The 56,958-nt window shown below is 68.2% G+C and carries 51 protein-coding genes and 2 pseudogenes (1 of these 53 only partly in view); 36 read left to right on the top strand and 17 right to left on the bottom strand.

Annotated elements, in window-relative coordinates:
• From WS61_RS24720 to WS61_RS24730, 3 genes and pseudogenes are all read left to right on the top strand, one after another.
• Positions 1–213 (top strand): annotated as a pseudogene (locus WS61_RS24720) (acetyl-CoA C-acetyltransferase); the annotation flags it as partial.
• Positions 214–429: 216 nt separating this feature from the next.
• A complete protein-coding gene (gene phbB / locus WS61_RS24725) occupies positions 430–1,173 on the top strand; it encodes an acetoacetyl-CoA reductase (RefSeq protein WP_059504379.1) in 744 nt (247 codons plus the stop codon).
• 108 nt (positions 1,174–1,281) lie between these two features.
• Positions 1,282–1,488 carry a hypothetical protein gene (locus WS61_RS24730; RefSeq protein WP_059504381.1) on the top strand — a complete coding sequence of 69 codons (207 nt, stop codon included), beginning with the start codon at positions 1,282–1,284 and terminating at the stop codon, positions 1,486–1,488.
• Between the two features lie 90 nt (positions 1,489–1,578).
• Here WS61_RS24730 and WS61_RS24735 read toward each other — a convergent pair whose 3' ends face one another.
• The 10 genes from WS61_RS24735 to WS61_RS24780 form a co-directional block, all read right to left on the bottom strand.
• Positions 1,579–1,908 (bottom strand): hypothetical protein, encoded by a 330-nt coding sequence (locus tag WS61_RS24735; RefSeq protein WP_059504384.1) that lies wholly within the window; start codon positions 1,906–1,908, stop codon positions 1,579–1,581.
• Positions 1,905–2,408 carry a hotdog family protein gene (locus WS61_RS24740; protein WP_059504386.1) on the bottom strand — a complete coding sequence of 168 codons (504 nt, stop codon included), beginning with the start codon at positions 2,406–2,408 and terminating at the stop codon, positions 1,905–1,907. Before WS61_RS24740 ends, WS61_RS24735 begins: the two co-directional genes overlap by 4 nt.
• The gene (locus WS61_RS24745; protein WP_059504388.1) at positions 2,405–3,223 is read right to left on the bottom strand and encodes a beta-ketoacyl synthase chain length factor; all 819 of its coding nucleotides are present in this window, start codon (positions 3,221–3,223) and stop codon (positions 2,405–2,407) included. Before WS61_RS24745 ends, WS61_RS24740 begins: the two co-directional genes overlap by 4 nt.
• 8 nt (positions 3,224–3,231) lie before the next feature.
• Positions 3,232–4,443, bottom strand: a complete 1,212-nt coding sequence (locus WS61_RS24750) for a beta-ketoacyl-[acyl-carrier-protein] synthase family protein (RefSeq protein WP_059504390.1) — start codon at positions 4,441–4,443, stop codon at positions 3,232–3,234.
• Between the two features lie 63 nt (positions 4,444–4,506).
• Entirely contained in the window at positions 4,507–5,391 is an 885-nt protein-coding gene (locus WS61_RS24755) for a polysaccharide deacetylase family protein (RefSeq protein WP_059504391.1), read from the bottom strand.
• Positions 5,388–7,859 (bottom strand): MMPL family transporter, encoded by a 2,472-nt coding sequence (locus WS61_RS24760; RefSeq protein WP_059504393.1) that lies wholly within the window; start codon positions 7,857–7,859, stop codon positions 5,388–5,390. Before WS61_RS24760 ends, WS61_RS24755 begins: the two co-directional genes overlap by 4 nt.
• The gene (locus WS61_RS24765; RefSeq protein ID WP_059504395.1) at positions 7,859–8,494 is read right to left on the bottom strand and encodes an outer membrane lipoprotein carrier protein LolA; all 636 of its coding nucleotides are present in this window, start codon (positions 8,492–8,494) and stop codon (positions 7,859–7,861) included. Before WS61_RS24765 ends, WS61_RS24760 begins: the two co-directional genes overlap by 1 nt.
• Positions 8,491–9,468, bottom strand: coding sequence for an acyl-CoA synthetase (locus WS61_RS24770; RefSeq protein WP_059504397.1), 978 nt, complete (start codon positions 9,466–9,468; stop codon positions 8,491–8,493). Before WS61_RS24770 ends, WS61_RS24765 begins: the two co-directional genes overlap by 4 nt.
• Complete coding sequence (locus WS61_RS24775) at positions 9,465–11,216, bottom strand: acyl-CoA synthetase family protein (RefSeq protein WP_059504399.1); 1,752 nt, start codon at positions 11,214–11,216, stop codon at positions 9,465–9,467. Before WS61_RS24775 ends, WS61_RS24770 begins: the two co-directional genes overlap by 4 nt.
• A 58-nt stretch (positions 11,217–11,274) precedes the next feature.
• A complete protein-coding gene (locus tag WS61_RS24780; protein WP_059504400.1) occupies positions 11,275–11,928 on the bottom strand; it encodes a hypothetical protein in 654 nt (217 codons plus the stop codon).
• A gap of 544 nt (positions 11,929–12,472) precedes the next feature.
• Between WS61_RS24780 and WS61_RS24785 the strand changes: the two genes are divergently transcribed.
• The 8 genes and pseudogenes from WS61_RS24785 (at position 12,473) to WS61_RS24815 (ending at position 20,091) form a co-directional block, all read left to right on the top strand.
• Positions 12,473–12,757, top strand: coding sequence for a phosphopantetheine-binding protein (locus WS61_RS24785; RefSeq protein ID WP_011546210.1), 285 nt, complete (start codon positions 12,473–12,475; stop codon positions 12,755–12,757).
• Between the two features lie 111 nt (positions 12,758–12,868).
• On the top strand, positions 12,869–13,585 hold the full coding sequence (fabG, locus tag WS61_RS24790) for a 3-oxoacyl-ACP reductase FabG (RefSeq protein ID WP_059504402.1): 717 nt from the start codon (positions 12,869–12,871) through the stop codon (positions 13,583–13,585).
• Positions 13,586–13,622: 37 nt separating this feature from the next.
• Entirely contained in the window at positions 13,623–14,915 is a 1,293-nt protein-coding gene (locus WS61_RS24795) for a hypothetical protein (protein WP_059504404.1), read from the top strand.
• 125 nt (positions 14,916–15,040) lie between these two features.
• Positions 15,041–15,823, top strand: a complete 783-nt coding sequence (locus tag WS61_RS24800) for a glycosyltransferase family 2 protein (protein WP_059504406.1) — start codon at positions 15,041–15,043, stop codon at positions 15,821–15,823.
• A 203-nt stretch (positions 15,824–16,026) separates the two neighbouring features.
• The gene (locus tag WS61_RS24805) at positions 16,027–16,788 is read left to right on the top strand and encodes a M48 family metalloprotease (RefSeq protein WP_059504408.1); all 762 of its coding nucleotides are present in this window, start codon (positions 16,027–16,029) and stop codon (positions 16,786–16,788) included.
• Between the two features lie 148 nt (positions 16,789–16,936).
• Positions 16,937–17,232: pseudogene (locus WS61_RS35825) on the top strand (GntR family transcriptional regulator); the annotation flags it as partial.
• A 214-nt stretch (positions 17,233–17,446) separates the two neighbouring features.
• The gene (locus WS61_RS24810) at positions 17,447–19,069 is read left to right on the top strand and encodes a phospholipase D family protein (RefSeq protein WP_059504410.1); all 1,623 of its coding nucleotides are present in this window, start codon (positions 17,447–17,449) and stop codon (positions 19,067–19,069) included.
• A gap of 248 nt (positions 19,070–19,317) precedes the next feature.
• On the top strand, positions 19,318–20,091 hold the full coding sequence (locus WS61_RS24815) for a class II aldolase/adducin family protein (protein ID WP_059504412.1): 774 nt from the start codon (positions 19,318–19,320) through the stop codon (positions 20,089–20,091).
• Between the two features lie 31 nt (positions 20,092–20,122).
• On the opposite strand, the gene WS61_RS24820 is transcribed toward WS61_RS24815, so the two are convergent.
• Entirely contained in the window at positions 20,123–21,124 is a 1,002-nt protein-coding gene (locus tag WS61_RS24820) for a hypothetical protein (protein WP_059504414.1), read from the bottom strand.
• 487 nt (positions 21,125–21,611) lie between these two features.
• Between WS61_RS24820 and WS61_RS24825 the strand changes: the two genes are divergently transcribed.
• Both WS61_RS24825 and WS61_RS24830 read left to right on the top strand, forming a co-directional pair.
• Positions 21,612–22,046 carry a CHRD domain-containing protein gene (locus tag WS61_RS24825; protein WP_059504416.1) on the top strand — a complete coding sequence of 145 codons (435 nt, stop codon included), beginning with the start codon at positions 21,612–21,614 and terminating at the stop codon, positions 22,044–22,046.
• An 89-nt stretch (positions 22,047–22,135) separates the two neighbouring features.
• Positions 22,136–23,098 carry an alpha/beta hydrolase gene (locus WS61_RS24830; protein ID WP_059504418.1) on the top strand — a complete coding sequence of 321 codons (963 nt, stop codon included), beginning with the start codon at positions 22,136–22,138 and terminating at the stop codon, positions 23,096–23,098.
• Here the strand turns inward: WS61_RS24830 and WS61_RS24835 are convergent.
• The gene (locus tag WS61_RS24835) at positions 23,068–23,910 is read right to left on the bottom strand and encodes an EcsC family protein (RefSeq protein WP_059504420.1); all 843 of its coding nucleotides are present in this window, start codon (positions 23,908–23,910) and stop codon (positions 23,068–23,070) included. The genes WS61_RS24830 and WS61_RS24835 overlap by 31 nt on opposite strands.
• Positions 23,911–24,017: 107 nt before the next feature.
• Here WS61_RS24835 and WS61_RS24840 point away from each other — a divergent pair, with 107 nt between their 5' ends.
• Positions 24,018–25,613 carry an MDR family MFS transporter gene (locus WS61_RS24840; protein WP_059504422.1) on the top strand — a complete coding sequence of 532 codons (1,596 nt, stop codon included), beginning with the start codon at positions 24,018–24,020 and terminating at the stop codon, positions 25,611–25,613.
• Between the two features lie 58 nt (positions 25,614–25,671).
• Positions 25,672–26,118 carry a MarR family winged helix-turn-helix transcriptional regulator gene (locus WS61_RS24845; protein WP_059504424.1) on the top strand — a complete coding sequence of 149 codons (447 nt, stop codon included), beginning with the start codon at positions 25,672–25,674 and terminating at the stop codon, positions 26,116–26,118.
• Positions 26,119–26,186: 68 nt separating this feature from the next.
• Here WS61_RS24845 and WS61_RS24850 read toward each other — a convergent pair whose 3' ends face one another.
• Positions 26,187–26,768, bottom strand: a complete 582-nt coding sequence (locus tag WS61_RS24850; RefSeq protein ID WP_006487930.1) for a DJ-1/PfpI family protein — start codon at positions 26,766–26,768, stop codon at positions 26,187–26,189.
• Positions 26,769–26,925: 157 nt separating this feature from the next.
• The gene (locus tag WS61_RS24855; RefSeq protein WP_059504426.1) at positions 26,926–28,206 is read right to left on the bottom strand and encodes an amino acid deaminase; all 1,281 of its coding nucleotides are present in this window, start codon (positions 28,204–28,206) and stop codon (positions 26,926–26,928) included.
• 119 nt (positions 28,207–28,325) lie between these two features.
• Between WS61_RS24855 and WS61_RS24860 the strand changes: the two genes are divergently transcribed.
• The 3 genes from WS61_RS24860 to WS61_RS24870 all read left to right on the top strand — a co-directional run bounded on the left by WS61_RS24860 (position 28,326) and on the right by WS61_RS24870 (position 31,260).
• Positions 28,326–29,264: a MurR/RpiR family transcriptional regulator gene (locus tag WS61_RS24860; protein ID WP_059504428.1), complete on the top strand. Its 939-nt coding sequence runs from the start codon at positions 28,326–28,328 to the stop codon at positions 29,262–29,264.
• Between the two features lie 2 nt (positions 29,265–29,266).
• Positions 29,267–30,748, top strand: coding sequence for an amidohydrolase family protein (locus WS61_RS24865; protein ID WP_059504430.1), 1,482 nt, complete (start codon positions 29,267–29,269; stop codon positions 30,746–30,748).
• Positions 30,749–30,873: 125 nt separating this feature from the next.
• Positions 30,874–31,260, top strand: a complete 387-nt coding sequence (locus WS61_RS24870; RefSeq protein WP_059504432.1) for a RidA family protein — start codon at positions 30,874–30,876, stop codon at positions 31,258–31,260.
• Between the two features lie 238 nt (positions 31,261–31,498).
• Here WS61_RS24870 and queF read toward each other — a convergent pair whose 3' ends face one another.
• Together queF and ilvA are read right to left on the bottom strand one after the other, a co-directional pair.
• Positions 31,499–32,323, bottom strand: a complete 825-nt coding sequence (queF, locus tag WS61_RS24875; RefSeq protein ID WP_059504434.1) for an NADPH-dependent 7-cyano-7-deazaguanine reductase QueF — start codon at positions 32,321–32,323, stop codon at positions 31,499–31,501.
• A gap of 12 nt (positions 32,324–32,335) precedes the next feature.
• On the bottom strand, positions 32,336–33,859 hold the full coding sequence (gene ilvA / locus WS61_RS24880) for a threonine ammonia-lyase, biosynthetic (RefSeq protein WP_059504436.1): 1,524 nt from the start codon (positions 33,857–33,859) through the stop codon (positions 32,336–32,338).
• Between the two features lie 587 nt (positions 33,860–34,446).
• Between ilvA and WS61_RS24885 the strand changes: the two genes are divergently transcribed.
• The 18 genes from WS61_RS24885 to WS61_RS24970 all read left to right on the top strand — a co-directional run bounded on the left by WS61_RS24885 (position 34,447) and on the right by WS61_RS24970 (position 56,531).
• On the top strand, positions 34,447–38,472 hold the full coding sequence (locus WS61_RS24885) for a DUF3683 domain-containing protein (protein ID WP_059504438.1): 4,026 nt from the start codon (positions 34,447–34,449) through the stop codon (positions 38,470–38,472).
• Positions 38,473–38,557: 85 nt separating this feature from the next.
• Positions 38,558–39,001, top strand: a complete 444-nt coding sequence (locus WS61_RS24890) for an HIT family protein (RefSeq protein WP_034208761.1) — start codon at positions 38,558–38,560, stop codon at positions 38,999–39,001.
• Positions 38,998–39,411, top strand: a complete 414-nt coding sequence (locus tag WS61_RS24895; RefSeq protein ID WP_059504440.1) for a gamma-butyrobetaine hydroxylase-like domain-containing protein — start codon at positions 38,998–39,000, stop codon at positions 39,409–39,411. The genes WS61_RS24890 and WS61_RS24895 overlap by 4 nt, the downstream gene beginning before the upstream one ends.
• A 52-nt stretch (positions 39,412–39,463) precedes the next feature.
• On the top strand, positions 39,464–40,195 hold the full coding sequence (ubiE, locus tag WS61_RS24900) for a bifunctional demethylmenaquinone methyltransferase/2-methoxy-6-polyprenyl-1,4-benzoquinol methylase UbiE (protein ID WP_059504442.1): 732 nt from the start codon (positions 39,464–39,466) through the stop codon (positions 40,193–40,195).
• Positions 40,196–40,236: 41 nt separating this feature from the next.
• A complete protein-coding gene (locus WS61_RS24905) occupies positions 40,237–41,268 on the top strand; it encodes a Tim44 domain-containing protein (RefSeq protein ID WP_059504444.1) in 1,032 nt (343 codons plus the stop codon).
• 164 nt (positions 41,269–41,432) lie between these two features.
• On the top strand, positions 41,433–42,059 hold the full coding sequence (locus WS61_RS24910) for an SCP2 domain-containing protein (RefSeq protein WP_034208365.1): 627 nt from the start codon (positions 41,433–41,435) through the stop codon (positions 42,057–42,059).
• A gap of 12 nt (positions 42,060–42,071) precedes the next feature.
• Complete coding sequence (gene ubiB, locus WS61_RS24915; RefSeq protein WP_059504446.1) at positions 42,072–43,649, top strand: ubiquinone biosynthesis regulatory protein kinase UbiB; 1,578 nt, start codon at positions 42,072–42,074, stop codon at positions 43,647–43,649.
• Between the two features lie 17 nt (positions 43,650–43,666).
• Complete coding sequence (locus WS61_RS24920; RefSeq protein ID WP_059504448.1) at positions 43,667–44,293, top strand: SAM-dependent methyltransferase; 627 nt, start codon at positions 43,667–43,669, stop codon at positions 44,291–44,293.
• Positions 44,294–44,388: 95 nt separating this feature from the next.
• Entirely contained in the window at positions 44,389–44,742 is a 354-nt protein-coding gene (locus WS61_RS24925) for an FmdB family zinc ribbon protein (protein ID WP_059504450.1), read from the top strand.
• Between the two features lie 61 nt (positions 44,743–44,803).
• Positions 44,804–45,454, top strand: coding sequence for a DUF502 domain-containing protein (locus WS61_RS24930; RefSeq protein WP_012329208.1), 651 nt, complete (start codon positions 44,804–44,806; stop codon positions 45,452–45,454).
• 67 nt (positions 45,455–45,521) lie between these two features.
• Positions 45,522–47,324: an aspartate--tRNA ligase gene (aspS, locus tag WS61_RS24935; protein ID WP_006485737.1), complete on the top strand. Its 1,803-nt coding sequence runs from the start codon at positions 45,522–45,524 to the stop codon at positions 47,322–47,324.
• Positions 47,325–47,481: 157 nt separating this feature from the next.
• Entirely contained in the window at positions 47,482–47,976 is a 495-nt protein-coding gene (gene nudB, locus WS61_RS24940) for a dihydroneopterin triphosphate diphosphatase (RefSeq protein ID WP_059504452.1), read from the top strand.
• Complete coding sequence (gene clsB, locus WS61_RS24945) at positions 47,973–49,247, top strand: cardiolipin synthase ClsB (protein ID WP_059504454.1); 1,275 nt, start codon at positions 47,973–47,975, stop codon at positions 49,245–49,247. The genes nudB and clsB overlap by 4 nt, the downstream gene beginning before the upstream one ends.
• Before the next feature lie 199 nt (positions 49,248–49,446).
• On the top strand, positions 49,447–50,046 hold the full coding sequence (locus WS61_RS24950; protein ID WP_006485742.1) for a TetR/AcrR family transcriptional regulator: 600 nt from the start codon (positions 49,447–49,449) through the stop codon (positions 50,044–50,046).
• A 58-nt stretch (positions 50,047–50,104) separates the two neighbouring features.
• Complete coding sequence (locus WS61_RS24955) at positions 50,105–51,892, top strand: acyl-CoA dehydrogenase C-terminal domain-containing protein (RefSeq protein WP_059504456.1); 1,788 nt, start codon at positions 50,105–50,107, stop codon at positions 51,890–51,892.
• 113 nt (positions 51,893–52,005) lie between these two features.
• Positions 52,006–54,441 (top strand): 3-hydroxyacyl-CoA dehydrogenase/enoyl-CoA hydratase family protein, encoded by a 2,436-nt coding sequence (locus tag WS61_RS24960; RefSeq protein ID WP_059504458.1) that lies wholly within the window; start codon positions 52,006–52,008, stop codon positions 54,439–54,441.
• Positions 54,442–54,472: 31 nt separating this feature from the next.
• Entirely contained in the window at positions 54,473–55,672 is a 1,200-nt protein-coding gene (locus WS61_RS24965) for an acetyl-CoA C-acyltransferase (RefSeq protein WP_059504460.1), read from the top strand.
• A gap of 91 nt (positions 55,673–55,763) precedes the next feature.
• Positions 55,764–56,531: an enoyl-CoA hydratase gene (locus tag WS61_RS24970; RefSeq protein WP_059504462.1), complete on the top strand. Its 768-nt coding sequence runs from the start codon at positions 55,764–55,766 to the stop codon at positions 56,529–56,531.
• A 52-nt stretch (positions 56,532–56,583) separates the two neighbouring features.
• Here WS61_RS24970 and fdhD read toward each other — a convergent pair whose 3' ends face one another.
• Positions 56,584–56,958: the end of a formate dehydrogenase accessory sulfurtransferase FdhD gene (gene fdhD / locus WS61_RS24975; RefSeq protein WP_059504603.1), read on the bottom strand. Its footprint extends 450 nt past the window's final position; only the last 375 of its 825 coding nucleotides appear in the window; the start codon falls outside the window, past its right edge; its stop codon occupies positions 56,584–56,586.

The raw sequence follows: 56,958 nt of genomic DNA on the forward strand, positions 1-56,958 counted from the left end.
GCGCTGGCGGTGCACAAGCAGATGGGCTGGGACACGTCGAAGGTGAACGTGAACGGCGGGGCGATCGCGATCGGTCACCCGATCGGCGCGTCGGGCTGCCGGATCCTGGTGACGCTGCTGCACGAGATGGTCAAGCGCGATGCGAAGCGCGGACTGGCGTCGCTGTGCATCGGCGGCGGGATGGGCGTCGCGCTCGCGGTCGAGCGCGTCTGAGCGGGGTGACTGCACGGTTCGCTTGCGGCGCGGGGCGGCGTCGCGGGTGAGCCGGGCGGTTTTTGCGCAAGACAGGCAGTCGACAATACGCGCGAGGTACCGGTGCGTGCCGCACCCGCGATGCGGGCGGATGCACATCGAAGTGGCGGGGCGGCAGCATGTGCGATGCCGTCGCCCGGCCTTTCATCGATCACTTTTTTGTCGGTAATTAATAGGATGACTAAGCGAATTGCAGTTGTGACGGGTGGGATGGGCGGCCTCGGCGAAGCGGTCAGCATCCGGTTGAACGATGCGGGTCACCGGGTAGTCGTCACGTATTCACCGAACAACGCCAACGCGGACCGCTGGCTGACCGAGATGCATGCGGCCGGCCGAGCGTTCCATGCGTACCCGGTGGACGTGGCCGATCACGACTCGTGCCGGCAATGCATCGAGAAGATCGTGCGGGATGTCGGCCCGGTCGACATTCTCGTGAACAACGCAGGCATCACGCGCGACATGACGCTGCGCAAGCTCGACAAGGTCAACTGGGACGCGGTGATCCGCACGAACCTCGACTCCGTGTTCAACATGACGAAGCCGGTGTGCGACGGCATGGTCGAGCGCGGCTGGGGCCGTATCGTCAACATTTCGTCGGTGAACGGCTCGAAGGGGTCGGTCGGCCAGACCAACTACGCGGCCGCGAAAGCCGGCATGCACGGCTTCACGAAATCGCTCGCGCTCGAGGTCGCGCGCAAGGGCGTGACGGTGAACACGGTGTCGCCGGGCTATCTCGCGACGAAGATGGTCACCGCGATCCCGCAGGACATCCTCGACACGAAGATCCTCCCGCAGATTCCGGCGGGCCGGCTCGGCAAGCCCGAGGAAGTCGCGGCGCTGGTGGCCTATCTGTGCTCGGAGGAGGCCGGCTTCGTGACGGGCTCCAACATCGCGATCAACGGTGGTCAGCACATGCACTGACGCGCGGCGGCCCGCACGGCGTTCGAAGCCGTGCTGGCCGTGTTCCCCACTATCCCGCGCCGGAGCGGCGGCAGGCGCGCCGCTTCGGCCTCGCATTCCGGAGAACGCATGGGCGACACCTGGATGGGACTCGTGATCGGCGGCGCGGCGCTGGCCGTCGCGCTGGCGATGGCGATCTCGCTCTACTGGCTCGAGCGGCGCCGCGCGCGGCTGCTGCGGAACTTCGATCATCGCGATTGCTGGCTGATCGCGTACGGCAAGTGCTTCGCGCGCAGGCCGGCGAGGCCGCTACGGCGCATGCGCGGCGCCCGCTGACGGCGGCGCCGGCGCGTTGCGATCGGCGAGCGACCGATGAGTGGTCGAGTCCCGCGCGCATGCCTTCGGCAACGCGCGCGGGATGCGCGATCAGTCGTGCGTCTGGCTTTTTCCCGCCGACTCGCCCGAGTCGTTCTTGTGGAAGATCCGCTTCGTCGTGCGCTTGGTGGCTTCCCAGCCTTCGCGCGACGCATGGGCGACGCCGTGCCCGACCGCCTTCGCGGCGCTCGCGGTCGCGTGGCCGAAGCTGCGCGCCGCGTCGCCGGTCTTGTGCGCGGCTTCCTTCGAATCGCGCTTGATGTCCTGCTTCACTTCCGACATGTCCGCGTGCGCGAGCGGGCTGAGCAGCGCCGAAACGAGCGCGGCGCCAATGAACTGACGAACTTTCACGACCGGTTTCCTTGAGGTAGGCCTCTTCATCGAGGATTCGTGTGGCCGGCAGGCGCCGGTTGAAACGCGCCGGCGGCCGATGCGTCGAGCATCACCGCCGCGCGGCCGGACAGCAGCACGCGCTCACCGCAGCGCAGCGCGAAGCCGTACAGTACCGAGCGGCCGTCGCCGCTCACGCGTTGCGCGTCGACGGTGAGCGGCTGCTCGAAGGTGTCGAGCCGGTCGACGAACGCGTCGACGTTGCGCACGCTCGCGAGATAGCCGACGCGCGGGCGCGCTTCGTGCGCGCCGAGCAGCGCGCCGTGCACGGCCATCGCCTGCGCGGCATATTCGATGCCGCAGACCGACGCGAGCCGCCCGTGCGCGCGCAGCGGGTTGTGCGGGTCGCGGTGGCTCGTCGCGGTGCAGCGGATTCGTTCGGTATCCCACGCATCGACCGAATCGAGCACGCACATCGTGCCGGCATGCGGAATGTGCGCGGCAATCCACGCATGGTCGAGCGGCGGGGTCAAGACGGCCGTTGCGATCATGGCGCGTGCTCCGCGACGGGTTCGGGCATCGCGACGTCGACCTGCACGCGCGTATCGGCCAGATAGTCGAGCACGACGCGCGTCGACCGCCGCGCGGCGAGCGCATCGAGCAGCGGCAGCACGCGGGCGGCCGGATTGCCGGCGCGCAGTGCGTCGAGTCCGGCATCGGCGAGCGTTGTCGCGGGTGCATCGGTGAGCTGCACGTCGATGCGGGCGAGCGTGCGCTCGCTTGCTTGCGGCGAGAGCACGAGCGCGACGCCGAACGCGTCGTCGATCGGCCGCACCGTGCGCAGCGGTTCCGGATAGTCGGTGTCGTACGCGATCAGCAGGCTCGGCACGCGATCGACAACGACCTGGCACAGGCTTTCGAGCAGGCCGGCGGCAAAGCTGCCGTCGTGCGCACACAGTACGTTCGACGTCGCCGTCGCGCGGGTCGCGATGCTCCAGTAGCCGGCCGGGGCATTGTGCACCGAGTTGTGGAAGCGGGTCGGCGACAACTGACGATCGTCGCCGGCCAGCGTTTCGCAGATCGCGTGGCAGTTCTGGCCGTCGCCGCCGGATGCGCTGAATACGGTCGCGAGCGTCGCGGCGTCGCGGCCGCTCGCCGCCACCGCTTCGTGGCCGACCGCGAGCGCGGCGCGCACGACGGGACCCGTGCGACGCCGTTCGGCGGACGGCAGGCCGGCCGGCGGCGGCAGCTCGGTGCGGGCGGGCGCGTAGGGCGCGCGGCCTGCGAGCACGTCGGCCGCGTGCGGCCAGTCGTTCAATCCCGGCCCGACGAGGCCGATGCTTTCGATGAAGGCGGTCAGGGTCATGGCGGGCCTCAGCGGCGGGCGTGATCGGCGCGGCCGAGGATCAGGCTGCAGTTCGTGCCGCCGAAGCCGAACGAGTTGGAGAGGACGGCGCGCACGCGCATGTCGCGGCTCGCGAGCACGTAATCGGCTGCGAGCGCCGGGTCGGGCTGCGTCGTGTTGACGCCGGCCGGCACGAACTGCTCGCGCAGCGCGAGCGCGGCGACGATCGCCTCCAGCGCGCCGGCCGCGCCGAGCGTGTGGCCGGTCGCGCCCTTCGTCGAGCTGCACGGCGTGCGGGCGAACAGCGCGCCGACCGCGCGGCTTTCCGCTGCATCGTTGCTCGGCGTCGCGGTGCCGTGCAGGTTCACGTAGTCGATATCGTGCGCGCCGAGGCCGGCGGACGCGAGCGCCTGCTCGATCGCGGCGCGCGCGCCGCGCCCTTCCGGATGCGGCGACGACATGTGGTGCGCGTCGCTCGATTCGCCGACGCCGAGCAGCAGGATCGCGTCGCCGTCGAGCGCGGCGGGCGGCGCAGAGACGCGCTCGACGAGCGCGAACGCGGCGGCCTCGCCGATCGAGATGCCGTCGCGCGCGACGTCGAACGGCCGGCACGGCCGGCGCGACAGCAGTTCGAGCGAATTGAAGCCGTACAGCGTGGTCAGGCACAGCGAATCGACGCCGCCGACGACGGCCGCGTCGATCAGCCCGGCCTCGATCATGCGGCGCGCGGAGCCGAATACCTTCGCGCCCGACGAGCACGCGGACGAGATCGCCATCGCCGGCCCGCGCAGCGCGAAATACGCGCGCACGAACGCGGCCGGCGAATACGGGTTGTGCGTGTGTGCGTAGCGGAAGTCGGCGGGCAGCGCGCCGCTCGCCGGGTCGCGGCGCCGGTACGCGCGTTCGGTTTCGAGGATGCCGGCCGTGCTCGTGCCGACGAACACGCCGACGCGTGCGGGGCCGTAGCGCGCGACGGCCGCCGCGACGCGGGCGTCGAAGCCGTCCTGCGTCAGGCCGAGTTGCGCGAGGCGGTTGTTGCGGCATTCGAAGTCGGCGAGATCGGCGCGCACGGGGTGCGCATCGACGCCGTCCACCGCGCCGATCCACGTGTCGAGGTCCGCACGCTCGAAGTTGCACGGCACGAGCCCGCCGCGGGCGTGGCGCAGCGCATCGAGGGTCGCGTCGAGGCCGCGGCCGATGCAGCTGGTGGCGGTGAAGTGCGAGAGCAGGAGAGGTTTCACGAGGGTCGCTTCCGGTGGCCGGAACGGGCGCTGCAGCAGGGCTGGCGGGCGCGTCGTTCGAGGTCAGATTTTATCAAACGGGGGTGCCGGAACGCCCGGCTGGCCGGACGGTTCGGGCGCGAGCGCCGCGCGCAAGGTGGTCCAGTGCAACTGCGCATCGGCGGCCGCGCGCAGCACTTCGCGCAGCACGTCGAGCACGACCGGTTCGTCGCGCGCATCGCGCGCCGCATGGCCGTCGTGGACCAGCAGGATGTCGCGCGCATCGAGGCCGTGCAGCAGGCGGCGCGTGACGGTCGCGGCGTTGCGGGCGCGCGTGTCGAAGCCGCGTCGCGTCCAGCTCGCGAGTTGCAGGCCGAGTTCGCACAGCACCGGTTCGAGAAACGGATTGCGCAGGCCGGCCGGCGCGCGGAAGAACAGCGGACGCGTGCCGGCGATGTCGGTCAGCGTCTGCTGCGCGGCCGCGATTTCGCGTCGCAGCGCGGCCGGCCCCGATAGCGAAAACGTATGGCTGTGCCGCTGGCTGTGGTTCTCGACCGCATGGCCGCGCGCGACGATCGCCTCGACCCAGCGCGGATGGCGGCGCGCGAGATCGCCGATGCAGAAGAACGTCGCGCGCGCGTCGTAACGGTCGAGCAGGTCGAGCACGCGCGGCGTGACGTCCGGGTCCGGGCCGTCGTCGATCGTCAGCGCGATGCGGCGGCCCGCGCCGGGCGGCAGGCGCGTCCAGTTCGGGCCGAGCAGCGTGCTGCGCGGCCACAGGCCGGCCGCGGTCAGCGCGAAATGCGACGCGACCACGCCGCCGACGGCCCACGGCCACGTGGCCGGTTGCGCGATCGCGGCGGCGGCAGCGCCCGCGTGCAGCGCGGCGGCGCCCGCGATCAGTGGCGTGGGTTTCCAGCGCCGCGCGGCGCCGGCGTGGTGCGGCGGAGTCGACGACGGCGCATTCATGCGCGGCCTCCTCGTTCACGATGGCCGACCGCCGGTGCGGCGCGCGGCGCGAGAATCGCCGCGAACGCGAGCGCGAGCATCGCGCCGGGGCCGACGGTCAGCCCGAAGGTTTCGAGCAGCGGCACGCGCGACAGCGCGAGCAGCCCGAAGCCGGCGACCGTCGCGAGGTTCGCGATCAGCAGCGACACCAGCGTGTACGGCGTGACGGGCTGCGTGTCGTCGCGCCGGCAGAAGAACAGCGCGTAGTTCGAGCCGACCGCGACGATCAACAGCATCCCGACGAGGTGCAGGATCGTCAGCTGTACGCCGGCGAGCGCGAAGCCGGCCGTCACGACCAGCACGGCCGCGACGAGCGGCGCGAGGGCGCGCACCGCACGGCGCGGCGAGCGCAGCGCGATCAGCAGCAGCACGGCGATCGCGGCGAACCCGGCGAGCGACAAGCGGATGTCTTCGTGCACATAGCTCACGTACAGCCGATCGGCTTCGGTTTTCATGTCGACGAACAGCGCATCGGCCACGCCCGCGCGCGCGATAGCGGCGCGAATCGGCGCGGCATCGAGGCTCGACGCCGGCTGCGCGGTGCGGGCCGCGTCCGGCGCACGCAGCGGCAGCATCGCGCTCCAGCGGCCGTCGCGTTCGGTCAGCAGCGCATCGACGGCGAGCGCCATCGACGTGCCGCGCAGGTCCGCGCGCGTCAACAGCGGTGCGTGACGCGCGGCGTCGACGTCGGCGAGGAACGGCGCGAACAGGTCGGGCTTGACCGCGATCGGCTGGTGCGCGACGGCGTCGCGCATCCGTGCGGCAAGCGCGTCCGCATCCGGCAGGCTTGCCCGGCGCGCGCGTTGCGCGGCGTCGCTCGGCAGGTAGCGGGCGGGGTTTTCGAAACCGCCGAGCGCGCCGCGGTCGACGAGCGGCTGCAATTGCGCGGCGACTTTTTCCGCGCCTTCGAGTGCGGCCTGTTCGGTCGGCGCGGCAATCACGACGAGGTAGCGCACGTCGGGCGCGCCGACATCCGCGCGCAGCCGTGCGTCGAGCGCCTGCGCTGCCGCCGGCACGGGGCTGAGCGCCGCGAGCTCGCGGCTCCACAGGTCGTCGCGATGCAGCGCGAGGGTCGCGCATGCGGCGACCACGAGCACCGCGAGCGGCCAGCGCAGCCGCGGCGCGGCGTCGGCCGCGCGCGCGAGTACGGCGCCGATGCGCGAGACGTCGCGGATCGCGACATGCTCGCCGCGCAGGTGCGGCAGCACGAAGCGCGTGACGAGTGCGGCGGCCGTCAGCCCGACGATCGAATAGAGCCCGAGCTGCACGAGGCCCGGGAATCCGGAGAACAGCATCGACGCGAATCCGCACACCGACGTCAGCACGCCGAGCCGGATCGTCGGCCAGTACGCGGCGACCCAAGCGCGCGTCGCGTCGGCCGGGCGCGCGGCGGCGCCGCGCGTGCCGGCTTGCGCCGATTGCACGAACAGGTAGATCGAATAGTCGACGGCTTCGCCGATCAGCGTCGTACCGAACCCGAGCGTCAGCCCGTGGACCGTGCCGAACGCGACGCCGACCGCCGCGATTCCGGCCGCGACGCCCGTCAGCACCGGCAGCAGGCCGAGCGCGAGCGTGCGCGGCGAACGGTACAGCGTGAGCAGCAGCGCGACGATCAGCACGACGCTTGCCGTCGACAGCCGCTCGACGTCGTGCCGGATCGTGTCGCGCGTGTCGACCGAGAACACGCCGGGGCCCGTCATGGCGAGCGTGGTTGCCGCTGCATTCGGGATGGCCCGTTTCGCGGCGGCGAACGCGCGACGCACCGTGTCGATCGCGCGTGCCTGCGCATCGGTATCGGAGCCGGCGGCGGCCGTCTGCACGACGAGCACCGCGCGCGTGCCGTCGCGCGACGCCCACACGCCGTCGCGGCTCGCCGGTTCGGCTGCGCGGTCGAGGCCGTCGACGAGCGCGGCGACTTCGCCGGTCGGGTCGCGCGGCAGCATCGCTTTCGCGACGAGGCCGGCCGACGAACTCAGCAGGTCGAGGCTGTCGCCGAGCGCCCGGTGCAGGCCGTCGGCGCTGAAGCGCTGCGGCGTGACGGCCGGGCTCAGCAGATAGCGGTGATCGAAGATGAATTGCCGGTCGCGCGCGTCGTTCGCGGCTGCGCCGTTGTGCACGGCCGCGAACTGCGGATCGGCGCGCAGCGTGCCGGCGACGCGCCGCGACAGCGCGGCGCGCGTGCTTGCATCGCCGCCGTCGATCGCGACGAGGATCAGGCGCGACACGATGCCGTCGCGCAACTGGTCGACGAGCACGCGTTGCCCGGCGCTCGGCGCATTCGGCAGGAACGCGGACAGGTCGGCCGTGAAGTGCGCGCGCCCGATCGCGACGCCGCACACGGCGAGCGCGAGCAGCCACACGAGCACCGCGCGCTGCCGCCACACGGGCAGGCGGCGCGCGACGGGGGAGGGGCGCGTGCGATCGTCCATCAGTTCGCGTTCGCCGCAACGGGGTGCAGGCGCATCACCGAACGATCGCCGTCGGCCTGCCGGATCGCGACGCTGCGCAACACGTCGCGCGTGCCGTCGAGCGTGATCGTGCTGACGACCTTCAGCATCCGCGAGTCGAGCGGCGTGAGCGTCAGCGTCCAGTCGTCGCCGCGTCCGGAAAGGGCGACCTTGTACACCTGCTCGAGCGCGAAGCGGTTGCCGGCGAGCGTCGCGCGGATGCTGTCGATGAACGCGCCGAGCTCCGGATAGCGCGCGAGCGCGAGCGTGTACTTGCGATTGTTGCGCTCGACGGTGAGCATGTCGCCGTCGACGACGAGGTGTTCCGGCTTCGGGCTCAGCGTGTGTTTTTCCAGGTGGTCGGGCGCGACGAACACCAGCTCGCCCGACGATTCGATCGGCTGCGCGGCGATCGACAGGGTCTTCGTCTCGGTGAAGGTCGCGCGGCCCGACTTGTGCTGCGCGAGCGTCGACATCAGCCGGTCGAGGCTCCACGCCGGTCCGGCGTCGGCCGCGTGCGCGGGTGCGGCCAGCGCAATGGCGGCGGCGCCGGTGGCGAGCACGCGGGCGACGCGGGGCAACGAGAACGGGAACGGGCGGCGGCGAACGGCGGTCATGCGTCGGAATCCCTCGTGGCGGGCAGCTCGGCGCCGGTGCGCACCACGTCGCGGCGCGCGGCCGCGGCATCGCCGCCTTGCCAGAAATCGAAATAGTTGAACCAGTTGTACGGCGCCATGCGGCAGTACTTGTCGAGAAGCGCGACGTAGCGCGCGAGTGCCGCGTCGACCGCGGCCGCACGCGCGTCGCGCCGCACGTCGGAGAAATCGGCGAGCGTCTCGAAATGCACGTCGTAGCGATTGCCGTCGCGATAAAGGCCCGTCATGAAGATCACCGGGCGCTTCAGCATCGCAGCCATGTAAAGCGGGCCGAGCGGGAACGCGGCCGGCGCGCCGAGCAGCGGCAGGCGTCGCAGCGACGCGGCCGCGTCGTCGAGCAGCGTGCGGTCGGCGAGCATGCCGACCATGCAGTTTGCGTCGAGGCGCTCGCGCACCTTCAGCATCGAGTCGACCTGCCCGAGCGGAATCACTTCCGGCTGCGCGGCCGGGTTTACCGCGGCGAGCGTCGCGTTGATCTTGCGCGCGTTCTTCTCGTACATCGTGACGACCACGCGCAGGTCCGGATGCGTGCGGCCGATCGCGCGCACGACCTCGAAGCTGCCGAGGTGCGCGCCCATCAGGAATGCGCCGCGCCCGCCCGCGAGCGCGTCGTCGACGAGCGTCTCGCCGTGCAGCCGAATGTCGAACAGGTCGAAGCGCCCGTTCATCAGGTAGACGCGATCGTGGATCGTCGCCGCGAACGTGAACACGTGCCGGTACACGTCGCGCCAGCGCGCGGGGCGGCCGAGCACGCGGCGCAGGTAGTCGCGCGACGCCGCGCACGCGACCGGCGAGAACAGCACGAAATACGTCGCAATCAGGTGCAGCACGATGCGCGCCCGTTGCCGGCCGAAGCGCAGCGATATCCACGTCATCGCGCGCAGCAAGCTCGCGTTGCTGCGCTCCTGGCGCTCGGCCCATGCGGTGCGCTTCATGGCTGCGCGCCGTCCTGCGCGGGCGGCGGTGCGGACAGCACGCCGGTCGCGACCTCGCGCGACCCGGCGCGCACCGTGAAGCGGATCGCGCCGCTGGCAGCAGCGTCGTACGCGAGCGCGAGCGGTTCGCCGGGCGCGACCGGGCTCAGGAATTTTGCGGACCCGAGCCGCCACGCATGCAGCGGACGGTTCAGCGCCGCGCCGATCGTGTGGATCGCGTGATCGAGCAGCACGACACCCGGCACGACCGGATGGCCGGGGAAGTGGCCGGGCAGCGCGGGATGGTCGGCGGCGATCGTGAACGCGAGCGCGGGCGCGTCGGCCGGTTCGCGCTTGGCCGGCGGCGCGGCCGGCGTGCCCGCAGCACGCGCATGTTGCGCAACGAGCGCGGCCAGCACGTCGCGCGGCAGCTTGCCCGTTTCGTTGCGCGGCAGCGCATCGACGAACACGAGCGGGCGCGGCATGAACGCGGGATCGATCCGCTCGCGCAGCGCGCGTTGCAGATCGGCGGCCGCGAGCGTCGGCGCGACGACCAGCGCGACGAGGCGCGTGACCGGCTCGAGGGCGGTGTCGCCCTGTGCGGGCGCGGCTTCGTCGGGCATGAAGAACACGCCGTCGACCACTTGGGGAATCGCGTTGAGCTGATGGTTCAGGTACGCGAGCGACGTACGCTTGCCGGCGATGTTGACGAGATCGGCCTTGCGGCCGTGCAGCAGGAACCGGCCGTCGCCGAGCAGTTCGAGCGCATCGCCCATCGGCACGGGCGCCTCGACGTGTCCGCCCGACACCCAGACCGTCGGCCCGCCGTCGTCGCCGTCCGGGGCGTCGCGGGCGTCGAGCCGGATATCCGGGAACGGTTCCCACGCCGCGCCTTGCGACGTGCGACGGGTCGCGATCTGGCCGGTCTCGGTGCTGCCGTAGATCTCGACGAGCGGCGCGTCGAGCGCGGCCTCGGCCTCGCACGCGAGCTTCTCCGACAGCGGCGCGGTGGCCGACAGCACCAGCGCCGCGCGCGGCAGCGCATGGCCGGCCGACAGCAGCGCACGCAGGTGGATCGGCGACGTGACGAGCACGCGCGGCTGCGGGATCGCGCCGAGTTCGTCGCGAATGTCGCCCGGGTAGAACGGCTGGCGATTGCTGAATGCGAGGCCGCCGATCAGCGCGAGCAGCACCGTCGATTCGAAGCCGTACATGTGCTGCGCGGGCACCGTGCCGATCAGCGTGGCCGGGCGGCCATCGAGCAGCCCGAGGCGATCGGCCGCCGCATGCACGCAGCCGACCAGGAAGCCCCAGGTCTTGCGGTGCGGCACCGGCGCGCCGGTCGAGCCGGACGTGAACACGTAGGCCATGATCCGCGCCGCGTCGATCTGCGGGACGGCGAACGGCGCGTCGCTCGCGAGTTCGCCGGGCGCGGCATCGGGATACGCGAAGCGCGGCAGGTCGATCGTGCAATCGGGCGCATCGTGCAGGCAGAACGCGTCGGGCGCGAACGACGCGAGCTGGCGGACCATTTCCGGCGTGTGCGTCGACGGCAGCAGGCTGATCTTGCCGGCGACGAGCGCTGCGCACAGGCTGACCGCGAAGCGATAGCGGTCGCGGCACACGTTGAACACATGGCCGCCCGCGGGCAGCGCGGCGGCTACGCGCGCGACGTCGGCGACGAATGCGCGCACGGTGACGGGCGAGCCGTCGCGCCAGGCGATCGTCTGGTCGGGCGAGGCATGGAATACCAGCGGGTGAGTCGGCATAAATCGGTCAAGACGGGAACGAAGGCCGCGCGGCCGTGGGGCCGCGCCGGTCATGAATTCATCGCGAGGCCTGCGACGCGTGGGCGGACGCGCGATACGCGCGCACCGCGTCGATCATGCGCGGCCGCGGCTCGTGCGGCAGCGCGACACGCCGGCACGCATGCTCGGCGGCGAACATCACGGCGACGAGCGGCAGCGACAGGTAGTTCGCGAAGGTCGACCACGTGACGATCGACGCGGTCGCGAACAGCAGCGTCGACACGGCGGCGATCGCGACGAAGAACACCGTCCATGCGAGCGTGATCTGCCGCGTGTAGCGCGCGACGGCCGGCGTGACCGTACCGTGGATCGTCGCCGCGAAGCGCGTGCACAGCGGCACGTCGCCGGTCGCGAGCGTGCGGCCGAACAGCAGCGCCATCGCGACGTTGAAGCTCACGTGTTCCAGATACAGGCCCCATTCGAAGTGCCGCGCGAGCGGGGCGCGCGCGGCCCACAGCGCGGCGGCGGCCAGCAGCCATGCCGGCACGAGCCAGGCGCGCCGCGGCGAGCGCAACGCCACGCCGAGCGCGAGCAGCAGCGGCGGCACGAGCGCCATCGCGAGGCCGAAGCCGTGTGCGCCGGGCGTTGCACTCGCGTAATGCGCGCCGGCCTGGTAGGCAGCCACGGCGCCGACCGCCGCGACGCCGCGCACGACGGGCAGCAGCCGGCTCATCGGCGGCCTCCGGGCGCGCGGCGCGTACACCGGCCGGCAGCCGGGTTGCAGCGGCTGACGGGCGGGCGAACCGGAACGGAGCGCAAGGGCGGACGCGGTATCACTGGAGACATCGGATCGTGGACGGAACGCGCGGGCGGGCCGTCGAAACATCATATGAATGGCGGCCGGGACGCGGGTCCGGGCCGGTGGTCGGGACGCTCATTTTAGGGCCGCGGCAGCGCGGGTTCGGGGCGGCCGCGAGCGGGTTTTGTAACCGATTGTATGGCACCGGACGAACGATTTTGCGGGGTCGGTCCATTTCCGTCCAAAGCGGCTCAAGCGTCTCGTGCATTCGCGTCCGAAACGGGCCGCTGCGGCGGCTCGCCAGTCTTGTAACCATTCGCGGTATACGGCCCGATACCCTTCGTCTAGAATCCGCGTAACTTTTACAAACGATCCCCAAACGACGCAGGCGGGGAAGCCGGCAGAGGCCGGAGGGACGGAGATTCGCACGCGCCGGGCGTGCACGACGGCTTGCCGTTTCCGGGCGCCTCCCGCTGCCATGGGCCGCCTGCACGCACGCATGATGAACGCACTGGAACAAGAGCTCGCCACGCTGATCATCGGCGAACTGAATCTCGAAGACGTCCCGCTCGACACGGTGACGGCCGATACCCCGCTGTATGGCGAAGGTTTCGGGCTCGATTCCATCGACATCCTGGAAATCGCGCTGCTGATTTCGAAGAAATACGGCTTCGAACTGCGCTCGGACAATCCGGACAACCAGACGATCTTCGCGACGCTCGGTGCGCTGGCTGCCTACGTCGCCGCGCATCGCACGAAGTGACGGCGTCGCGCACGGGTGCGGCGCAACGGTGAAGACGGCATGCGGCGGCGCGCGAAGAACGATGCGCGGCCGTGTCGATCGAGGTGACAACGCGATGAACGGAGCCATTCGATGCGGGCGCTCGTGACGGGCGGCAGCGGCGCACTCGGGCAGGCGATCTGCACGGCGCTCGCGCAAGCCGGCCATGAAGTATGGGTGCATGCGAACCGCCATCTCGCGCAGGCGCAGGCCGTCGCGCAGCAGATCGTCGCGGCCGGCGGCGCCGCGCACGCGATCGCGTTCGACGTGACCGACGCCGATGCGACGCTCGCCGCGCTGCGGCCGTTCATCGACGATGCGCCGGTGCAGATCCTCGTCAACAACGCGGGCATTCACGACGACGCGCCGATGGCCGGCATGTCGCGCCAGCAATGGCACGGCGTGATCGACGTGACGCTCAACGGTTTTTTCAACGTCACGCAGCCGCTGCTGCTGCCGATGATCCGCACGCGGCGCGGACGGATCGTCAACATCGCATCGGTGGCCGGCGTGACCGGCAATCGCGGGCAGGCCAACTACGCGGCCGCGAAGGCGGGGCTGATCGGCGCGACGAAGTCGCTGTCGCTGGAGCTCGCGTCGCGCGGCATCACCGTGAACGCGGTGGCGCCCGGCATCATCGCGTCGCCGATGGCCGAACAGGCGTTTCCCGCCGAACGCATCAAGCAGCTCGTGCCCGCGCAACGCGCGGGCCGGCCCGACGAAGTCGCGGCGATGGTCGCGTATCTGGTGTCCGACGCCGCGGCCTATGTGACGGGGCAGGTGTTGTCCGTCAACGGCGGGCTCGCATGACGAAGCGCGCCGCGTTGGCCTGACGTCACGCAACGCGGTGCAAGGCCGCGGTGTCGGGCGGCCGGCGTCATCTAGTGAGGAAATCGAAGTGTCCGTGCATCCAGTCCACGCCGAACGGCGCCCGTGTTCCCCGTTGCCTGCCGCCGCGCCGTTCGCGCACGGCGACGGCCGCGCGCTGCGGCTCGTCCGGATGAGCCACGCGCGGCTCGTCGCGCTGCTGCACGATGCGCACCGCGGTGGCGACGGACTCGAGCGCGTGTTTCCCGGCGCACTGGGCGCGGTGTGCATCGGCGCAGCGGGAACGCCGGACGAAGCGCGCGCGCAGACGATGGCGCGGATGCTGACCGATGCCGCGCCCGGCCTGCCGGTCGCGCCGGTGCAGATGGCGCTGCTCGGCGCCGAGGTCGCACCGGGCGATGCCGTCTGCGAACTGTGGCAATGCGATGCGCACGACCTGCGCAGCGAGCGGCGCGGTGCGCTGTGCTATCGCCACAGCGAAGCCGCGGGGCTCGTGTTCGGCAGCCTCGTCGTGCACGAGGCCGATGCCGCATGCGACGCACCGCGCGACGGCGGCACGCCGCTCGAACGCGCGACGTTCGACGCGTACCGCGCGCTGTTCGATCTGCTCGATACGCTCGGCATGCCGCATCCGCTGCGGATCTGGAATACCGTGCCGGCAATCAATGCGGTGCAGTACGGGATCGAGCGCTATCGTCAGTTCAACATCGGCCGTCAGCGTGCGTTCGACGCGTGCCGTCGTGCCTTGACGGGCGGCGTGCCGGCCGCGTGCGCGCTCGGCTCGGTCGTGCCGGTCGCGGGTGACGCGTCGCCGGCCGCGCCGCTCGCGATCTACTTCCTCGCGAGCCGAACGCCGGCCGATTCCGTCGAGAATCCGCGCCAGGTGAGCGCGTATCACTATCCGGCGCAGTACGGCCCGCGTGCGCCGACGTTCGCGCGCGCCGCTGCGTGGGCGGACGGCGAGGCGGCGCCGGTGCTGTTCGTATCGGGCACCGCGAGCATCGTCGGGCACCGCACCGTGCATCGCGGCGACGTCGTCGCGCAGACGCGCGAGACGGTCGCGAACCTCGCGGCGGTGCTCGAGCAGGCCGCGCGGCAGGGGCACGGCCCGTTCTCGCTCGCCGACCTGAGCTATCGCGTCTACGTGCGCGACGCCGGCGATACCGCGACGCTGGCCGCGATCGGGCAAGTGCTGCGCGAGGCGGCCGGTTCTCACGTGCGGCCGCTGTTCGTTCACGCGGACGTGTGCCGCGACGACCTGCTGGTCGAGATCGAAGCCAGCGCCGGCCATGCCGTGGAGTGGCTGTCATGAAGCGCGAGAACCTCGCGATCCGGCAGCCGGCGCGGCATGCGGCCGGGGTCGACGACGCGTGCCGGCGGTCGTCGGCACGTCATACACTTTTGTCAGGATCCCCGTCTTCGCCATCGGCTGTTCCCATGTCCAAGCTGCACGCGTCGTCCACTCATCTCGTCCTGATTCCGAGCTACAACCCGGGCGCCAAGGTCGACACGACCGTGCGCCATGCGCGCGAGCAGTGGAATCCGGTATGGGTCGTCGTCGACGGCAGCACCGACGGCAGCGCCGAACGGCTGCAGGCGATGGCCGAGCGCGATCCCGGCTTGCGCGTGATCGTGCTGCCGGAGAATCGCGGCAAGGGCGCCGCGGTGCTCGCGGGGCTCGACGCGGCCGCCGCGAGCGGCTTCACGCACGTGCTGACGATGGATTCCGACGGCCAGCATCCGGCCGACCTGATTCCCGCTTTCATGGCGGCATCGCAGGCCGCACCCGACGCGATGGTGCTCGGCGTGCCGAAGTTCGATGCGAGCGCGCCGCAGTTGCGCGTGCAGGGGCGCCGGCTGTCGAACGCGTGGGCCGACCTGGAGACGCTGTGGGCCGGGATCGGCGATTCGCTGTACGGCTTTCGGGTCTATCCGGTCGCGCCGCTGGCGGCGATCATGCGGCGCCAGCCGTGGATGCGCGGCTTCGACTTCGATCCCGAAGCGGCCGTGCGGCTGTGCTGGGCCGGCGTGCGCCCGATCCGCATCGACGCGCCGGTGCGCTATTTCGGCCGCCACGAAGGCGGCGTGTCGCACTTTCACTACGGCCGCGACAACGCGCTGCTCGCGTGGATGCACTTGCGTCTTTTCACCGGCTTCGCGATGCGGCTGCCGATGCTGGTCGCGCGCCGTTTGACGCAGCGCCGCGATCAGACGGCCTGAGCGCAGACCCGCCCGTTTTTCTTTCCGTTCGCTGCCCCGGCGTGCGGCGATTGCCGCGCTTTTGTCGCCGATATGGCGCCGGATCGGCGCGCCGTTTCAATCCGCTGCGTAATCAACGTGTCATCTAGTGTAAACATCTGGTAATTTTCTGCCGGATTATGCAAAATCGCCGCTCCCAAATACAACTATCGAGGGATTCCGGGATGCAACTCAAGAAAGCGGTGGCGGCGTGTGGCGTGGCGTTTCTGTTGAGCGCATGCGGCGGGGTACAGAACCTTGACGCGAACAGCCTGACGTCGGCGGGGACCAACCTGTTCAAGGCAGCGACGCTGTCGGACAGCGACATCGCGGCGCTGTCGAACGAATCGTGCAAGTCGAGCGACGCCGAATCGAAGATCGCACCGCCGAACAGCGCATACGCGAAGCGTCTGACGAAGGTGATGAAGGGCTTCGGCGACATGACGCTGAACGGCCAGAAGATCAACTACAAGGTCTATCTGACCAAGGACGTCAACGCGTGGGCGATGGGCAACGGCTGCGTGCGCGTGTACAGCGGCCTGATGGACATGATGAACGACGACGAGCTGCGCGGCGTGATCGGCCATGAAATGGGCCACGTCGCACTCGGCCACTCGAAGAAGGCGATGCAGACGGCATACGCGGTGAGCGCGGCGCGCAGCGCGGCCGGCGCGGCGTCGCCGGGCGTGGCGGCGCTGTCGAGCTCGCAGCTCGGCGACATCACCGAGAAGTTCATCAACGCGCAGTTCTCGCAGTCGCAGGAAAGCGCGGCCGACGATTACTCGTTCGACTTGTTGAAGCAGAAGGGCATGAGCCAGAAGGGCCTCGTCACCGGCTTCCAGAAGCTCGCGCAGATGGACGGCGGCCAGAGCTCGATGATGAGCTCGCATCCGTCGTCGGCGAGCCGTGCGCAGCACATCCAGGACCGCATCGCAAAAGGCAGTTGATCCCGCAACCGATCCCGCGGCCGATTTCGTAACGGATCGCCGGTCGTCGACGCAGGCGATCGGCACGCCAAATGAAAAACCCACGCTCGTCCGGGCGTGGGTTTTTTGTTTTTTCGGCGTGCACGTTGCCGCTTGCGGCACCATCCACGCGCGGTCGAACGACGACGCGTCCGTCGAGGCCGCGACCGACGCGAAGCTGCACGAGGCGATCGCGCTCGCGTCGCCCCAATACGATGTTTCTGCATCTGCACACGAGCGTGGTCGGGATGCTGCGCTAGCACATCTCGATCAACGTGGCCGGGATGACGATGGGGGACGAGCAGGCATCCGAGTTGCTGTGATTGCAGCACCGGGCCGTGTGCGACGCGATTTGCGCGCACCGCGATGCAGACGCATATCGACTACGTGCGCAGCCATTTCGAGCGCAGCGGCGAGATGGCTTGAGATTGGTCGGACCGGCGGGCGCGCCGGCCTGCGCGGTGGTGGGCGGGCGTCACGAGTCGCCCGGCAGTGCGGGTGGCGGCTGCGCGGCCCGGCCTGCGCGGCCCGGCCCAATTGACCGGTTCGTCGGGCGCCCACTAGAATCGACCGGAACCGCCTGTCAGCCGCGCGCCGCGGCGATGATGTGCCCATTGATCCGACTGTCGAGGAAGCTTCCGTGCTCACATCCTTGATCCGGCGCGCATCGGCCGCGCCGTCGTGGCGCGCCGCATGCCGCCAGGCCCGCGCGCTGATCGTCTGCGCGCTGCTGCCGCTCGCTGCGTGCGCGACGCATCCGCCCGCCACTTCGCTCGATCGTCCCGTCTCCCACGCGTTGTCGGCCGATACCGCGACGCCGCTGCGCGATGCGCTGGCCGCGCCGGCAGCCGCGCATCCGGCGCAGTCGGGCTTCCGGCTGCTGGCCGACGGCGCCACCGCGTTGCAGATGCGCATCGCGCTCGCGCGTGCGGCGACGAAGACGCTCGACATGCAGTACTACATCGCGACCGAGGATACGACCGGCAAGCTGCTGCTCGCCGCGGCGCTGTACGCGGCCGATCGCGGCGTGCGCGTGCGGATGCTGGTCGACGACCTGAACTTCGACGATATCGACCGCGTGATGGCCGCGCTGAACACGCACCCGAACATCGAGATCCGCGTGTTCAACCCGTTCGGCGCATCGCAGCGCGGCGTGATGGAGCGCACGGCCAACTTCTTCACGCGGATCGACAGCTTCACGCGCCGGATGCACAACAAGGCGATGATCGCCGACAACCAGCTCGCGATCGTCGGCGGCCGCAATCTCGGCGACGAATACTTCAGTGCGAGCCCGACGCTGCAGTTCCGCGATCTCGACGTGCTGGCGGCCGGCCCCGTGACGCACGACATCTCGAAGAGCTTCGACGACTACTGGGCGAGCGCGAGCAGCTATCCGTTGCGTGCCCTCAATCATCAGACGTTCGATCCGAAGGATCTCGACGCGATGCGCGACGAACTGCGCGACCACTGGCGCAAGAATGCCGATCCGTACAACGCGAAGCCGCTGAACGCGACGCCGCTTGCACGACAGATCGCGCGCGACGAACTCGAACTCGTGTGGGCGCCGGCCGAATTCAAGGTCGACGCGCCGACCAAGGTCGCGCAGCCGACCGGCACGTACGTGAGCCCGCCGATGCAGCGCCTGGCCGAGCTGACGCGCGGCGCGCAGAAGGAATTCCTCGCGTTTTCGCCGTACTTCGTGCCGCACGACGTCGGCGTGAAAATCCTCGGCGACACGGTCGCGCGCGGCGTGCGCGTCGCGATCGTGACGAATTCGCTCGCGGCGACCGACGCGGTCGCGGTGCAGGCCGGCTATGCGCCGTATCGCGTGCCGTTGTTGCAGCGCGGCGTCGAGCTGTACGAATTCAAGTCGCAGCCGGACCAGCAGCCCGCGCGGCTGTTCGGCTCGCGCTCGCGCGCGAGCCTGCATGCGAAGGCGTACGTGATCGACCGGCAGATTCTCGTGATCGGCTCGCTGAACCTCGACCCGCGTTCCGCGCACCTGAACACCGAACTCGCGCTCGTGATCCACAGCCCGGTGCTCGCGCAGCAGGCCGCGGCGATCTTCGCGCGCGTGACGCAGCCGGACGAAAGCTACCGCGTCACGCTCGCGACGCGGGCCGACGGCAGCCCGCCCGCGCTCGAATGGACGGGCACCGAAGGCGGTCGCACCACCACCTATCACGTCGACCCGCATGCCGGGCTGCTGCGCAACATGATGACGGGCATCTTCACGCTGCTGCCGGTCGACGACCAGTTGTAAGGGCGAAAACGACTCCGGCAAAACCCGCGATACCGGTGCGCGGGGAAAGGTGATATGGTTGTGCGCGCAACGATGTGCATATCGTGAAGGGCGCCGCGGAACCCGTCGCATAATGCGGGCCGGAACGACGCCGAACGACGTACCGCCGCACGTGCGCGATACGCACCGCGCGCGGCGCCGGCGGACGATGGGCGATGCGCACCGCCACTCGCCCCGGGGCCGCGCGCCCCTCGCAACCGGAGTTCCCCATGCAACGTGTACCGAACCAGCCGTTCGCGCGTCCCGCGCGCTTTTCCGAAGCCGAATGGCAGGCGCGTGTGCAGCTCGCGGCTGCCTACCGCATCTTCGACACCCTCGGCTGGACCGAGCTGATCTACAACCATATCTCGCTGCGTGTGCCGGGCGAGGACGGACATTTCCTGATCAACCCGTTCGGGCTCCATTACCGCGAGGTGTGCGCGTCGAATCTCGTGAAGATCGACATCGACGGCAACGTGATCGGCCACGCCGACTGGCCGATCAATCCGGCCGGCTTCACGTTCCACAGCGCGATCCATGCGGCGCTGCCCGATGCGCACTGCGTGATGCACGTGCATACGACACCCACGATGGCCGTGTGCTGTTCGCGCGACGGGCTGTCGTTCTCGAATTTCTATTCGGCGCAGCTGTACGGGAAGGTCGCGTATCACGACTTCGAAGGCATCACCGTGCATCTCGACGAGGGCCGGCGCATCGTCGAGAGCGCGGGCGGGCGGCCCGTGCTGCTGCTGCGCAACCACGGCCCCGTGACGATCGGCGCAACCCTCGCGCAGACGTTCTCGCTGATGTGGCTGCTCAATCGCGCGTGCGAGGTGCAGATCGCGACGCATGCGATCGGCGATGCGCTGCCGATTGCGCCGTCCGTGCTCGAAGGGTGCGTGCGCGATTCGCTGAATTTCGATCCGAAGCATGGTGCGGGACAGGACGCGTTCGACGCGCTGCAGCGTATCGTCGACCGGATCGATCCGGGCTATCGCGCGTGACACGGGCGGCGCGCCCGACGCGTGCGCCCGGCTAGAACCGGTAGCCGAGGCCGGCCTGGATCACGTCGGTGTCGCGATCGTAGCGCGTGACCACGCGGTTCCACGTGATGCGCGTGAGCCAGCGCTCGGAAATCCGGTAACTGGCCGAGATCGACACGATGCCGGAGAGCCGGCCGTCGCCCGGGCCGGGCTGGCCTTCGCGGTTGCGCTGGTTGACCGTTAAATACGCGCCGGCGCCCGCCGACAGCGTAGCCTTGTCGTTCAGGAACGCGCGCGTGAGCCACAGCTCGGACGCGATCCCGTTGCGGCGGACCGCCTGCTTCGCGCCTTCGTACATCCACGTCGCGGTCCAGTCGATCGAACGCGTGAGGCCGCGCCGGTATTCGACGCTGCCGCCGAGCGTCGACGGCGACGAGCGGCTGTTGAGAATCGTCTCGCCGAGCATCGCGGTGACTTCGTTGTTCGTGACCTTGCGCGTGCGCGGCAGCGCGGTGTCGCGCGGGCCCGGCGTGTCGGGCGCGTCGAGCTGGTAGCCGACGCCGAACATCACCGACGTCGTGTCGGGCCCGCTGAACACCTGTGCGCGGTTGACCTGAAGCTGCGCGATCCAGCGGTGCGACGTGTAGTACGCGGCCCGCACGCTCATTAGCACGCCCCAGCCATGGGTATTCGAGTAACCGCGGCCTTCGGCGGCCGGAACCGTGTCGAAGTAGCGATACGGGCCCGCGCCGGCCGACAGCACCAGGCGGCGATTCTCCAGCGGCATGCGGCCCCAGAATTGCACCGCCTGGCCATCGCGATGGTGATTCGGAATGTGCCCTTCGTTGTACCACGTGAAGCCGAGCGCGGTGTGCGGGCTCAAGCCTTCCTGGTAATCGAACGCCCACGAATACGTGCGTTGGCCGCCGCCCCACAGTTGGCCGGCGAACAGCGAGAATTCCTGCGCGTCGACGGGCGCGCCGTAGAGGGCGGCGGCGGAGCAGAGACCCGCCAGCAGCGGGCGGACACGGACGGGGCGGGGCGGGCAGGGCATCGGGAGACGGGCCGGCACGGTTCACTTCCAGTCACGACAACATGCGGCATTTTCCTGCGCGGGAAAACACGTGTCGACCCGGGTTCGCGCAATAACGTATTACACGTATCGTGACAACCTGCTGGGTACGCGATCCGGTTTCGGCAACCGTCCGCACGCGCACCGATCGCGACTCGCGTGGGACGAAAAACGATTCGTCCTGCTTGGTATTCTGGAAAGGGCGCATTCGTGCGCGGCGCGCCGCTTGCCGCAGGGCACACGAAAAAAACGCGGCCGGGCGGCCGCGTGAATACTCGCAGACTCCTTCGGACGAAGGAAACAAGCAACTGTGAAACGAAGTGTAGCGAAAGGCCGTGCGCGGATTCAGCGGGCATGCTGCAAAGGTGTCTTCCAGGTTTCGGCAGGCTGCCCGGATCGACCGCAATCGACTACCATCCAGTGACGCGCCGCCGCCGGGGCGGCGTACCACGTCGTACAAGGAGAATCCATGCTCAAGCTGCGTTTGCTCCAGGTCGCGTTGTTCGCGGGCGTGCTGGCCGCCGGCGGCGCCGCCGCCGAAACGGTGCGCCTGTCCGCCAGTCTGCAGCCGTCGAGCGAAGTGCCGCCGACGGCGACCAAGGGGTCGGGCGCCGTCGCCGCCACCTACGACACGGCCACGCACATGCTGCAGTGGACGGTCACGTACGAACACCTCACGGGGCCGGCCACCGCCGCGCATTTTCACGGGCCCGCGCCCGTCGGCCAGAACGCCGGCGTGCAGGTGCCGGTTCCGAAGGACGAGCTGACGAGCCCGATCAAGGGTTCGAAGGAACTCACCGATGCGCAGGTCACCGACCTGATGGGCGGCAAGTGGTACTTCAATATTCATACGAAGGAGCACCCGTCCGGCGAGATCCGTGGCCAGGTGATGCCGGCGAACTGAGCGCCCACGTTTGATATAGAGGCACTTGTCGAGCGACGCGGGAACGTTCGCACGTACCATCGTCACATTGCGATGACGGAGTGCGTCCGATGAGTTGGCAAAGCAAGTTCGCCTGCTGGCTGCTGCGCTGGCAGTTTCGTCCGGAAACCACGCGCGAGGTGCTCGACCCCGCGCGTGCCCGGCGCTTTACCGACCTGCGGATGATCGTGCCGCGCCGCGCGCCGTCGGGCTACCGGCTGCGCCAGTGCTACGGCGCCGGCGACGCGCCGCTGCGCGGCGAATGGCTCGAACGCACCGACGCGGGCGCGGCGCGCGGGCCCGGCCGCATGCTGCTGTATTTCCACGGCGGCGGTTACTACTTCTGTTCGACGAAAACCCACCGGCCGCTGGTGTTCGGCCTGACGAAGCGCGCGGGCGTGCGTTCGTTCTCGCTCGACTACCGGCTCGCGCCCGAAAACCGCTTCCCGGCCGCGCTCGACGATGCGCTCGCCGCATACCGGCAACTGCTGGCGCTCGGCACGCCGCCCGAGTCGATCGTATTCGGCGGCGATTCGGCGGGCGGCGGCCTCGCGCTCGCGACGCTCGTCGCGCTGCGCGATCGCGGCGAGCCGCTGCCGGCCGGCGCGATCCTGTTCTCGCCGTGGACCGACCTGGCCGGTACCGGCGGCACGATGCGCGGCAACGACGGCCTCGACCCGATGTTCGCGGCCGCAGCGCTGCCGAAGGCCGCGAAGCTGTATCTCGGCGACGAGTCGGCAACCCATCCGTACGCATCGCCGCTCTATGCGGATTTGGCGGGCCTGCCGCCGCTGTACATCCAGGTCGGCAGCACCGAGGTGCTGCTCGACGATTCGCGCCGCGTCGCCGAGAAGGCGAAGGCGGCCGGCGTGGCGGTGGAGATCGAGGTGTGGCCCGACATGCCGCACGTGTGGCAGCTGTACGCGCCGATGGTGCCGGAAGCGCGCGACGCGCTCGACCGCGCGGCCGCGTTCCTGCGCCGCGTCGCGGTCGAGCGCGCGGTTCAGCGCGTCGGCGAGGCGTCGATCGCCTGATAGGCGGCCTTGACGGCCACCGAGCCGTACTTGCGTTCGAGCCGGCGCACGGTGAAATGGCCGTGCGCCATCTGCTGGAAGTGGTCGATGAACAGCGTGTTGACGGTCGCGCCGAGCACGGCGCCGATCGCCGGGATCGACTTCGCGGCCATCTGCTCGGTCACCTGCACCGAGAAGCGCGACGCCACCGTCTGCACGAGCTTGAACACGGCCGCCGAGCTGTGCGCGGCGATGCCTTTCGCCGTGATGTCCGACGATGCCTTCGAGATCGCCTGCGCGAGCGCGCCGCGCAGCACGAAATAGCCGAGATCGGCGTCCTCCTCCTGCTTGTCCGGGTTGCCGCCCATGCCGAGCACGGCCAGGCATTGCAACTGCGTATCGACCGACGTCAGGTTCTCGCCTTCGCTGCGCGCGATGTCGCACACCGAGCGGAAGATCAGCGTGGTCGTCACCGGCAGCTCGACCGGCAGCGCGAGAAAGCCGAACGCGCCGCCCGCCGCGCCGGTCGTCGCGACCGCGAGCTTGTGCAGCAGGTTGCTGGGCTTCTCGGGCTCGGCGTCCGGCGACGGCGGCTTGCCGAGCGTGCGCAGCGCGATGTTCAGGCACTTGCGCAGCGCAAGCTGCGTCGCATCGTTGATCTTGCCGGTCGCGAAATCCGGCAGCCGCGCGATCATTTTCTCGACCGGCGCGCCGAGCACGCCCGTCAGCTTCATCGTCAGCGACGGGCTTTCCAGCACCTGTTTCGCGCGCCGCAGCGCATCCCGATCCTCCGGCGACAGCGTCGCGGCGGGGGTGATTGAAATCGGTTCCATCTTTCTCCTTGGCGTGAACGAGGCCCTGAACCATCGCCGGCCTAGATTACTCCGGCATGCTACAATTTTGAGATAATTTGACTCGGCAAAAGTTGCATCGACAAAAAATGGCCGTCCATACTGCCGCCCACCATTCGAGCGGGCAAGTCCTGCCGTTCCGCGAATCGCTGCTGGCGATGATCGGGATCTCGTTCGTCACCATGCTGGTCGCGCTGGACCAGACGGTCGTCGGCACCGCGCTGCCGACCATCGTCGCCGAACTTCGCGGCTTCGACCTGTACGCGTGGGTCGCGACCTCGTACCTGCTCAGTTCCGTGATCACGGTGCCGATCTTCGGCCGGCTCGGCGACTATTACGGCCGCAAGCCGTTCGTGATCGCGTCGATCGTCGTGTTCACCGGCGCGTCGGTGCTCTGCGGGATGGCCAACGACATGCTGTACCTCGTGCTCGCGCGCGGGCTGCAGGGGATCGGCGGCGGGATGCTGGTCGGCACCGCGTTCGCATGCATTCCCGACCTGTTCCCCGATTCCGTCGTGCGGCTGCGCTGGCAGGTGCTGATGAGCTCCGCGTTCGGCATCGCGAACGCGGTCGGCCCGTCTCTCGGCGGGTTTCTGACCCAGTCGTTCGGCTGGCGCTCCGTGTTCTACGTGAACTTGCCGATCGGCATCCTGTCGCTGATCTTCGTGTGGCGCTACCTGCCGCACCTGCGCCACGTCGAGCACGATCGCAAGATGCGGCTCGACTGGCCGGGCGCGCTGCTGATCGCGCTGTCGCTCGGCGCGCTGCAACTGTTCGTCGAATGGCTGCCGAAGTACGGCGTCGCGAGCTGGGCGTCGCTGCTGCTCGTCGTCGCGGTCGCGGCCGGCGTCGGCCTATGGCACTGGGAGAAGCGCTGCGCGCAGCCGATCCTGCCGTTCGACATGTTCGGCAATCGCGCGCTGTCGGCGCTGTTCGTGCTCGCGATCCTCGCCGGTTTCTCGATGTTCTCGCTGCTGTTCTACGCGCCGCTGCTGTTCCAGGGCGGCTTCGGGATGTCGCCGAAGGAGGCCGGGCTCGTGATCACGCCGCTCGTCGTGTTCATCACGATCGGCAGCATCATGAACGGCCGCGTCGTCACGCGCATCCGCCATCCGAACACGATGCTGCACGTCGGCTTCGTGCTGTTCGCGCTCGCATGCGCGGGCGTCGTCGTGGCGACCCACACGACGCCGGCCTGGATGCTGATGGCGCTGATGGTCGCGGGCGGCATCGGGCTCGGCTTCGTGCTGCCGAACCTCACCGTGTTCGCGCAGCAGACGGCCGGCCGCGAGCACCTCGGCATCGCGACGGCGCTGCTGCAGTCGCTGCGGATGGTCGGCGGAATGCTCGGCACCGCGCTCACGGGCACGCTCGTCAACCAGATGTATTCGAGCGGCGTGCGCAGCGCGCTGTCGGCCGACCACGCGATGCAGTGGCACGCGCGGCTCGCCGATCCGCAGATCCTGATCGATCGCGCGGCGCAGGGCGGTCTCGTCGCGGAATTGACGCGTGCCGGGCATAATGGCGCGCTGCTGCTGGAAGCGGCCCGCGAATCGCTGGTCGGCGCGATTCACCTGGGTGTCGCGATGGCGGCCGTCGTCGCCGTGGTGTCGGTATGGCAGTGCCGCCGCGTGCCGCCGATCGCGCTGCGGCGCAAGATCGAACCGCACGTCGCGGCCGATTGACCGATCGGGCGATCGAGCGATTCGACGACTCAACGATTCACCGGAACGAAATCAGCGCATGGAAGAACAGGACCGCGTCGCGATCTTGCAGCAATTCGGACGCACGTATCGCGCGTTCATGACCGCGTTCGAAGCGCACGTCGGGCAACCGATGCCGCGCTGGCGCATCATGGTCGCGCTGCACACGATGGACGGGCATTCGTCGCAGAAGAAGCTCGTCGAAGTGCTGCGCATCGATCCGGGCGCACTCACGCGCCAGCTGAAGTCGCTCGACGCGCTCGGCTGGATCAAGCGCGAATCGGACGCGCGCGACAACCGCGTGACCAACGTCACGCTGACGGACGCAGGCCGCGCGGCGTTCGATGCCTGCCTGCCGCGCCGCAAGGCGTTTCTCGAACAGACGATGGCGCAACTGCCGGACGACGTGCTCAATGCGCTGTCGGGTGCGCTCGCGATGCTGGAATCGCGGATCGCGGACGTCGGGTCGACGCCGGTCGCGCGTTGACGTGCGGCGCCGGGCGGCACGTCAGTGCCGCCGGCCGCCGCTTCGTTTCCTTCCGATCGAGTGCGGGTTTACAGTTCGATGCGCGTGCCGAGCAGCGCGAGGAACTGCGCAAGCCACGCCGGATGCGCGGGCCACGCGGGCGCGGTGACGAACGGCGCGTCGGTCACGGCCGCGTCGACCGGGATGTCCGCGTATTCGCCGCCCGCGAGCTTCACCTCCGGCGCGCAGGCCGGGTACGCCGAAATGCGCTTGCCGCGGATCACGTCGGCGGCCGCGAGCAGTTGCGCCGCGTGGCAGATCGCCGCGATCGGCTTGCCGGCTTCGGCGAACTCGCGCACGAGCGAGATCACCTTCGGATCGAGTCGCAGGTACTCCGGCGCACGGCCGCCCGCGATCGCGAGCGCGTCGTAGCGCGCCGCATCGACGTCGTCGAACGCTGCATTCAGCGTGAACTGATGGCCGGGCTTCTCGGTGTAGGTCTGGTCACCCTCGAAATCGTGGATCGCGGTCTTGATCTTGTCGCCCGCGCGCTTGCCCGGGCAGACTGCGTCGACGTGGTGGCCGACGGCCTGCAGCGCCTGGAACGGCACCATCGTTTCGTAGTCTTCGGCGAAATCGCCGGTCAGGAACAGGATCTTCTTCGCGGCCATGGCTTTCTCCAGTGAAGCAGCGTTGAAGGCCCGGCCGCGCCGTGCATGACGGCGACGACGGGCCCCGAGGACGAAAGCGCAGTGTACTCCGGCAGATTGAAGCGCGCGTGACGGCCGCCCCGCACGAGCGGCAGGGCGGCGCCGCGCGCGGCGTGCGTCAGAAGAAGGTTTCGACGACTTCCGTCACGCGGAATTGCGGATCGAGCACGAGCACCTGGCGCCATTTGTCGAACGTCAGGCACGGATGCGAGATGTCGAACGCGACCATGTCGCCGACCTTCACGTCCGCGCCCGGCGGAATCTGCAGGTACGCGTGCTGATCCATCATCCCGGTGACGGCCCAGCCTTCGGCGGCGGCGACGTCGCGCGGCGCGGTGTCGCGGCCCGGACGGAAGTGGCGCGCCGGCTCGGGCAGGCCCGCGTCGAACGCCGCATCGCGCTTGCCGAGTGCGACGATCGCACGATCCTGCTCCGGCACCGACTGCACGTACGCCCACAGCTGCAGCGCCGGCAGCAGCCCTTCGCCCATTGAGCGGGCGATCGGATTGCGCGCGAACACGTCGGTCTGCGCCTTCTTGTAGATGCCGACATCGTGCGTCAGGTAGCAGCCCGGCCGCAGCACGACTTCCGCGAAGCCCGCGTCGGACGCCTTCTTGAATTCTTCCGCGACCACGTCGTACCACGCCGAACCGGCGCCGGACAGGATCGCCGGCGTGCGCGCGAAGCGGCCGGCTTCGGCCAGCTCGCGCGTGAGCGCGACTGCCTGCTGCAGGAATGCGCGGATCTCGCCTTCCTCTTTCAGCACGCCTTCATAGAGTTCGATGCCGGCCAGCTTCAGCGTGTCCGGATAGCGCGCGATCGCGGCCAGCACGGCCTCGCGTTGCGCGGCGTCGCGTACGCCCGCGCGGCCGCCCGGCACGCCGAGCTCGATCAGCACGTTCAGCGATTTCTTCGCGTCGCCGAAGAAGCGGCCGAGCTGATCGACGCTGTCCGCGGAATCGACGAGACAGAAGAATTCGAAATCGGGATCGGACAGCAGCCCCGCGATGATCGTCATGTTCTGGCGGCCGATCAGCTGGTTCGCGAGCAGCACGCGCCGCACGCCGCCGTGATACGCGGCCTGCGTCTGGTGCGCGGTCGCGAGCGTGATGCCCCACGCGCCGGCGTCGAGCTGGCGGCGGAACAGTTGCGGCGCCATCGTCGTCTTGCCGTGCGGTGCGAACTTGACGCCGTATTTCTGTACGAACGCCTGCATCCAGTTCAGGTTGTGCTCGACGCGATCCGCGTAAAGCACGGCGGCCGGCAGGCTGACGTCTTCCGCGAGCAGGTTCCATTCGAGCCGGCCCGCGTCGCCGAGCGGCACGCTCGCGCTCGGCAGATTGCCCAGGCCCTTGCCGAACGGATCGATCGTCGCTTCCTGATAGTTTGTAACTTTCATGTCATCCCGCTCCATCATCACTATGCATTGCACTGAAGTTGACATGCAGATGGTACAGAAAGTAGCATCGGCGCGGTGATGTTATTTAATAACATCCGGCTTCGCACCCTTTTCCGCCGATGAATACGCCTGCTTCCCCGTCCGCTTCGCCTGCGGCCGAGCCCCATCCGGCTCAGGCCGCCCCGCCGGTCCTCGACATCGTCGCGCGGATCGCCGAATGCGCGCCCGAGCTGCGCGAAGCCGAGCGCAAGGTCGCCGCGTTCATCCTCGCCGATCTGGCGCGCGCCGCGCATGCGAGTATCGGCGCGCTCGCGCGCGACGCGGAGGTCAGCGTCGCGACGGTCACGCGTTTCGCGAAGGCCGTCGGCTGCCGCGACGTGCGCGAGCTGAAGGTGCTCGTCGCGCAGGCGGCGGCCGTCGGCCAGCGCTTTCTGGTGCCGTCCGACGACGCGCCGGCCGACGACACGAGCCCCGCGTCGATGGTCTACGACGAGATTCGCGTGGCGCTCGCGCACAACCACCAGCTGCTGCGCAACACGTCGTTCGACGCGGCGGCCGACTTGCTCGCCGGCGCGAAAATGACCTACGTGTACGGGCAGGGCGGCGGCTCGACCGCCCTTGCCGACGAGCTGCGCTTCCGGCTCGTGCGGTTCGGCCGGCCGGTCGCGAGCTACCAGGACAGCCTGCTGCAGCGGATGGTGGCCGCGACGCTGGCGAGCGACACCGTCGTCGTCGCGTTGTCGGTGAGCGGGCGCGTGCCCGAGCTGCTCGAGAGCTGCCGGCTCGCGAAGCGCTACGGCGCGAAGCTGATCGCGATCACCGCGCCGGCGTCGCCGCTCGCGACGCTCGCCGACCATCTGATTCCCGTCGTCGCATTCGAAACCGATTTCATTTACAAGCCTTCGACATCGCGCTACGCGATGATGATGGCGATCGACGTGCTCGTCACCGGCGTCGCATTGCGGCTCGGCGATGCGGGCCGGGAATCGCTGCGCCGCATCAAGCACGCGCTCGATGCGCATCGCGGCGGCGGAGACCGTCAACCGGTAGGAGACTGACCATGCATTCGCATCCCGAAGCGGCCGATACGCTGATCGTCGGCGCGCAACTGTACGACGGCACCGGCGCACCGCCCGTCACGCGCGACGTCGCGATCCGCAACGGCCTGATCGCGGCGATCGGCAACCTGTCGAACTGGCTCGCCGAGACCGTCGTCGACGCGAACGGCCGTGCGCTGGCGCCGGGTTTCGTCGACGTGCACACGCACGACGACACGCACGTGATCCGCGCGCCGGAGATGATTCCGAAGATCTCGCAGGGCGTGACGACCGTGATCGTCGGCAACTGCGGGATCAGCGCCGCGCCGGTGACGCTCGCGGGCGATCCGCCCGACCCGATGAACCTGCTCGGCGAGCGCGGCGCGTTCCGGTACCCGAGCTTCGCCGCTTACGTCGCGGCCGTGAACGATGCGCGCCCGGCCGTGAACGTCGCGGCGCTCGTCGGCCATACGGCGCTGCGCAACAACCAGATGGACCGCCTCGACCGTGCGGCGACCGATGGCGAGATCGCCGGCATGCGCGCGCAGCTCGAGGAGGCGCTCGCGAACGGCGCGCTCGGCCTGTCGTCGGGTCTCGCATACGGCTCCGCGTTCGCCGCGCCGACCGAGGAAGTGATGGCGCTCGCCGAGCCGCTCGCCAAGGCCGGCGCGCTGTACACGACGCACATGCGCACCGAATTCGACGCGATCCTCGATGCGATGGACGAGGCCTATCGCGTCGGCCGCCACGCGCAGGTGCCGGTCGTGATCTCGCACCTGAAGTGCGCGGGTCCGTCGAACTGGGGGCGCAGCACCGAGGTGCTCGCGTCGCTCGACGGTGCGCGCCGCTACCAGCCGGTCGGCTGCGACTGCTATCCGTACAGCCGCAGTTCGTCGACGCTCGACCTGAAGCAGGTGACGGGCGACATCGACATCACGATCACGTGGTCGGAGCCGCACCCGGAAGTCGCGGGCAAGCTGCTGAAGGCGATCGCGGCCGACTGGGGCGTGACCGAGCAGGAGGCCGCGCAGCGCATTCGCCCGGCGGGCGCCGTGTACCACAACATGTCCGAGGACGACGTGCGCCGGATCCTGTCGCATCCGGCGACGATGGTCGGCTCCGACGGGCTGCCGAACGATCCGCTGCCGCATCCGCGATTGTGGGGCGCGTTCCCGCGCGTGCTCGGCCACTACGTGCGCGACACGAACCTGCTGCCGCTCGAGGAGGCGATCCGCAAGATGACGTCGCTGTCCGCGCGCCGCTTCGGGCTCGCGCGCCGCGGCGAGGTGCACGTCGGCTACCACGCCGATCTCGTGCTGTTCGATCCGGCGCGCGTGATCGACGCCGCGACGTTCGACAAGCCGCAACAGCCCGCTCACGGGATCGACGCCGTGTGGGTGAACGGCGTGCTGACTTATGAAAACGGCCAGCCGACCGGCGAGCGCGCGGGCGGTTTCGTCGCGCGCGGCGAGCGCGTGCCGGCCAGTGCCGATGCGGCGTTCTGAACGCTCGCATTCCGATCTTCCATGCGCGCCGCAGCAGCCGGCGCGCGCATCCGCAACCGAGCGTTGCACGGGACCGGAGTAGGCGCCGAAGCGCCAACTCGGGTCGACAAACGAGGAGTGAAACGATGAAGCGATATGGCGTAGGCGAAGCGAAGGGGACTGGCGGCCAGGTGATGCCGTTCGCGCGGGCGGTGGAGGCAGATGGCTGGCTGTACGTGTCGGGCCAGACGCCGATGGTGAACGGCGAGGTCGTCGAAGGCGGGATCGTCACGCAGTCGAAGCAGGCGATCGAGAACATGATCGCGATCCTGAAGGAAGCCGGCTACGGCCTCGAGCACGTCGTGCGCTGCGGCGTGTGGCTCGACGACGCGCGCGATTTCGCGTCGTTCAACAAGGTGTTCATCTCGTATTTCGGCGAGAACCCGCCGGCGCGCGCGTGCGTGCAGTCGAGCATGGTCATCGACTGCAAGGTCGAGGTCGATTGCATCGCTTACAAGGCGCCGGCGAAGTAACGCGGCGAGGGCGGTTCGTTGTGCAACGGGGCCGGCGCATGGATGTGCGCCGGCCCCGTTGCGTTGAGGCGCTTTCGATGGATTTCTGATTTATCGCCTTTCCTGAGCAAAGGACAGCGCAAATCCACGCCTCGCATCGGCTAATCGCGAATCTTGTCGAAAGATTGCCGCAGCCTTGCGTGTGGCCGATGCGAGTCGGCATTGGCGGGCCGCGAAATTCCCGCCGGCGTCACTTCATTTACTGCCGCGCCGTCCGCGCGTTGTCCGGCATCGGCTGGTTGTAGTTCGTGCGGAACGGGTTGATGTCGAGCCCGCCGCGGCGCGTATAGCGCGCATACACCGCGAGCTTCACCGGTTTGCACGCATGCAGGATGTCGAGGAAGATCCGCTCGACGCATTGCTCGTGAAAGCCCGTGTGATTGCGAAACGAGATGATGTAGCGCAGCAGTCCCGCGTGGTCGATCTGCGGCCCGACGTAATGGATCTGCACGCTGCCCCAGTCGGGCTGGCCCGTGACCGGGCAGTTCGAGCGCAGCAGGTCGGACACGAGCGTCTCCTCGACGGGCGCTTCGTCCTCGGCGGCTGACAGCAGCGACGGATCCGGTTCGTACACGTCGGTGTCGAGATCGAGCCGGTCGAGCGACAGCCCGTCGAGCTCGTCCATCTCCAGCTTGCGGAAATCGTGCGCCGGCACCAGTTGCACCGATACGCTCGCGCCGCATGCTGCCGACACGTCGCGCTTCAGTACGTCGCGCACCGCGTCGATCGAGTCGAACTTCGACTGCGCGAACGAACCGAGATACAGCTTGAACGACTTCGATTCGACGATGTTCGGCGATTCGGCGGGCACGTAGAACGTCGCGATCGCGACCTGCGGCTTGCCGCGCGCGTTGAGCCACGACAGTTCGTACGCGTTCCAGATGTCGGTGCCGAAGAACGGCAGCGCCGACGTGATGCCGAGCTGCTCGCGCGCGCCGGCGCGCGGGATCGGGAACAGCAGCGACGCGTCGTACTGCGTCGCGTAGACGGTGGCCTTGCCGAGCGGGGAATGTTCGGGATTCATCGTGTGACGCCTTTACGACAGGAAGAGGCGGTACGCCGGGTTGGCGCTCTCTTCGACATACGGATAGCCGAGCGCCGCGAGGAAGCGTTCGAACTCGGCGCGATCGGCCTGCGGCACCTGCAGCCCGACGAGGATCGAGCTGTAGTCCGCGCCCTGATTGCGGTAGTGGAACAGGCTGATGTTCCAGTCCGGCGCCATCGACGACAGGAACTTCATCAGCGCGCCCGGCCGCTCGGGGAATTCGAAGCGGAACAGGCGTTCGTCGAGCGCGAGCGGCGAGCGGCCGCCGACCATGTAGCGGATGTGTTCCTTCGACAGCTCGTCGTGCGTCAGGTCGACGCTCTTGAAGCCGTGCGATTCGAAGTTCGCGGCGATCTCCGCCGATTCGTCGCGACGGCGGATCTGCACGCCGACGAAGATGTGCGCGGATTGCGCGTCGGCGATCCGGTAGTTGAACTCGGTGACGTTGCGATCGCCGACCAGCGAGCAGAAGCGCTTGAAGCTGCCGCGTTCCTCGGGGATCGTGACCGCGAACACGGCTTCGCGTGCCTCGCCCACTTCCGCGCGCTCGGCGACGAAGCGCATCCGGTCGAAGTTCATGTTCGCGCCGGACGTGACCGCGACGAGCGTCCGGTTCTCGATGCCTTCGCGTTCCGCGTACAGCTTCGCGCCCGCGACCGCGAGCGCGCCGGACGGCTCGAGCACGCTGCGCGTGTCCTGGAACACGTCCTTGATCGCCGCGCACAGCGCGTCGGTGTTGACCGTCACGACGCCGTCGAGGAACTCCCGGCACAGCCGGAAAGTTTCCTCGCCGACGAGCTTCACCGCGGTGCCGTCCGCGAACAGGCCGACTTCGCTCAGCTCGATGCGCTCGCCCGCGTCGAGCGACTGCGCCATCGCGCACGAATCCTCGGCCTGCACGCCGATCACCTTGATCTCCGGGCGCACCGCCTTCACGTACGCGGCGACGCCGGAGGCGAGCCCGCCGCCGCCGATCGGCACGAAGATCGCGTGGATCGGGCCCTGGTGCTGGCGCAGGATCTCCATCGCGATCGTGCCCTGGCCTGCGATCACGTACGGATCGTCGAACGGGTGGACGAACGTGAGGTCGCGCTCCTGCTGGACCTTGATCGCGTGCGCGTACGCATCGCTGTACGATTCGCCCGCCTGGATCACCTCGACGCTCGGGCCGCCGTGCGCGCGCACCGCGTCGACCTTCACCTGCGGCGTCGTGACGGGCACGACGATCACGGCCTTGACACCCATCCGCGCCGCCGAGAACGCGACGCCCTGCGCGTGGTTGCCGGCCGACGCGGTAATCACGCCGCGCGCGAGCGCGTCCGCCGGAATGTGCGCCATCTTGTTGTACGCGCCGCGCAGCTTGAACGAGAACACCGGCTGGTTGTCCTCGCGCTTCAGGTAAACGGCGTTGCGCAGCCGGGCCGACAGGTTGCGGGCCGGTTCGAGTTCCGTCTCGAGCGCGACGTCGTAGACGCGCGCGGTGAGGATTTTCTTCAGGTAATCGTGGGATGCCATGGGCGCTCGCGTGCAGTGCGGATGCAGACGGTAAAGGGTCAATGATAGCGCCAAGGGTCCGCCCGCACGCAAGCGGCATGCCGGGCGGGCGGCCGTCGGCGGTCGTGCGCGCGTGCGGGCAACGCATTCGCGCCGTCGGGCGCCCGCTTTTTACCGGTTTAACCGCACGGTTACCGACCGGACGGACGGCGAATGATCGCATGAAACCGCGCGCAACCCCGCCCGGCGCGGCGCGCGGCGATAGCCCCACGACCTGTCCGGCGTGTCACGGGCGGCCCGATCATGGGTTAGAATTCCGTTTTGAATCAAGGATTCGGAAGATGCAGAGGCACCCTCGGATCGCACCGTTGAAGCCGACGCCGCGCGCAGCCAGCCCCGCGGCCGAACGGCATGCGCGCCGCGCGCGATCGTGCTGATGATTCCGAGTGCCGCCAGGCCCTGTCGCCGGCCAGGAGGGGCGAGTCGCCCGCTCCGGCCCCATGAAGGACAGCCGCGCGCCTGGTAACCAGAACAGATTTCCCCAAGATTGCGCCCACGCGCTTGCCGACGCCCGTGCACGGGGTATCGGCCCTCCGAGTCGTCCGAACATGAACGCACCACAAGTTTTCGATCCGCATGGCGCGGCCGCCGCCGTCGCCGCCGACCCCGCGCCCCGCTTGCGCGAGATTCCCTACAACTACACGTCCTTCTCGGATCGCGAGATCGTGATCCGCCTGCTCGGCGAGGAGGCGTGGTCGGTGCTCGACGAGCTGCGTGCCGAGCGCCGCACGGGCCGCTCGGCACGGATGCTGTATGAAGTGCTCGGCGACATCTGGGTCGTGCGTCGCAACCCGTACCTGCAGGACGACCTGCTCGACAACCCGAAGCGCCGCGCGTTGCTGATCGAGGCGCTGAACCACCGCCTGACCGAGATCGGCAAGCGCCGCAGTGCGGATCTCACCGAGCATCGCGACGACGCCGGCCGCGAACGCGCATCGCGCGTCGAGATGCTGGAGACGGCCGCGCAGCGCGCGGTCGACGAGTTCGCGGACGAATTCGACAAGATGGCCGAGCTGCGTCGCCGCGCGACCAAGGCGCTCGGCCGCTGCACGCAGAAGGACAACATCCGCTTCGACGGGCTGTCGCGCGTGTCGCACGTGACCGACGCGACCGACTGGCGCGTCGAATACCCGTTCGTCGTGCTGACGCCCGATACCGAAGCCGAGATCGCGGCACTGATCAAGGCGTGCTTCGAGCTCGGCCTGACGGTGATCCCGCGCGGCGGCGGCACCGGCTACACGGGCGGCGCGGTGCCGCTCACGCCGTTCTCCGCGGTGATCAACACCGAGAAGCTCGAACAGCTCGGCGCGGTCGAGCTGACCGAACTGCCGGGCGTCGCGCACAAGGTGCCGACGATCTTCTCCGGCGCGGGCGTCGTCACGCGCCGCGTGACCGAGGCGGCGGAGGCGGCCGGCTATGTGTTCGCGGTCGATCCGACCTCGCTCGACGCATCGTGCATCGGCGGCAACGTCGCGATGAACGCGGGCGGCAAGAAGGCCGTACTGTGGGGCACCGCGCTCGACAACCTGGCGTGGTGGCGGATGGTCGACCCGGACGGCAACTGGCTGGAAGTCACGCGCCACGAGCACAACCTGGGCAAGATCCACGATATCGCGGTCGCGCGCTTCGAGCTGAAGTGGTTCGACGGCGCGTACGCGCCGGGCGAGAAGCTGCTGCGCACCGAGATGCTCGAGATCGAAGGCCGGCGCTTTCGCAAGGAAGGGCTCGGCAAGGACGTGACCGACAAGTTCCTCGCCGGCTTGCCGGGCGTGCAGAAGGAAGGCTGCGACGGGCTCATCACGTCCGCGCGCTGGGTGCTGCACAAGATGCCCGCGCACACGCGCACCGTCTGCCTCGAATTCTTCGGCCAGGCGCGCGAGGCGATCCCGAGCATCGTCGAGATCAAGGACTACCTGTTCGAGACGTCGAAGCAGGGTGGCGCGATCCTGGCGGGCCTCGAGCACCTCGACGAGCGTTACCTGCGCGCGGTCGGCTATGCGACCAAGAGCAAGCGCAATGCATTCCCGAAGATGGTGCTGATCGGCGACATCGTCGGCGACGATGCCGATGCGGTCGCACAGGCGACGTCCGAAGTGATCCGGATGGCGAACGGCAAGAGCGGCGAAGGCTTCGTCGCGGTCAGCGCGGAGGCGCGCAAGCGCTTCTGGCTCGACCGCAGCCGCACGGCCGCGATCGCGAAGCACACGAACGCGTTCAAGATCAACGAGGACGTCGTCATCCCGCTGAACCGGATGGGCGAGTACACCGACGGCATCGAACGGATCAACATCGAGCTGTCGCTGAAGAACAAGCTGCAGCTGGTCGACGCGCTCGAGGCGTTCTTCCGCGGCGGCAACCTGCCGCTCGGCAAGACCGACGACGCGAACGAGATCCCGAGCGCGGAACTGCTGGAAGATCGCGTGCAGCAGGCGCTCGAGCTGCTCAAGCGCGTGCGGGCGCGCTGGGAATTCGTGCGCGACCGGCTCGACCAGCCGCTGCGCGAGGCGCAGCACTACCTGGTGCAGCTCGGCTACGAGGCGCTCGCCGAGAAGTTCGCCGACCGCGCGGACGAGCAGCCGGGCGCGACCGTGTTCCACGTCACGCAGGACCGCACGGTCCGCATCTCGTGGAAGCAGGAAATCCGCGCGGAACTGCGCGCGATCTTCAACGGCGGCGCGTTCAAGCCGATCCTCGACGAAGCGCAGGCGATCCACAAGCGCGTGCTGCGCGGGCGCGTGTTCGTCGCGCTGCACATGCACGCGGGCGACGGCAACGTCCACACGAACATCCCGGTCAACTCCGACAACTACGAGATGCTGCAGGACGCGCACGCGGCGGTCGCGCGCATCATGACGCTCGCGCGCTCGCTCGACGGCGTGATTTCCGGCGAACACGGGATCGGCATCACGAAGCTCGAGTTCCTGACCGACGACGAGATCGCCGAATTCCGCGCGTACAAGCAGCGCGTCGACCCGAACGGCCGCTTCAACAAGGGCAAGCTGCTCGACGGCGCCGATCTGCGCAACGCGTACACGCCCAGCTTCGGGTTGATGGGCTACGAGTCGCTGATCATGCAGCAGTCCGACATCGGCGCGATCGCCGATTCGGTGAAGGACTGCCTGCGCTGCGGCAAGTGCAAGCCGGTGTGCGCGACCCACGTGCCGCGCGCGAACCTGCTGTACAGCCCGCGCAACAAGATCCTCGCGACGTCGTTGCTGGTCGAGGCGTTCCTGTACGAGGAACAGACGCGCCGCGGCGTGTCGATCAAGCACTGGGACGAGTTCAACGACGTGGCCGACCACTGCACGGTGTGCCACAAGTGCGCGACGCCGTGCCCGGTGAAGATCGACTTCGGCGACGTCACGATGAACATGCGCAACCTGTTGCGCAAGATGGGCAAGAAGAAGTTCAACGCCGGCAATGCGGCGGGCATGTTCTTTCTGAACGCAACCAATCCGCAGACGATCAACCTCGCGCGCGGCGTGATGATGGGCGTGGGCTACAAGGTGCAGCGCTTCGCGAACGACATGCTGAAGAAGGTCGTGACGAAGCAGACGCAGCACCCGCCGGCGACCACCGGCAAGCCGCCCGCGGTCGAGCAGGTGATCCACTTCGTCAACAAGAAGATGCCGGGCAACCTGCCGAAGAAGACGGCGCGCGCGCTGCTGGACATCGAGGACAACAAGATCGTGCCGATCATCCGCAACCCGAAGTCGACGACCGTCGATTCGGAAGCGGTGTTCTACTTCCCGGGCTGCGGCTCGGAGCGCTTGTTCTCGCAGGTGGGGCTGGCCACGCAAGCGATGCTGTGGGAAGCCGGCGTGCAGACGGTGCTGCCGCCGGGCTACCTGTGCTGCGGCTATCCGCAGCGCGGCTCGGGCCAGTACGACAAGGCCGAGAAGATCGTCACGGATAACCGCGTGCTGTTCCACCGGGTCGCGAACACGCTGAACTACCTGGACATCAAGACGGTGGTCGTGTCGTGCGGCACGTGCTACGACCAGCTCGCGGGGTATGAATTCGACAAGATCTTCCCGGGCTGCCGGATCATCGACATCCACGAGTTCCTGCTCGAGAAGGGGATGAAGCTCGACGGCGTGACGGGCACGCGCTACATGTATCACGACCCGTGCCACACGCCGATCAAGACGATGGATCCGGTCAAGCTCGTCAACGAGCTGATGGGCTCGGAGAAGGACGGCTACAAGATCGAGAAGAACGATCGCTGCTGCGGCGAATCGGGCACGCTCGCGGTCACGCGCCCGGACGTGTCGACGCAGGTGCGCTTCCGCAAGGAAGAGGAGATCCGCAAGGGCGCCGCGAAGCTGCGCGCGATTCCGGTGGTGGCGGGCGATGCGCCGGCGCCGGCCGCCGCGGGGGCGAACGGGCCGGACGTGAAGATCCTGACGAGCTGCCCGTCGTGCTTGCAAGGCCTGTCGCGCTACAACGAGGATGCGAACCTCGAAGCCGACTACATCGTGGTCGAGATCGCGCGCCAGGTGCTCGGCGAGAACTGGATGGCCGATTATGTCGCACGGGCGAACCATGGCGGGATCGAGCGCGTGCTGGTCTAATGCGGGCATGACGACCGCCCGACCGGGCCGGAAATGAGCGGGCGCCGGCGCAGCCATGCCGGCGCCGGTCCACATGGGAGCGACGATGGAATGCGTGTTTTGCCGTGAAGACGGCGGCGAGGTGCTCTGGCAGGACGAGGCGCTGCGCGTCGTGCTCGCGACGGGCGAGCACGACTACCCGGGCTTCTGCCGGGTGATCTGGGGCGCGCACGTGGCCGAGTTTTCCGATCTCGGCGAGCCCGAGCGGGCACACTTGATGCGCGTGGTCTATGCGGTCGAGCGGGCCGTTCGCCGCGTGATGCAGCCGAACAAGGTGAATCTCGCGAGCCTCGGCAACATGGTGCCGCACGTGCACTGGCACGTGATTCCGCGCTTTTCCAACGATGCCCATTTCCCGCAGCCCGTGTGGGCGCCGCGCCAGCGCAGCGTGTCCGAGGCGCTCCTGCGCTCGCGCGCGGCGCAGGCCTCGCTGCTGCACAATGCGGTGCGCGAGGAAATTCAACGCATGACCGATTCGAGGCAGCCATGAGCGGTTTGACTTCCACGACGCCGATTCCGTCCGGCGTCGTCGTGCACGCGGTATCGCGCGTGCTCGAATTGCAGTACCCGAACGGCGAGAGTTACCGGATTCCGTTCGAGCTGATGCGCGTGTATTCGCCGTCGGCCGAGGTGCGTGGCCACGGGCCCGGCCAGGAGACGTTGCAGACCGGCAAGCGCGAAGTGACGATCACCGCGCTCGAAGGCGTAGGCAACTACGCACTGCAGCCGACGTTCTCCGACGGCCATTCGACCGGCATCTACTCGTGGGACCTGCTGTACGAACTGGCGACGCGGCAGGACGCGCTGTGGCGCGACTATTTCGACAAACTGAAGGCGGCGGGCGTCGAGCGCGACGCGCCGATGCAGGCGGCCAGCGCGCCGCACGGCCACTGCCACTGAAATCGACGGCGCCCGCTCGGCGCCGTCTTGGCATTTACTGAGGATCAACGCGATGAGCAAAACCCACTTCGGCTTCGAAAGCGTCGAGGAAAACGAAAAAGCGAAGAAAGTGGCGGGCGTGTTTCATTCGGTCGCGAGCAACTACGATCTGATGAACGACCTGATGTCGGCGGGCATGCACCGCGCGTGGAAGGCGTTCACGATCGCGCAGGCGAACGTGCGCCCCGGCTTCAAGGTGCTCGACATCGCGGCCGGCACCGGCGACCTGACCAAGTCGTTCGCGAAGGCGGCCGGGCCGACGGGCGAGGTCTGGCATACCGACATCAACGAATCGATGCTGCGCGTCGGCCGCGACCGGCTGCTCGACAAGGGTATCGTGACGCCGTCGCTGCTGTGCGACGCCGAGAAAATTCCCTTTCCGGACAACTACTTCGACGTGGTCACTGTCGCGTTCGGGCTGCGCAACATGACGCACAAGGATGCCGCGCTGGCCGAGATGCGCCGCGTGGCGAAGCCCGGCGGCCGCGTGATGGTGCTGGAATTCTCGAAAGTCTGGGATCCGCTGAAAAAAGCGTACGATCTGTATTCTTTCAAAGTATTACCGTGGCTTGGCGACAAGTTCGCGAAAGATGCTGAAAGTTATCGGTATCTTGCTGAATCTATCCGGATGCACCCCGATCAGGACACGCTGAAGACGATGATGGAACAAGCGGGCCTCGATGCCGTCAAATATTACAATTTGTCAGGTGGCGTGGTAGCTTTACACCTAGGGACCAAGTACTAAGGGGTTCTTTCCATACATTCGCCTTACATCTGGAGAAGCTGATGTCCGAATCGCGTTCGTTGTTCAACCGTAGCAAGCCGTCGAAGCCGTGGGCTCGACGGGTCGGCACGCTGCTGATGGTCGGCCTGCTCACGGCCGGCACGTTCGCATCGCTCGACGCCGAAGCCCGGCGCATGGGCGGCGGGCGCAGCATCGGCCGCCAGAATTCCGCCGTCACGCAGCGCCAGGCCACGCCGCCCGCGCAGCAGCCGATGCAGCAGGCCGCGCCGTCGCAGGCGCAGCGCGCGAACCCGGCTGCGCCCGCGCCGGCCGCGCAGCCCAACCGCTCGCGCTGGCTCGGGCCGATCGCCGGTCTCGCGGCCGGCCTCGGCATCGCGGCACTGCTGTCGCACTTCGGCCTCGGCGGCGCATTCGCGAGCATGATGGCGAACGTCATCGTGATCGCGTTGCTCGCGATGGTCGGCATCTGGCTGATCCGCAAGTTCATGAACCGCCGTCGCCCGCAGGAGCCGGCGTATTCGGTCGGCGGTGCCGCATCGTCGTCCGGCGGCTACTCGCAAAGCCCGTCGTTCCAGCAGGGCAACACCGGCAGCAACTACGCGGGTAGCGGCAGCAGCTACGCGAACGAAGCGCAGGGCGTGTTCGGCGGCGGTGCGGCGGCCACCGGCGCGGCCGCGGCGGCAGCGGCGCCGCTGCAGATGCCGGCCGGCTTCGACACCGAAGCGTTCCTGCGCAGCGCGAAAGTCTATTTCGTGCGCCTGCAGGCGGCATGGGACCAGGGCAACCTGGCCGACATCCGCGAGTTCACGACGCCCGAAATGTTCGCCGAGATCAAGATCGACCTCGATTCGCGCGGCAACGACGCGAACCAGACCGATGTCGTGCAGCTCGACGCGGAATTGGTCGCGATCGAGGATCGCGGCATCGAGCAGTCGGCGAGCGTGCGCTTCCACGGCCTGATCCGCGAATCGGCGAATACGTCGGCTGCGCCGTTCGACGAGGTGTGGAACCTGTCGAAGTCGGGCGGTCAGGGCTGGCTGCTCGCGGGTATCCAGCAGATCAACACGCACTGAGCGTGGCCGGCGGCCCGCCCCGCCGGGCGCTTGGGTGACGGCCGCCGCACTGCGACCGCTTGCCGCCCGGGTGTACGGTCAGGCACGGTCTGCCGCCGATCCGACGTTACAATAGAAACCCGCGTGGGCGCCCGGCCTGCGCGGGTTTTTTCTTTCCCAGCCCGATGACCTTTGCCGCCAAGCCTTTTGCTGCTGCCGTCAATCATTTGCTCGCGCGCGAATCATGGGCGCGCGATCGCCTGATTCCCTATGCGGGCAAGACTGCCCGGATCGACGTGTCTCCCGTCACGCTCACGCTGCTGGTGCAGCCCGACGGCTATCTGTCGGCCGTCGACGCGCACGATGCGCAACGGGTCGACGTGTCGATCGCGCTGGCCGGCGACACGGTCGCCGCATTTCTGCAGGGCGGCCAGGCGGCCGTGATGAAGCACGTGAAGATCGAAGGCGACGCGGAGTTCGCGACGCAGATCGCGAAGCTGGCCGAGCACCTGCGCTGGGAACCGGAAGAAGATCTCGCGAAGTTGGTCGGCGACGCGGCGGCGCACCGGATCGCGACGGTCGTGCGCGACGCCGGCGCGCGCGCGCGCCGCACCGGCCGCAACGTGCTCGATTCCGTCGCCGAATACTGGCTCGACGAGAACCCGCAAGTCGTCCGGCGCGCGTCGCTCGGCGGCTTCGACGCCGAACTGGCGCGCGCACGCGATGCGCTCGCGCGGGTCGAAAAGCGGGTCGAGCGACTCGAACAAAAAATCGGCGCGCGCACGGGTTCCGGCCCGCGCGGCGCGCACTGAGGGCCGCAGGGCATGCGCATTTTCCGTTTCATCAAGATTGTCTACACCGTCATCCGCTTTGGTCTCGACGAAGTGATGCTGTCCCGGATCGACGACCGGCGCGTGAAGCTGCTGTTGCGGATCACGACGATCGGCCGCCGCTACTCCGATCCGCCCGCCGTGCGGCTGCGCCACGCGCTCGAAAGCCTCGGCCCGATCTTCGTGAAGTTCGGCCAGGTGCTGTCCACGCGCCGCGACCTGCTGTCGGTCGATTTCGCGAACGAGCTCGCGAAGCTGCAGGATCAGGTGCCGCCGTTCGATTCGGCGGTCGCGATCGCGATCATCGAGAAGTCGCTCGGTGCGCCGGTCGACGAGCTGTTCGACGAATTCGAGCGCGAGCCGATCGCGAGCGCGTCGATCGCGCAGGTGCATTTTGCGAAGCTGAAGCAGGGCACGCATGCGGGCAAGGCCGTCGCCGTCAAGGTGCTGCGCCCGAACATGCTGCCGGTGATCGATTCCGACCTCGCGCTGATGCGCGACATCGCGACGTGGACCGAGCGCATGTGGGCCGACGGCCGGCGCCTGAAGCCGCGCGAGGTCGTCGCCGAATTCGACAAGTACCTGCACGACGAGCTCGACCTGATGCGCGAGGCCGCCAACGGCAGCCAGCTGCGCCGCAACTTCGCGGGCCTCGACCTGCTGCTCGTGCCTGAGATGTTCTGGGATTTCTCGACGTCGCAGGTGCTCGTGATGGAGCGCATGACGGGCGTGCCGATTAGCCAGGTCGAGACGTTGCGCTCGGCTGGCGTCGACATCAAGAAGCTCGCGCGCGAAGGCGTCGAGATCTTCTTCACGCAGGTGTTCCGCGACGGCTTTTTCCATGCGGACATGCACCCCGGCAACATCCAGGTGAGCCTCGATCCGGAGACGTTCGGCCGCTATATCGCGCTCGATTTCGGGATCGTCGGCGCGCTGTCCGATTTCGACAAGAATTACCTCGCGCAGAACTTCCTCGCGTTCTTCAAGCGCGACTACCACCGCGTCGCGACGCTCCACCTCGAATCGGGCTGGGTGCCGCCCGAGACGCGCGTCGAGGAGCTCGAAAGCGCGATCCGCGCGGTGTGCGAGCCGTATTTCGACCGCGCGCTGAAGGACATCTCGCTCGGCCAGGTGCTGATGCGGCTGTTCTCGACGTCGCGCCGCTTCAACGTCGAGATCCAGCCGCAGCTCGTTCTGCTGCAGAAGACGATGCTGAACGTCGAAGGGCTCGGCCGCTCGCTCGACCCCGAGCTCGACCTGTGGAAGACCGCGAAGCCGTATCTCGAGCGCTGGATGACCGAGCAGATCGGCCTGCGCGGCTGGTACGAGCGGTTCAAGGTCGAGGCGCCGCAGTGGAGCAAGACGCTGCCGCAACTGCCGCGCCTGATCCACCATGCGATGGCCGCCCGCCACGACGCGCCGCGCGCCGCGAGCGAGGAGTTGATGCGCCAGATCCTCGTCGAGCAGAAACGGACGAACCGGCTGCTGCAGGCGTTGCTGGTCTTCGGCCTGGCCGTCGGCGTCGGCGCGCTCGTCGCGCGCGTGCTGCTCGCGCTCGCGTACGGCGCTTGATCGAAAGGAGCACGGCGATGTCCGATCCGAAGCAACCGGCCGCACCGTCGGCCGCCGATTTCGCGACGCGCGACCCGGGCAGCGCGTCGTTCTGGAACGAGCGCTTCGAACGCGGCGTGACGCCGTGGGAATTCGGCGGCGTGCCGGACGGGTTCCGCGTGTTCGCGCATCGGCTCGAGCCGTGCGCGGTGCTGATTCCCGGCTGCGGCAGCGCGCAGGAGGCCGGATGGCTCGCGCAAGCCGGCTGGCCGGTGCGTGCGATCGATTTCGCCGCGCAGGCGGTCGCTGCTGCGAAGGCGCAGCTCGGCGCGCATGCGGGCGTCGTCGAGCAGGCCGATTTCTTTCAGTACCGTCCGCCGTTCGACGTGCAGTGGGTGTATGAGCGTGCGTTCCTGTGCGCGTTGCCGCCGAGCCTGCGCGCCGGCTATGCGGCGCGGATGGCCGAGCTGCTGCCCGCGGACGGATTGCTGGCCGGTTATTTCTTCCTGGTGGCGAAACCGAAGGGGCCGCCATTCGGGATCGAGCGGACGGAACTCGACGCGTTGCTCGCGCCGCACTTCGAGCTGGTCGAGGATTTGCCGGTGACCGATTCGCTGGCCGTGTTCGACGGGCACGAGCGCTGGCTCACGTGGCGTCGCCGCTGATGCGCGGGCGCCGCGACCATTGCCGGAGCGCGCCGGGGTTTCGGCTATAATTCAAGGTTTTGCAAGCCGTTTCCAGTTTCTGCGGGAAAAATATCATGCCGATCTACGCCTATCGATGCGAAGCGTGCGGTTTCGCGAAGGACGTGCTCCAGAAGATGAGCGACGCGCCGCTGTCGCAATGTCCTGAATGCGGGAAGGATACTTTTCGCAAACAGGTGACCGCCGCCGGTTTCCAGTTGAAGGGCTCGGGGTGGTATGTCACCGATTTCCGCGGCGGCTCGGGCGGCGCCAGCGCACCGGCGACGGCGTCGGGCGACGCGGCGCCGGCAGCGCCCGCGGCGCAAGCCGCACCTGCCGCGGCCGCGCCTGCTGCGGCGAGCGGTTCGGGCAGCACCACGACGACGAGCGCCGCGCCGGCTCCGGCCGCGACGCCCGCCGCCGGCAGTTGACCGTCGCGGCCCGGCCGGGTCGCGACCAACCCGCGCTTCCGGCGCGGTTCATTGACGGCAGATGATGAAAAAGACGACCCTGAAAACGGTGTTCCTGACCGGCCTGCTGGTTCTCGTCCCGCTCGCGATCACGCTGTGGGTGCTCGGCCTCATCATCGGCACGATGGACCAGACGCTGCTCCTGCTGCCCGAATCGTGGCAGCCCGAGCGGATGCTCGGCTTCCATCTGCCGGGGATCGGCGCGGTGCTGACGCTCGCGTTCATCTTCGTGGTCGGGCTGGCCACGCAGAACTTCATCGGCCAGAAGCTCGTCACGTGGTGGAACGCGGTCGTGCGTCACATCCCGGTCGTCGGGCCGATTTACACGAGCGTCAAGCAGGTATCGGACACGCTGCTGTCGAGCAGCGGCAATGCGTTCCGCAAGGCGCTCCTGATCGAATACCCGCGCCGCGGCTCGTATACGATCGCGTTTCTGACCGGCACGCCCGGCGGCGACGTGGTCAACCATCTGACGGAAGAGTACGTGAGCGTGTACGTGCCCACGACGCCGAACCCGACGTCGGGCTTCTTCCTGATGCTGCCGAAGAGCGAAGTCATCGAACTCGACATGTCGGTCGATGCCGCGCTCAAGTACATCGTCTCGATGGGCGTCGTGGCGCCTTCGGCGCCGGTTCCGGCGCCCGCCCGCCGTCCCGTCGAGCCGCCGCTGTAAGTAAAGAATCATCGCCCGGGCCGCGCGTTGCGGCGCCCGTTGATCAAACCGAACGAAAGCAAACATCATGTCGATGCGTACTGAATACTGCGGTCTCGTGACCGAACACCTGCTGGGCCAAACCGTGTCGCTGTGCGGCTGGGTGCAGCGCCGCCGCGATCACGGCGGTGTGATCTTCATCGACCTGCGCGATCGTGAAGGCCTCGTGCAGGTGGTGTGCGATCCGGATCGCGCCGAGATGTTCGCGACCGCCGAAGGCGTGCGCAACGAGTTCTGCGTGCAGATCAAGGGTCTCGTGCGCAATCGTCCGGAGGGCACGGTCAACGCCGGCCTGAAGAGCGGCAAGATCGAAGTGCTGTGCCACGAACTGAACGTGCTGAACGCATCGGTCACGCCGCCGTTCCAGCTCGACGACGACAACCTGTCGGAAACGACGCGTCTCACGCATCGCGTGCTCGACCTGCGCCGCCCGCAGATGCAGCACAACCTGCGCCTGCGCTACCGCGTCGCGATCGAGGCGCGCAAGTACCTCGACGAGCAGGGCTTCATCGACATCGAAACACCGATGCTGACGAAGAGCACGCCGGAAGGCGCGCGCGACTATCTCGTGCCGTCGCGCGTGAACGCGGGCCAGTTCTTCGCGCTGCCGCAGTCGCCGCAGCTGTTCAAGCAGTTGCTGATGGTCGCGAACTTCGACCGTTACTACCAGATCACCAAGTGCTTCCGCGACGAGGACCTGCGCGCCGACCGTCAGCCGGAATTCACGCAGATCGACTGCGAGACGTCGTTCCTCGGCGAGCAGGAAATTCGCGATCTGTTCGAAGACATGATCCGTCATATCTTCAAGACGACGATCGACGTCGAGCTCGACGCGAAATTCCCGGTGATGCCGTACTCGGAAGCGATGGCGCGCTTCGGTTCGGACAAGCCGGACCTGCGCGTGCAGCTCGAATTCACCGAGCTGACCGACGCGATGAAGGACGTCGATTTCAAGGTGTTCAGCACGCCGGCCAACGCGAAGGACGGCCGGGTCGCGGCGCTGCGCGTGCCGAAGGGCGGTGAGCTGTCGCGCGGCGACATCGACGGCTACACGGAATTCGTGCGCATCTACGGCGCGAAGGGCCTCGCATGGATCAAGGTCAACGAGAAGGCGAAGGGCCGCGACGGCCTGCAGAGCCCGATCGTCAAGAACCTGCACGACGCATCGATCGCGGCGATCCTCGAGCGCACCGGCGCCGAAGACGGCGACATCATCTTCTTCGCGGCCGACCGCGCGAAGGTCGTCAACGACAGCCTCGGCGCACTGCGCCTGAAGATCGGCCATTCGGAATTCGGCAAGGCGAACGGTCTCGTCCAGGCCGGCTGGAAGCCGCTGTGGGTCGTGGACTTCCCGATGTTCGAGTACGACGACGAAGATGCGCGCTACGTCGCCGCGCACCATCCGTTCACGAGCCCGAAGGACGAGCACCTCGAGTACCTCGAGACCGATCCGGGCCGCTGCCTCGCGAAGGCGTACGACATGGTGCTGAACGGCTGGGAAATCGGCGGCGGCTCGGTGCGTATCCACCGCGAGGAAGTGCAGAGCAAGGTGTTCCGCGCGCTGAAGATCGGCGCCGAGGAAGCGCAGGCGAAGTTCGGCTTCCTGCTGGACGCGCTGCAGTACGGCGCGCCGCCGCACGGCGGTATCGCATTCGGTCTCGACCGCATCGTCACGATGATGGCCGGCGCCGATTCGATCCGCGACGTGATCGCATTCCCGAAGACGCAGCGTGCGCAGGATCTGCTCACGCAGGCGCCGAGCCCGGTCGACGAGCGTCAACTGCGCGAGCTGCACATCCGTCTGCGTCAGCCGGAGCAGCCGAAGGCGTAACGTGCTCTTCGCAGGTCGTGTGAGCGGTCACGCCCACGCGGCACCGATGAAAAAGGCGCAGCGATGCGCCTTTTTCGTTTTTTGCGGTACAGTCGCAGCACTTGCCGCACGTTCGGAGCACGGGTCCATGCACGGCCCTGTGCCGCATGAAACAAAGATGACGAAGCCGCCGAAAATCCCCGAATCCGTTCTCGTCGTGATCTACACGCCCGAGCTCGATGTGCTCGTGATCAAGCGTGCCGACCAGCCCGATTTCTGGCAATCGGTGACCGGCTCGAAGGACGCGCTCGACGAGCCGCTCGCCGTCACCGCCGCGCGCGAAGTGGCGGAGGAGACCGGCATCGCGATCGGCACGCCGGACGTGCCGGCCACCGCGCTCGTCGACTGGCATCACCGGATCGAATACACGATCTATCCGCAATACCTGCACCGCTATGCGCCGGGCGTCACGCGCAACGTCGAGTATTGGTTCGGCCTGTGCGTGCCGCATCGCATCGACGTGACGCTGTCGCCGCGCGAGCATGTCGATCATGCGTGGCTGCCGTTCCGCGAAGCGGCTGCACGTTGCTTCTCGCCGTCGAACGCCGAAGCGATCCTGCAATTGCCCGTGCGCGTGGCGCTCGCGCGGGCGCCGCACGGCTCGTCCGCATGAATGCGGAAACCCGCAAGCGCTTCGCGCAATTGCGGCAGATGTTCCTGCAGGAGCGCGGCTCCGCGTCGCGGCTCGCGTTTACGGCCGGCAATACGGTGCGGCTGTGCGAAACCGGCGGCGAATTCTTCCGGGCGCTCATCAAACGGATCGACGCCGCCCGCGAGCAGGTGATGCTCGAAACCTACATCTTCTGCGACGACGAGGCCGGTCGCCCGGTGTCGGACGCGCTGATTCGCGCGGCGCAGCGCGGCGTGCGCGTGCGCGTGATCACCGACGGCATCGGCACCGCGCGCCTGCCGCTGTTCGACACGTGGGCCGAGTCCGGCGTCGAGCACTGCATCTACAACCGCTTCCTGTTCGGCCGCTTCGGCTTCTCGCGCACGCACCGCAAGCTCGCGGTGATCGATCATGCGGTCGCGTTCTGCGGCGGCATCAACATCGTCGACGACTACACGCAAGGCAGCGCGACGCTGCCGTTTCCGCGCTGGGATTTCGCGGTCGAGATGGCCGGCCCCGCGGTGTCGGACGTGCGCGCCGCATTCGAGCTGCAGTGGCACCGGATCCAGTTCGGCCACAAGCCCTATGCGCAGTACGCGGCGGGGCTGCACGGCGGCGAAGCGTTCCCGGACATGTTCCGGCGCTGGATGCGCAGCCACCGGTGGATCAAGGCCGGCGCGCTCCGGGTCGTGACCGAGCCGAGCGTCGCGTTTGTCGCGCGCGACAACGTCGTGAATCGCCGCGCGATCGAGAAGGCCTATCTCGCGGCGATCGGCCAGGCCCGCCAGCGGATCCTGCTCGCGAATCCGTATTTCATGCCGGGCCGCAAGCTGCGCCGCGCGCTGACGGGCGCGGCGCGACGCGGCGTCGACGTGCGGGTGCTGATCGGCCGCAAGGAGTTCGCGGCGCTCGATACGGCCGTGCCGTTCCTCTATCACACGCTGCTGCGCGCGGGCGTGCGCGTCGCCGAATACGACAAGACGATCCTGCACGGCAAGGTCGCCGTGATCGACGACAACTGGGCGACGGTCGGCTCGTCGAATCTGGACGCGCTGAGCCTGATGCTGAACAATGAAGCGAATGTCGTGCTGGTGCGCTACGATGCAGTGACGAACCAGTTGCGCGACGCGATCGCCGCTGCGTTCGCCGAAGGCCGCGAGATCGACGCCGCGCGCTACGCCGCGCGCCCGCGCGTCGAGCGGCTGCTGAACTGGCTCGCGTACACCGCGTATCGTGTCGTGATGAAGGCACTGACGGTCGGCGGTTACGACTGACGCAGACTAAGCATTCGCTTCAAAAATCTGTCCGCACGTTCGTGCGGAAAAGCCGCTCCGGTCCCGCCGGAATCGCGCAAAATAGCGGCTCGGTTAGACACCGGTTTCTAATAATTTCCTTGTTTCGAGAGCGGCCGCACTCAATAATAGTACGGCCGTTCGATTTTATTCGAACCCCCGAACGGTTATAGAAAAAGCTATGCGAAAAGGCGAACAGACGCGTGCCGCGATACTCGAAGCTGCTTTGGATCTCGCCAGCCGTGACGGGCTGGAGGGGCTGACGATCGGCCTGCTGGCCGAGCGCATGCAGATGAGCAAGAGCGGCGTGTTCGCGCACTTCGGTTCGCGCGAAGACCTGCAGGTCGAGGTCGTCCGCGAGTATCACCATCGTTTCGAGAACGAGGTGTTCTTTCCGAGCCTGCGCGAGTCGCGCGGTCTGCCGCGTCTTCGGGCGATGCTGGCGCGCTGGATCGAGAAGCGCATCCAGGAGGTGACGACCGGGTGCATCTACATCAGCGGCGCGGTGGAGTACGACGACCGGCCGGACAGCCCCGTGCGCGAGCAGTTGATCGCGAGCGTGACCGCCTGGCGTGCCGCGTTGCTGCGCGCCATTTCGCAGGCGATGGAAGAAGGGCATCTGCGCACGGACACGGATCCGGAACTGATGCTCTTCGAGTTGTACAGCTTCACGCTCGGCCTGCATCACGACGCACGCTTCCTGCATTCGCCGGACGCGGTGCGCCTCACGTGGGCCGCGCTGGAAAAGACGATCGTTTCGTATCAGAGCGAGAGCCGTTAGCGGCGCGTGATCCGCCCGCCAGGAGCTCGAGCCGTTTTGCCCACCTTTGGAGAGAGTCATGGGACAGTACGCCGCGCCGCTGCGCGACATGCAATTCGTGTTGCACGAGCTTCTGAACGTCGAAGCCGAAGTCAAGCAAATGCCCAGGCATGCGGACCTCGACGCCGACACGATCAACCAGGTCCTCGAGGAAGCGGGCAAGTTCTGCTCCGAGGTACTGTTCCCGCTGAACCAGGTCGGCGACCGCGAAGGCTGCACGTATGAGGGCGACGGCGTCGTGAAGACCCCGACCGGCTTCAAGGAAGCGTATCGGCAGTACGTCGAGGCCGGCTGGCCGGCGCTCGGCTGCGATCCGGACTACGGCGGCCAGGGCCTGCCCGCGTTCGTGAACAACGCGCTCTATGAAATGCTGAACTCGGCGAACCAGGCATGGACGATGTATCCGGGCCTGTCGCACGGCGCGTACGAATGCCTGCACGCGCACGGCGCGCCGGAACTCCAGCAGCAATACCTGCCGAAGCTCGTGTCGGGCGAATGGACGGGCACGATGTGCCTGACCGAGCCGCACTGCGGCACCGACCTCGGCATCCTGCGCACGAAGGCCGAACCGAACGGCGACGGCTCGTACTCGATCAGCGGCACGAAGATCTTCATCTCGAGCGGCGAGCACGACATGTCGAAGAACATCGTCCACCTCGTGCTCGCGCGCCTGCCGGACGCGCCGCAAGGTACCAAGGGGATCTCGCTGTTCATCGTGCCGAAGTTCATTCCGGATGCTTCGGGCGAGCCGGGCGAGCGCAACGGCATCAAGTGCGGCTCGATCGAGCACAAGATGGGCATCCACGGCAACTCGACGTGCGTGATGAACCTCGACGGCGCGAAGGGCTGGATGGTCGGCGAGCCGAACAAGGGCTTGAACGCGATGTTCGTGATGATGAATGCCGCGCGCCTCGGCGTCGGCATGCAGGGCCTCGGCCTCACGGAAGTCGCGTACCAGAACTCGCTGGCGTATGCGAAGGAACGCCTGCAGATGCGCTCGCTGACGGGCCCGAAGGCACCGGACAAACCGGCCGACCCGATCATCGTGCATCCGGACGTGCGCCGCATGCTGCTCACGCAGAAGGCCTACGCGGAAGGCGCGCGCGCGTTCACGTACTGGTCCGCCTTGCAGATCGACAAGGAGCTGTCGCACGCCGACGAAGCGGTGCGCAAGGAAGCGGCCGACCTCGTCGCGCTGCTCACGCCGATCATCAAGGCGTTCCTGACCGACAACGCGTTCGAGTCGACCAACCACGCGATGCAGATCTACGGCGGCCACGGCTTCATCTCCGAGTGGGGCATGGAGCAGTACGTGCGCGACGCGCGGATCAACATGATCTACGAAGGCACGAACTCGATCCAGTCGCTCGACCTGCTGGGCCGCAAGGTGCTCGGCGACATGGGCGCGAAGCTGAAGAAGTTCGGCAAGCTCGTGACGGAATTCGCGGAAGCCGAGGGCGTGAAGCCGGAGATGGCCGAGTTCATCAACCCGCTCGCCGACATCGGTGAAAAGGTCCAGAAGCTGACGATGGAAATCGGCATGAAGGCGATGCAGAATCCCGACGAAGTCGGTGCTGCGGCCGTGCCGTACCTGCGTACCGTCGGCCACCTGGTGTTTTCGTACTTCTGGGCGCGCATGGCGCGCATCGCGCTCGACAACGAAGCATCCGGCGACCCGTTCTACAAGTCGAAGCTCGCGACCGCACGCTTCTACTTCGCGCGCCTGCTGCCCGAGACGGCCGCGACGATCCGCGCCGCGCGCGCCGGTTCGAAGACGCTGATGGAAGTCGACGAATCGCTGTTCTGATGCAAGTCCGGGCGGTGCGCGCCGCACGCCGCCCGAACGCAACGGTTCCTGGTACTCACTTCGCCGTGCAGCCCTCACATTCCGCGCTGCACGACACTATCCGGAGACATCCCGTGAGCAATTTCCTGATTCGCAAGGTCGCCGTGCTGGGCGCCGGCGTGATGGGCGCGCAGATCGCCGCGCACCTCGTCAACGCGCGCGTGCCGGTGCTGCTGTTCGACCTGCCGGCCAAGGAAGGCCCGAAAAACGCGATCGCGCTGAAGGCGATCGAGAACCTGAAGAAGCTGTCGCCCGCACCGTTCGGCGTGAAGGACGACGCGAAGTACCTCGAAGCGGCCAACTACGAAGACGACATCGCGAAGCTGGCCGAATGCGACGTCGTGATCGAAGCGATCGCCGAGCGGATGGACTGGAAGCACGACCTGTACAAGAAGGTCGCGCCGCACATCGCGTCGCACGCGATCTTCGCGACCAACACGTCGGGCCTGTCTATCACGAAGTTGTCCGAAGGTTTCTCGGACGAGCTGAAGTCGCGCTTCTGCGGCGTGCACTTCTTCAATCCGCCGCGCTACATGCACCTCGTCGAGCTGATCCCGACTGCGCACACGCGTCCGGAAATCCTCGACCAGCTCGAAACCTTCCTGACGAGCGTCGTCGGCAAGGGTGTCGTGCGCGCGAAGGACACGCCGAACTTCATCGCGAACCGCGTTGGCATCTTCTCGATCCTCGCGGTGATCACCGAAGCCGCGAAATTCGGCCTGCGCTTCGACGAAGTCGACGACCTGACCGGCAGCCGCCTTGGCCGCGCGAAGTCGGCGACGTTCCGCACCGCGGACGTGGTCGGCCTCGACACGATGGCGCACGTGATCAAGACGATGCAGGACAACCTCGCCGACGATCCGTTCTTCCCGGTCTACCAGACGCCCGCCGTGCTCGCCGAACTGGTGAAGCAGGGCGCGCTCGGCCAGAAGACGGGCGGCGGTTTCTACAAGAAGGAAGGCAAGGCGATCAAGGTGCTCGACGCGAAGACGGGCACCTACGTCGATTCGGGCGCGAAGGCGGACGAAACGGTCGGCCGCATCCTGAAGCGTCCGCCGGCGGAACGCCTGAAGCTGCTGCGCGAGACGGATCATCCGCATGCGCAATTCCTGTGGTCGATCTTCCGCGACGTGTTCCACTACATCGGCGTGCATCTCGAATCGATCGCCGACAACGCGCGCGACGTCGACCTCGCGATCCGCTGGGGCTTCGGCTGGAACGAAGGCCCGTTCGAAGGCTGGCAGGCCGCCGGCTGGAAGCAGGTCGCCGAATGGGTGCAGGAAGACATCGCGGCCGGCAAGGCGCTCGCGAACGTGCCGCTGCCGTCGTGGGTGCTCGAAGGCCCGGTCGCCGAGAAGGGCGGCGTGCACACGGCCGAAGGCTCGTGGGCGCCGGCGTCGAAGCGTTTCGTGCCGCGCTCGGATCTGGCCGTCTACGGCAAGCAGGTATTCCGCGCGCCGCTGATTGGCGAAGCGGGAGCCGATCCTAAGACCTACGGCAAGACGCTGTTCGAAACCGACGCGGTGCGCGCGTGGGTCGACGACCGTGCGGGTGAAGACGACGTCGTGATCGTGTCGTTCAAGTCGAAGATGAACACGATCGGGCCGAGCGTGATCGACGGCCTCGTGCAGGCGATCGAACTCGCGGAGAAGGACTACAAGGGCGTGGTGATCTGGCAGCCGACGTCGCTGAAGCTCGGCACGCCGGGCGGCCCGTTCTCGGCCGGCGCGAACCTCGAAGAGGCGATGCCCGCGTTCATGATGGGCGGCGCGAAGGGGATCGAGCCGTTCGTGAAGAAGTTCCAGGAAGGCATGCTGCGCGTGAAGTACGCGAACGTGCCGGTGGTGGCGGCCGTGTCGGGCATCGCGCTCGGCGGCGGGTGCGAGCTGATGCTGCACAGTGCGAAGCGCGTCGTGCACGTCGAGAGCTACATCGGCCTCGTCGAAGTGGGCGTCGGCCTCGTGCCGGCGGGCGGCGGCCTGAAGGAAGCGGCGCTGCGCGCGGCGGAAGCCGCGACGGCCGCGAATGCGACCACCGACATCCTGAAATTCGTCACGAAGTCGTTCGAGAACGCGGCGATGGCAAAGGTCTCGTCGTCGGCACACGATGCGCGTGCGATGGGCTACGTGAAGCCGTCCGACACGATCGTCTTCAACGTGTTCGAACTGCTCGACACCGCGAAGAAGGAAGCGCGTGCGCTGGCCGCCACCGGCTACCGTGCGCCGCTGCGCGCGAAGGACGTGCCGGTTGCGGGCCGTTCGGCGATCGCGACGATCAAGGCATCGCTCGTCAACATGCGCGACGGCCGCTTCATCAGCGACCACGACTATCTGATCGCGAGCCGCATCGCCGAAGCCGTGTGCGGCGGCGACGTCGAAGCCGGCAGCCTGGTCGACGAAGAGTGGCTGCTCGCGCTCGAGCGCCGCGCGTTCGTCGAGCTGCTCGGCACGCAGAAGACGCAGGAGCGGATCATGGGCATGTTGCAGACCGGCAAGCCGGTGCGTAACTGAGCGAGCGGACAGAGCGGACAAGGAGTCTGAAATGAGCAAACAATTGCAAGACGCATACATCGTCGCCGCCAGCCGCACGCCGATCGGCAAGGCCCCGCGCGGTGTCTTCAAGAACACGCGGCCGGACGAGCTGCTGGTTCACGCGATCAAGTCGGCGGTCGCGCAGGTGCCCGGTCTCGACACGAAGGTGATCGAGGACGCGATCATCGGCTGCGCGATTCCCGAAGCCGAACAAGGGCTGAACGTCGCGCGGATGGGCGCGCTGCTCGCAGGCCTGCCGCAGACGGTCGGCGGCGTGACGGTCAACCGCTTCTGCGCGTCGGGCATCACCGCGCTCGCGATGGCGGCCGACCGGATTCGCGTCGGCGAATCGGACGCGCTGCTCGCGGGCGGCTGCGAGTCGATGAGCATGGTGCCGATGATGGGCAACAAGCCGTCGATGTCGCCGCACATCTTCGATCGCAACGAAGATTTCGGCATTGCATACGGGATGGGCCTGACGGCCGAGCGCGTCGCCGAGCAGTGGAAGGTGAGCCGCGAGGACCAGGACGCGTTTTCGGTCGAGTCGCACCGCAAGGCGCTCGCTGCGCAGCAGGCCGGCGAGTTCGGCGACGAAATCGCTGCGTACACGATCACCGAGCGCTTCCCGAATCTCGCGACCGGCGAAATCGACGTGAAGACGCGCGAGATCAAGCTCGACGAAGGCCCGCGCGCGGATACGTCGCTCGAAGGCCTCGCGAAGCTGCGCACGGTGTTCGCGAACAAGGGCTCGGTCACGGCCGGCAACAGCTCGCAGACGTCGGACGGCGCGGGCGCGCTGCTCGTCGTGTCGGAGAAGGTGCTCAAGGAATTCAACTTGACGCCGCTCGCGCGCTTCGTGAGCTTCGCGGTGCGTGGCGTGCCGCCGGAAATCATGGGCATCGGCCCGAAGGAAGCGATTCCGGCCGCGCTGAAGGCCGCCGGCCTGAAGCAGGACGACCTCGACTGGATCGAGCTGAACGAGGCGTTCGCCGCGCAGTCGCTGGCGGTGATGCGCGATCTCGGCCTCGATCCGTCGAAGGTCAACCCGATGGGCGGCGCGATCGCGCTGGGCCACCCGCTCGGCGCGACCGGCGCGATCCGCGCGGCGACCGTCGTGCACGGCCTGCGCCGCCGCAACCTGAAATACGGGATGGTCACGATGTGCGTCGGCACCGGCATGGGCGCGGCGGGCATCATCGAACGCCTGTAAGCAGGACGCGACGAAGAGCGACGACGGTGCGCGGGCCACGAGCTCGCGCACCGTTTTTCATTCCGGTAGAGGACAGTTCAAGGAGACGGTTGTGGCCGACATTCAAGTGGAACGCGCCGACGGCGTGATGACGATCACGATCGCGCGCCCGGCGAAGAAGAATGCGCTGACGGCGGCGATGTACCAGACGATGGCCGATGCGCTCGCCGACGCGCAGGAAGACAAGGCGGTCCGCGCGATCCTGCTGCGCGGTAGCGACGGCAATTTCAGCTCGGGGAACGATCTCGAGGATTTCATGAAGTCGCCGCCGAAGGACGACAGCGCATCGGTCTTCCAGTTTCTGGCGCGGATCAGCGGCGCGAGCAAGCCGATCGTGGCGGCCGTGCCGGGCATCGCGGTCGGGGTCGGCGTGACGATGCTGCTGCACTGCGATCTGGTCTACGCAGCCGACACCGCGACGTTCTCGCTGCCGTTCGTGCAGCTCGGGCTGTGCCCGGAAGCGGCCTCGAGCGCCCTGCTGCCGCGCCTGGCCGGCCATCAGATCGCCGCCGAGAAGCTGTTGCTCGGCGAGGCGTTCGACGCGCTGGAAGCGCACCGGATCGGCATCGTCAATCGCGTGCTGCCGGCGGCCGAACTCGACGCATTCGCGGCGAAGCAGGCGGCGAAGCTGGCGGCGTTGCCGGCGGCTTCACTGCGTGTGACGAAGGCGCTGTTGAAGGATACGGGCGGCGTGGCGACGCCCGCGCGGATGGCCGAGGAAGCGCGCCACTTCGGCGCGATGCTGCGCGCGCCGGAGGCGCGCGAGGCGATGACGGCGTTCTTCGAGAAACGCAAGCCGGATTTCCGTCAGTTCGACTGAACGGAGCAGGCCGCGCCGGCGGTGGCTCGCCGCTGCGCGGCCGCGATCGCGATCAGGCCGTGCCGTAGTCGACGTACCCCGTTTCGCGGCAGAAGCTGACGAGCCGCAAGCCGGCCGCCTTCGCGATCTCGATCGCGAGCGACGACGGCGCGGAGATGGTCGCGACCAGCGGGATGCCGACCCGCGCGGCCTTGCGTACGAGCTCGTAGCTCGCGCGGCTCGACAGGAACACGAAGCCGTCGGTGGGATCGGCACGCGACAGCACGAGCGAGCCGATCAGCTTGTCGAGCGCATTGTGGCGGCCGACGTCCTCGAATGCCGTCCGGATCGCGCCTGTTGCGTCGCACCATGCGGCAGCATGCAGGCCGCCGGTCAGTTTCGTGAGTGCCTGGTGTGCCGGCAGCGCATGCGCTGCACGCGCCAGCGC

The organism is Burkholderia sp. ABCPW 11, from assembly GCF_001523445.1.
Classification (GTDB): domain Bacteria; phylum Pseudomonadota; class Gammaproteobacteria; order Burkholderiales; family Burkholderiaceae; genus Burkholderia.

What these genes read in the sequence shown, in the direction of transcription:
- phbB (WP_059504379.1), top strand. Translation starts at nt 430, where the DNA reads ATGACTAAGCGAATTGCAGTTGTGACGGGTGGGATGGGCGGCCTCGGC.
- WS61_RS24730 (WP_059504381.1), top strand. Translation starts at nt 1,282, where the DNA reads ATGGGCGACACCTGGATGGGACTCGTGATCGGCGGCGCGGCGCTGGCC.
- WS61_RS24735 (WP_059504384.1), bottom strand. Translation starts at nt 1,908, where the DNA reads ATGAAGAGGCCTACCTCAAGGAAACCGGTCGTGAAAGTTCGTCAGTTC.
- WS61_RS24740 (WP_059504386.1), bottom strand. Translation starts at nt 2,408, where the DNA reads ATGATCGCAACGGCCGTCTTGACCCCGCCGCTCGACCATGCGTGGATT.
- WS61_RS24745 (WP_059504388.1), bottom strand. Translation starts at nt 3,223, where the DNA reads ATGACCCTGACCGCCTTCATCGAAAGCATCGGCCTCGTCGGGCCGGGA.
- WS61_RS24755 (WP_059504391.1), bottom strand. Translation starts at nt 5,391, where the DNA reads ATGAATGCGCCGTCGTCGACTCCGCCGCACCACGCCGGCGCCGCGCGG.
- WS61_RS24760 (WP_059504393.1), bottom strand. Translation starts at nt 7,859, where the DNA reads ATGGACGATCGCACGCGCCCCTCCCCCGTCGCGCGCCGCCTGCCCGTG.
- WS61_RS24765 (WP_059504395.1), bottom strand. Translation starts at nt 8,494, where the DNA reads ATGACCGCCGTTCGCCGCCGCCCGTTCCCGTTCTCGTTGCCCCGCGTC.
- WS61_RS24770 (WP_059504397.1), bottom strand. Translation starts at nt 9,468, where the DNA reads ATGAAGCGCACCGCATGGGCCGAGCGCCAGGAGCGCAGCAACGCGAGC.
- WS61_RS24775 (WP_059504399.1), bottom strand. Translation starts at nt 11,216, where the DNA reads ATGCCGACTCACCCGCTGGTATTCCATGCCTCGCCCGACCAGACGATC.
- WS61_RS24780 (WP_059504400.1), bottom strand. Translation starts at nt 11,928, where the DNA reads ATGAGCCGGCTGCTGCCCGTCGTGCGCGGCGTCGCGGCGGTCGGCGCC.
- WS61_RS24785 (WP_011546210.1), top strand. Translation starts at nt 12,473, where the DNA reads ATGGGCCGCCTGCACGCACGCATGATGAACGCACTGGAACAAGAGCTC.
- fabG (WP_059504402.1), top strand. Translation starts at nt 12,869, where the DNA reads ATGCGGGCGCTCGTGACGGGCGGCAGCGGCGCACTCGGGCAGGCGATC.
- WS61_RS24800 (WP_059504406.1), top strand. Translation starts at nt 15,041, where the DNA reads ATGTCCAAGCTGCACGCGTCGTCCACTCATCTCGTCCTGATTCCGAGC.
- WS61_RS24805 (WP_059504408.1), top strand. Translation starts at nt 16,027, where the DNA reads ATGCAACTCAAGAAAGCGGTGGCGGCGTGTGGCGTGGCGTTTCTGTTG.
- WS61_RS24815 (WP_059504412.1), top strand. Translation starts at nt 19,318, where the DNA reads ATGCAACGTGTACCGAACCAGCCGTTCGCGCGTCCCGCGCGCTTTTCC.
- WS61_RS24820 (WP_059504414.1), bottom strand. Translation starts at nt 21,124, where the DNA reads ATGCCCTGCCCGCCCCGCCCCGTCCGTGTCCGCCCGCTGCTGGCGGGT.
- WS61_RS24825 (WP_059504416.1), top strand. Translation starts at nt 21,612, where the DNA reads ATGCTCAAGCTGCGTTTGCTCCAGGTCGCGTTGTTCGCGGGCGTGCTG.
- WS61_RS24830 (WP_059504418.1), top strand. Translation starts at nt 22,136, where the DNA reads ATGAGTTGGCAAAGCAAGTTCGCCTGCTGGCTGCTGCGCTGGCAGTTT.
- WS61_RS24835 (WP_059504420.1), bottom strand. Translation starts at nt 23,910, where the DNA reads ATGGAACCGATTTCAATCACCCCCGCCGCGACGCTGTCGCCGGAGGAT.
- WS61_RS24840 (WP_059504422.1), top strand. Translation starts at nt 24,018, where the DNA reads ATGGCCGTCCATACTGCCGCCCACCATTCGAGCGGGCAAGTCCTGCCG.
- WS61_RS24845 (WP_059504424.1), top strand. Translation starts at nt 25,672, where the DNA reads ATGGAAGAACAGGACCGCGTCGCGATCTTGCAGCAATTCGGACGCACG.
- WS61_RS24850 (WP_006487930.1), bottom strand. Translation starts at nt 26,768, where the DNA reads ATGGCCGCGAAGAAGATCCTGTTCCTGACCGGCGATTTCGCCGAAGAC.
- WS61_RS24855 (WP_059504426.1), bottom strand. Translation starts at nt 28,206, where the DNA reads ATGAAAGTTACAAACTATCAGGAAGCGACGATCGATCCGTTCGGCAAG.
- WS61_RS24860 (WP_059504428.1), top strand. Translation starts at nt 28,326, where the DNA reads ATGAATACGCCTGCTTCCCCGTCCGCTTCGCCTGCGGCCGAGCCCCAT.
- WS61_RS24865 (WP_059504430.1), top strand. Translation starts at nt 29,267, where the DNA reads ATGCATTCGCATCCCGAAGCGGCCGATACGCTGATCGTCGGCGCGCAA.
- WS61_RS24870 (WP_059504432.1), top strand. Translation starts at nt 30,874, where the DNA reads ATGAAGCGATATGGCGTAGGCGAAGCGAAGGGGACTGGCGGCCAGGTG.
- queF (WP_059504434.1), bottom strand. Translation starts at nt 32,323, where the DNA reads ATGAATCCCGAACATTCCCCGCTCGGCAAGGCCACCGTCTACGCGACG.
- ilvA (WP_059504436.1), bottom strand. Translation starts at nt 33,859, where the DNA reads ATGGCATCCCACGATTACCTGAAGAAAATCCTCACCGCGCGCGTCTAC.
- WS61_RS24885 (WP_059504438.1), top strand. Translation starts at nt 34,447, where the DNA reads ATGAACGCACCACAAGTTTTCGATCCGCATGGCGCGGCCGCCGCCGTC.
- WS61_RS24890 (WP_034208761.1), top strand. Translation starts at nt 38,558, where the DNA reads ATGGAATGCGTGTTTTGCCGTGAAGACGGCGGCGAGGTGCTCTGGCAG.
- WS61_RS24895 (WP_059504440.1), top strand. Translation starts at nt 38,998, where the DNA reads ATGAGCGGTTTGACTTCCACGACGCCGATTCCGTCCGGCGTCGTCGTG.
- ubiE (WP_059504442.1), top strand. Translation starts at nt 39,464, where the DNA reads ATGAGCAAAACCCACTTCGGCTTCGAAAGCGTCGAGGAAAACGAAAAA.
- WS61_RS24905 (WP_059504444.1), top strand. Translation starts at nt 40,237, where the DNA reads ATGTCCGAATCGCGTTCGTTGTTCAACCGTAGCAAGCCGTCGAAGCCG.
- WS61_RS24910 (WP_034208365.1), top strand. Translation starts at nt 41,433, where the DNA reads ATGACCTTTGCCGCCAAGCCTTTTGCTGCTGCCGTCAATCATTTGCTC.
- ubiB (WP_059504446.1), top strand. Translation starts at nt 42,072, where the DNA reads ATGCGCATTTTCCGTTTCATCAAGATTGTCTACACCGTCATCCGCTTT.
- WS61_RS24920 (WP_059504448.1), top strand. Translation starts at nt 43,667, where the DNA reads ATGTCCGATCCGAAGCAACCGGCCGCACCGTCGGCCGCCGATTTCGCG.
- WS61_RS24925 (WP_059504450.1), top strand. Translation starts at nt 44,389, where the DNA reads ATGCCGATCTACGCCTATCGATGCGAAGCGTGCGGTTTCGCGAAGGAC.
- WS61_RS24930 (WP_012329208.1), top strand. Translation starts at nt 44,804, where the DNA reads ATGATGAAAAAGACGACCCTGAAAACGGTGTTCCTGACCGGCCTGCTG.
- aspS (WP_006485737.1), top strand. Translation starts at nt 45,522, where the DNA reads ATGTCGATGCGTACTGAATACTGCGGTCTCGTGACCGAACACCTGCTG.
- nudB (WP_059504452.1), top strand. Translation starts at nt 47,482, where the DNA reads ATGACGAAGCCGCCGAAAATCCCCGAATCCGTTCTCGTCGTGATCTAC.
- clsB (WP_059504454.1), top strand. Translation starts at nt 47,973, where the DNA reads ATGAATGCGGAAACCCGCAAGCGCTTCGCGCAATTGCGGCAGATGTTC.
- WS61_RS24950 (WP_006485742.1), top strand. Translation starts at nt 49,447, where the DNA reads ATGCGAAAAGGCGAACAGACGCGTGCCGCGATACTCGAAGCTGCTTTG.
- WS61_RS24955 (WP_059504456.1), top strand. Translation starts at nt 50,105, where the DNA reads ATGGGACAGTACGCCGCGCCGCTGCGCGACATGCAATTCGTGTTGCAC.
- WS61_RS24965 (WP_059504460.1), top strand. Translation starts at nt 54,473, where the DNA reads ATGAGCAAACAATTGCAAGACGCATACATCGTCGCCGCCAGCCGCACG.